Source organism: Hydrogenophaga sp. NH-16, assembly GCF_004006415.1.
In the GTDB taxonomy this organism is placed as follows: domain Bacteria; phylum Pseudomonadota; class Gammaproteobacteria; order Burkholderiales; family Burkholderiaceae_C; genus Hydrogenophaga; species Hydrogenophaga pseudoflava.
The window spans coordinates 111166-165418 of sequence record NZ_CP029344.1 but is presented as its reverse complement, the minus strand read 5'-3'; the positions used below and the strand labels follow the sequence as shown (position 1 = coordinate 165418).

58 protein-coding genes (2 of these 58 running past the window's edge) are annotated in these 54253 nt (G+C 68.2%); 41 read left to right on the top strand and 17 right to left on the bottom strand.

Annotated features, from left to right (window positions below):
- The 4 genes from DD542_RS00830 to DD542_RS00815 form a co-directional block, all read left to right on the top strand.
- Window positions 1-282 carry the end of a hypothetical protein gene (locus DD542_RS00830; RefSeq protein WP_127803086.1) on the top strand. Its footprint begins 321 nt before the window's first position, so only the last 282 of its 603 coding nucleotides appear in the window; its start codon lies off the left edge, out of view; the stop codon is at window positions 280-282.
- A gap of 219 nt (window positions 283-501) precedes the next feature.
- The gene (locus tag DD542_RS00825) at window positions 502-2877 is read left to right on the top strand and encodes a Tex family protein (RefSeq protein ID WP_127803084.1); all 2376 of its coding nucleotides are present in this window, start codon (window positions 502-504) and stop codon (window positions 2875-2877) included.
- 106 nt (window positions 2878-2983) lie between these two features.
- Window positions 2984-3811 carry an HDOD domain-containing protein gene (locus DD542_RS00820; protein WP_079364716.1) on the top strand — a complete coding sequence of 276 codons (828 nt, stop codon included), beginning with the start codon at window positions 2984-2986 and terminating at the stop codon, window positions 3809-3811.
- Between the two features lie 81 nt (window positions 3812-3892).
- Window positions 3893-4717, top strand: a complete 825-nt coding sequence (locus DD542_RS00815) for an HDOD domain-containing protein (protein WP_127803082.1) — start codon at window positions 3893-3895, stop codon at window positions 4715-4717.
- Window positions 4718-4727: 10 nt separating this feature from the next.
- On the opposite strand, the gene DD542_RS00810 is transcribed toward DD542_RS00815, so the two are convergent.
- Entirely contained in the window at window positions 4728-5708 is a 981-nt protein-coding gene (locus tag DD542_RS00810; protein ID WP_164868312.1) for a tripartite tricarboxylate transporter substrate-binding protein, read from the bottom strand.
- A gap of 102 nt (window positions 5709-5810) precedes the next feature.
- Between DD542_RS00810 and DD542_RS00805 the strand changes: the two genes are divergently transcribed.
- A complete protein-coding gene (locus DD542_RS00805; protein WP_127803078.1) occupies window positions 5811-6905 on the top strand; it encodes a patatin-like phospholipase family protein in 1095 nt (364 codons plus the stop codon).
- 10 nt (window positions 6906-6915) lie between these two features.
- On the opposite strand, the gene DD542_RS00800 is transcribed toward DD542_RS00805, so the two are convergent.
- Window positions 6916-7857 (bottom strand): LysR family transcriptional regulator, encoded by a 942-nt coding sequence (locus DD542_RS00800; RefSeq protein WP_066156594.1) that lies wholly within the window; start codon window positions 7855-7857, stop codon window positions 6916-6918.
- A 110-nt stretch (window positions 7858-7967) separates the two neighbouring features.
- Here DD542_RS00800 and DD542_RS00795 point away from each other — a divergent pair, with 110 nt between their 5' ends.
- The 10 genes from DD542_RS00795 (at window position 7968) to DD542_RS00750 (ending at window position 19087) form a co-directional block, all read left to right on the top strand.
- The gene (locus DD542_RS00795) at window positions 7968-8675 is read left to right on the top strand and encodes an HAD-IA family hydrolase (RefSeq protein WP_079364718.1); all 708 of its coding nucleotides are present in this window, start codon (window positions 7968-7970) and stop codon (window positions 8673-8675) included.
- A gap of 32 nt (window positions 8676-8707) precedes the next feature.
- The gene (gene rpe / locus DD542_RS00790; RefSeq protein ID WP_127803076.1) at window positions 8708-9463 is read left to right on the top strand and encodes a ribulose-phosphate 3-epimerase; all 756 of its coding nucleotides are present in this window, start codon (window positions 8708-8710) and stop codon (window positions 9461-9463) included.
- A gap of 48 nt (window positions 9464-9511) precedes the next feature.
- Window positions 9512-10612 (top strand): class 1 fructose-bisphosphatase, encoded by a 1101-nt coding sequence (locus DD542_RS00785; protein WP_127803074.1) that lies wholly within the window; start codon window positions 9512-9514, stop codon window positions 10610-10612.
- A gap of 36 nt (window positions 10613-10648) precedes the next feature.
- Window positions 10649-11533 carry a phosphoribulokinase gene (locus DD542_RS00780; protein ID WP_079364720.1) on the top strand — a complete coding sequence of 295 codons (885 nt, stop codon included), beginning with the start codon at window positions 10649-10651 and terminating at the stop codon, window positions 11531-11533.
- A 19-nt stretch (window positions 11534-11552) separates the two neighbouring features.
- The gene (gene tkt / locus DD542_RS00775) at window positions 11553-13622 is read left to right on the top strand and encodes a transketolase (protein WP_127803072.1); all 2070 of its coding nucleotides are present in this window, start codon (window positions 11553-11555) and stop codon (window positions 13620-13622) included.
- On the top strand, window positions 13622-14329 hold the full coding sequence (gene gph, locus DD542_RS00770) for a phosphoglycolate phosphatase (protein ID WP_127803070.1): 708 nt from the start codon (window positions 13622-13624) through the stop codon (window positions 14327-14329). The genes tkt and gph overlap by 1 nt, the downstream gene beginning before the upstream one ends.
- A gap of 37 nt (window positions 14330-14366) precedes the next feature.
- Entirely contained in the window at window positions 14367-15374 is a 1008-nt protein-coding gene (gap, locus tag DD542_RS00765; protein ID WP_127803068.1) for a type I glyceraldehyde-3-phosphate dehydrogenase, read from the top strand.
- Between the two features lie 14 nt (window positions 15375-15388).
- A complete protein-coding gene (locus DD542_RS00760; protein WP_127803066.1) occupies window positions 15389-16654 on the top strand; it encodes a phosphoglycerate kinase in 1266 nt (421 codons plus the stop codon).
- Between the two features lie 27 nt (window positions 16655-16681).
- Entirely contained in the window at window positions 16682-17749 is a 1068-nt protein-coding gene (gene fba, locus DD542_RS00755) for a class II fructose-bisphosphate aldolase (protein WP_127803064.1), read from the top strand.
- Between the two features lie 81 nt (window positions 17750-17830).
- Window positions 17831-19087 carry an MFS transporter gene (locus tag DD542_RS00750; protein WP_127803062.1) on the top strand — a complete coding sequence of 419 codons (1257 nt, stop codon included), beginning with the start codon at window positions 17831-17833 and terminating at the stop codon, window positions 19085-19087.
- Here DD542_RS00750 and DD542_RS00745 read toward each other — a convergent pair.
- The gene (locus DD542_RS00745) at window positions 19063-19995 is read right to left on the bottom strand and encodes an MBL fold metallo-hydrolase (RefSeq protein WP_127803060.1); all 933 of its coding nucleotides are present in this window, start codon (window positions 19993-19995) and stop codon (window positions 19063-19065) included. The genes DD542_RS00750 and DD542_RS00745 overlap by 25 nt on opposite strands.
- 53 nt (window positions 19996-20048) lie before the next feature.
- Between DD542_RS00745 and DD542_RS00740 the strand changes: the two genes are divergently transcribed.
- Entirely contained in the window at window positions 20049-20543 is a 495-nt protein-coding gene (locus DD542_RS00740) for a MerR family transcriptional regulator (RefSeq protein WP_127803058.1), read from the top strand.
- Between the two features lie 168 nt (window positions 20544-20711).
- Here the strand turns inward: DD542_RS00740 and DD542_RS00735 are convergent, their stop codons facing one another.
- The 3 genes from DD542_RS00735 to DD542_RS00725 all read right to left on the bottom strand — a co-directional run bounded on the left by DD542_RS00735 (window position 20712) and on the right by DD542_RS00725 (window position 22979).
- On the bottom strand, window positions 20712-21311 hold the full coding sequence (locus DD542_RS00735) for a c-type cytochrome (protein WP_127803056.1): 600 nt from the start codon (window positions 21309-21311) through the stop codon (window positions 20712-20714).
- Between the two features lie 74 nt (window positions 21312-21385).
- Window positions 21386-22666, bottom strand: a complete 1281-nt coding sequence (locus DD542_RS00730) for an NAD(P)/FAD-dependent oxidoreductase (RefSeq protein WP_066149388.1) — start codon at window positions 22664-22666, stop codon at window positions 21386-21388.
- Between the two features lie 10 nt (window positions 22667-22676).
- Window positions 22677-22979: a c-type cytochrome gene (locus DD542_RS00725; RefSeq protein WP_241559647.1), complete on the bottom strand. Its 303-nt coding sequence runs from the start codon at window positions 22977-22979 to the stop codon at window positions 22677-22679.
- A gap of 334 nt (window positions 22980-23313) precedes the next feature.
- Between DD542_RS00725 and DD542_RS00720 the strand changes: the two genes are divergently transcribed.
- The 9 genes from DD542_RS00720 (at window position 23314) to soxB (ending at window position 30841) form a co-directional block, all read left to right on the top strand.
- A complete protein-coding gene (locus DD542_RS00720) occupies window positions 23314-23682 on the top strand; it encodes a metalloregulator ArsR/SmtB family transcription factor (RefSeq protein ID WP_241559841.1) in 369 nt (122 codons plus the stop codon).
- Window positions 23675-25027, top strand: coding sequence for a sulfite dehydrogenase (gene soxC, locus DD542_RS00715; protein WP_206610747.1), 1353 nt, complete (start codon window positions 23675-23677; stop codon window positions 25025-25027). Before DD542_RS00720 ends, soxC begins: the two co-directional genes overlap by 8 nt.
- Window positions 25028-26119, top strand: coding sequence for a c-type cytochrome (locus tag DD542_RS00710; RefSeq protein WP_127803052.1), 1092 nt, complete (start codon window positions 25028-25030; stop codon window positions 26117-26119).
- Window positions 26120-26201: 82 nt separating this feature from the next.
- Window positions 26202-26534 (top strand): c-type cytochrome, encoded by a 333-nt coding sequence (locus DD542_RS00705; protein WP_127803050.1) that lies wholly within the window; start codon window positions 26202-26204, stop codon window positions 26532-26534.
- Between the two features lie 32 nt (window positions 26535-26566).
- Complete coding sequence (gene soxY / locus DD542_RS00700) at window positions 26567-27022, top strand: thiosulfate oxidation carrier protein SoxY (RefSeq protein ID WP_066149394.1); 456 nt, start codon at window positions 26567-26569, stop codon at window positions 27020-27022.
- A 57-nt stretch (window positions 27023-27079) separates the two neighbouring features.
- Window positions 27080-27391 carry a thiosulfate oxidation carrier complex protein SoxZ gene (gene soxZ / locus DD542_RS00695; RefSeq protein WP_079367098.1) on the top strand — a complete coding sequence of 104 codons (312 nt, stop codon included), beginning with the start codon at window positions 27080-27082 and terminating at the stop codon, window positions 27389-27391.
- Window positions 27392-27574: 183 nt separating this feature from the next.
- On the top strand, window positions 27575-28357 hold the full coding sequence (gene soxA / locus DD542_RS00690) for a sulfur oxidation c-type cytochrome SoxA (RefSeq protein ID WP_066150849.1): 783 nt from the start codon (window positions 27575-27577) through the stop codon (window positions 28355-28357).
- A gap of 17 nt (window positions 28358-28374) precedes the next feature.
- Window positions 28375-29025 (top strand): sulfur oxidation c-type cytochrome SoxX, encoded by a 651-nt coding sequence (soxX, locus tag DD542_RS00685; RefSeq protein WP_066149399.1) that lies wholly within the window; start codon window positions 28375-28377, stop codon window positions 29023-29025.
- A gap of 91 nt (window positions 29026-29116) precedes the next feature.
- Entirely contained in the window at window positions 29117-30841 is a 1725-nt protein-coding gene (soxB, locus tag DD542_RS00680) for a thiosulfohydrolase SoxB (RefSeq protein WP_127803048.1), read from the top strand.
- 3 nt (window positions 30842-30844) lie between these two features.
- Here soxB and DD542_RS00675 read toward each other — a convergent pair whose 3' ends face one another.
- On the bottom strand, window positions 30845-32167 hold the full coding sequence (locus DD542_RS00675) for an MFS transporter (protein ID WP_127803046.1): 1323 nt from the start codon (window positions 32165-32167) through the stop codon (window positions 30845-30847).
- Between the two features lie 175 nt (window positions 32168-32342).
- On the opposite strand from DD542_RS00675, the gene cyoA reads away from it, so the two are divergent.
- Genes cyoA through DD542_RS00640 form a run of 7 tightly spaced genes read left to right on the top strand, consistent with a single transcriptional unit; the run spans window position 32343 to window position 39076 of the window.
- Window positions 32343-33359: a ubiquinol oxidase subunit II gene (cyoA, locus tag DD542_RS00670; protein ID WP_127803044.1), complete on the top strand. Its 1017-nt coding sequence runs from the start codon at window positions 32343-32345 to the stop codon at window positions 33357-33359.
- A 33-nt stretch (window positions 33360-33392) separates the two neighbouring features.
- Window positions 33393-35399: a cytochrome o ubiquinol oxidase subunit I gene (gene cyoB / locus DD542_RS00665; protein WP_127803042.1), complete on the top strand. Its 2007-nt coding sequence runs from the start codon at window positions 33393-33395 to the stop codon at window positions 35397-35399.
- A complete protein-coding gene (gene cyoC / locus DD542_RS00660) occupies window positions 35392-36009 on the top strand; it encodes a cytochrome o ubiquinol oxidase subunit III (protein WP_127803040.1) in 618 nt (205 codons plus the stop codon). The genes cyoB and cyoC overlap by 8 nt, the downstream gene beginning before the upstream one ends.
- Entirely contained in the window at window positions 36009-36434 is a 426-nt protein-coding gene (gene cyoD / locus DD542_RS00655; protein WP_127803038.1) for a cytochrome o ubiquinol oxidase subunit IV, read from the top strand. The genes cyoC and cyoD overlap by 1 nt, the downstream gene beginning before the upstream one ends.
- Window positions 36431-37186: an SURF1 family protein gene (locus DD542_RS00650; RefSeq protein ID WP_127803036.1), complete on the top strand. Its 756-nt coding sequence runs from the start codon at window positions 36431-36433 to the stop codon at window positions 37184-37186. Before cyoD ends, DD542_RS00650 begins: the two co-directional genes overlap by 4 nt.
- Window positions 37187-37212: 26 nt before the next feature.
- On the top strand, window positions 37213-38532 hold the full coding sequence (locus DD542_RS00645) for an ATP-binding protein (RefSeq protein ID WP_241559840.1): 1320 nt from the start codon (window positions 37213-37215) through the stop codon (window positions 38530-38532).
- A complete protein-coding gene (locus DD542_RS00640; protein WP_066149426.1) occupies window positions 38522-39076 on the top strand; it encodes a response regulator transcription factor in 555 nt (184 codons plus the stop codon). The genes DD542_RS00645 and DD542_RS00640 overlap by 11 nt, the downstream gene beginning before the upstream one ends.
- 17 nt (window positions 39077-39093) lie before the next feature.
- Here DD542_RS00640 and DD542_RS00635 read toward each other — a convergent pair whose 3' ends face one another.
- On the bottom strand, window positions 39094-39699 hold the full coding sequence (locus tag DD542_RS00635) for a hypothetical protein (RefSeq protein WP_127803032.1): 606 nt from the start codon (window positions 39697-39699) through the stop codon (window positions 39094-39096).
- A gap of 84 nt (window positions 39700-39783) precedes the next feature.
- On the opposite strand from DD542_RS00635, the gene DD542_RS00630 reads away from it, so the two are divergent.
- The gene (locus DD542_RS00630; protein WP_127803030.1) at window positions 39784-40347 is read left to right on the top strand and encodes a DUF2975 domain-containing protein; all 564 of its coding nucleotides are present in this window, start codon (window positions 39784-39786) and stop codon (window positions 40345-40347) included.
- Window positions 40347-40571: a helix-turn-helix transcriptional regulator gene (locus DD542_RS00625; RefSeq protein ID WP_127803028.1), complete on the top strand. Its 225-nt coding sequence runs from the start codon at window positions 40347-40349 to the stop codon at window positions 40569-40571. The genes DD542_RS00630 and DD542_RS00625 overlap by 1 nt, the downstream gene beginning before the upstream one ends.
- Window positions 40572-40577: 6 nt before the next feature.
- Here the strand turns inward: DD542_RS00625 and DD542_RS00620 are convergent, their stop codons facing one another.
- A complete protein-coding gene (locus tag DD542_RS00620) occupies window positions 40578-41117 on the bottom strand; it encodes an outer membrane beta-barrel protein (protein WP_066149438.1) in 540 nt (179 codons plus the stop codon).
- A gap of 91 nt (window positions 41118-41208) precedes the next feature.
- Between DD542_RS00620 and DD542_RS00615 the strand changes: the two genes are divergently transcribed.
- Genes DD542_RS00615 through DD542_RS00605 form a run of 3 tightly spaced genes read left to right on the top strand, consistent with a single transcriptional unit; the run spans window position 41209 to window position 44283 of the window.
- Window positions 41209-42522, top strand: a complete 1314-nt coding sequence (locus DD542_RS00615; RefSeq protein WP_127803026.1) for a leucine-rich repeat-containing protein kinase family protein — start codon at window positions 41209-41211, stop codon at window positions 42520-42522.
- Complete coding sequence (locus tag DD542_RS00610; protein ID WP_127803024.1) at window positions 42510-43109, top strand: NnrU family protein; 600 nt, start codon at window positions 42510-42512, stop codon at window positions 43107-43109. Before DD542_RS00615 ends, DD542_RS00610 begins: the two co-directional genes overlap by 13 nt.
- Before the next feature lie 4 nt (window positions 43110-43113).
- Window positions 43114-44283: a PQQ-dependent sugar dehydrogenase gene (locus DD542_RS00605; protein WP_127803022.1), complete on the top strand. Its 1170-nt coding sequence runs from the start codon at window positions 43114-43116 to the stop codon at window positions 44281-44283.
- A 43-nt stretch (window positions 44284-44326) separates the two neighbouring features.
- Here DD542_RS00605 and DD542_RS00600 read toward each other — a convergent pair whose 3' ends face one another.
- Window positions 44327-45016 (bottom strand): class I SAM-dependent methyltransferase, encoded by a 690-nt coding sequence (locus DD542_RS00600; RefSeq protein WP_241559646.1) that lies wholly within the window; start codon window positions 45014-45016, stop codon window positions 44327-44329.
- Window positions 45017-45077: 61 nt separating this feature from the next.
- On the opposite strand from DD542_RS00600, the gene DD542_RS00595 reads away from it, so the two are divergent.
- Window positions 45078-45509 carry an Rrf2 family transcriptional regulator gene (locus DD542_RS00595; protein ID WP_066149455.1) on the top strand — a complete coding sequence of 144 codons (432 nt, stop codon included), beginning with the start codon at window positions 45078-45080 and terminating at the stop codon, window positions 45507-45509.
- A 13-nt stretch (window positions 45510-45522) separates the two neighbouring features.
- Here the strand turns inward: DD542_RS00595 and DD542_RS00590 are convergent, their stop codons facing one another.
- Entirely contained in the window at window positions 45523-46161 is a 639-nt protein-coding gene (locus DD542_RS00590) for a TetR/AcrR family transcriptional regulator (RefSeq protein ID WP_127803020.1), read from the bottom strand.
- A 71-nt stretch (window positions 46162-46232) separates the two neighbouring features.
- Between DD542_RS00590 and DD542_RS00585 the strand changes: the two genes are divergently transcribed.
- Complete coding sequence (locus tag DD542_RS00585) at window positions 46233-46952, top strand: SDR family oxidoreductase (protein WP_127803018.1); 720 nt, start codon at window positions 46233-46235, stop codon at window positions 46950-46952.
- Window positions 46953-47013: 61 nt separating this feature from the next.
- Here DD542_RS00585 and egtB read toward each other — a convergent pair whose 3' ends face one another.
- Genes egtB through DD542_RS00560 form a run of 5 tightly spaced genes read right to left on the bottom strand, consistent with a single transcriptional unit; the run spans window position 47014 to window position 51748 of the window.
- Window positions 47014-48348 carry an ergothioneine biosynthesis protein EgtB gene (gene egtB / locus DD542_RS00580; protein WP_127803016.1) on the bottom strand — a complete coding sequence of 445 codons (1335 nt, stop codon included), beginning with the start codon at window positions 48346-48348 and terminating at the stop codon, window positions 47014-47016.
- A gap of 4 nt (window positions 48349-48352) precedes the next feature.
- Window positions 48353-49180 (bottom strand): phosphonate ABC transporter, permease protein PhnE, encoded by an 828-nt coding sequence (gene phnE / locus DD542_RS00575; protein ID WP_127803014.1) that lies wholly within the window; start codon window positions 49178-49180, stop codon window positions 48353-48355.
- Window positions 49177-50019, bottom strand: a complete 843-nt coding sequence (locus DD542_RS00570; protein ID WP_127803012.1) for an ABC transporter permease — start codon at window positions 50017-50019, stop codon at window positions 49177-49179. Before DD542_RS00570 ends, phnE begins: the two co-directional genes overlap by 4 nt.
- Before the next feature lie 4 nt (window positions 50020-50023).
- Window positions 50024-50857 carry an ATP-binding cassette domain-containing protein gene (locus DD542_RS00565; protein ID WP_079367078.1) on the bottom strand — a complete coding sequence of 278 codons (834 nt, stop codon included), beginning with the start codon at window positions 50855-50857 and terminating at the stop codon, window positions 50024-50026.
- An 18-nt stretch (window positions 50858-50875) separates the two neighbouring features.
- The gene (locus DD542_RS00560) at window positions 50876-51748 is read right to left on the bottom strand and encodes a putative selenate ABC transporter substrate-binding protein (protein ID WP_127803010.1); all 873 of its coding nucleotides are present in this window, start codon (window positions 51746-51748) and stop codon (window positions 50876-50878) included.
- A gap of 89 nt (window positions 51749-51837) precedes the next feature.
- On the opposite strand from DD542_RS00560, the gene egtD reads away from it, so the two are divergent.
- Window positions 51838-52821 carry an L-histidine N(alpha)-methyltransferase gene (egtD, locus tag DD542_RS00555; protein WP_127803008.1) on the top strand — a complete coding sequence of 328 codons (984 nt, stop codon included), beginning with the start codon at window positions 51838-51840 and terminating at the stop codon, window positions 52819-52821.
- Window positions 52822-52852: 31 nt separating this feature from the next.
- On the opposite strand, the gene DD542_RS00550 is transcribed toward egtD, so the two are convergent.
- Window positions 52853-53719 carry an energy transducer TonB gene (locus DD542_RS00550; protein ID WP_127803006.1) on the bottom strand — a complete coding sequence of 289 codons (867 nt, stop codon included), beginning with the start codon at window positions 53717-53719 and terminating at the stop codon, window positions 52853-52855.
- Window positions 53720-53766: 47 nt separating this feature from the next.
- On the opposite strand from DD542_RS00550, the gene DD542_RS00545 reads away from it, so the two are divergent.
- A protein-coding gene (locus tag DD542_RS00545; protein WP_127803004.1) for a metalloregulator ArsR/SmtB family transcription factor crosses the window boundary here: on the top strand, window positions 53767-54253 show its 5' portion. It continues 173 nt past the right edge of the window; the window shows 487 of its 660 coding nt (coding positions 1-487); its start codon is at window positions 53767-53769; its stop codon lies off the right edge, out of view.

Sequence of the window (54253 nt, the reverse complement as noted above, 5' to 3'; positions counted from 1 at the left end):
AGTGGGGATTTGCTCAAAAAGTTGCAAGATGGGTATGTCAAAAAGGAGCTTGACTCTGGGGTTCCTGCTGCCTCTGCCATGAGCATAAACTCCGCATTTGCGTTTCCATTGGTAACTATGTTGGTTACTATTATTGTTGCGAGTATCGATAAAATTCTGTCGGGTATCCAACTACTGTCTACTGCGACTTGGTTTTTGACCTTCTTTTGTTTGGTTTTGACTTATCAATTGATTGCTTCGCTTTACATATTGGGTAGAGCCGTTATTCTGGATAAGTTCTAATCGCTTGCTCCGTTTGAGCATTGCTCGCAACAAGAATTCCGATCTTCTAGCAGCGATGCAACTCTCAGTTAGTACATCCGTTTGGTTAGTGGTAGGGCGTTTGCTCATGGGTTGTTCCTCGCGCGCACAGCCTGTCTATCCTGCCTCGGACTTCCCTCCCACCCCTGTGGCAAACTCGCCCGCTTCGTTGAAAACCGGGCCGCTGGCGCCCCTTGGGACATGCAGAAAATCATCGCGCAGATCGCGCAGGAGATCCGGGTTGAGCCGCGGCAGGTGCTGGCCGCGGTGGAGTTGCTGGACGGGGGGGCGACGGTGCCCTTCATCGCCCGCTACCGCAAGGAAGTCACCGGCGGGCTGGACGACACCCAGCTGCGCGAGCTGGAGTACCGCCTGGGTTACCTGCGCGAGCTCGAAGACCGCCGCGCGACCGTGCTGAAGGCCATTGACGAGCAGGGCAAGCTGACCGACGCGCTGCGTGTGGCGATTGCCCAGGCGCCGACCAAGCAGGAGCTGGAAGACATCTACCTGCCGTTCAAGCTCAAGCGCCGCACCAAGGGGCAGATCGCCCGCGAATTCGGCATCGAGCCGCTGGCCGACAAGCTGTTTGCCGACCCGACCCTGGACCCGCTGGCCGAGGCGGCCGCCTTCACCAAGCCGCCCGAGGTGCTGGACGACGGCAAGCCGGGCGCGGACTTCTCCACGCCGCAGGCGGTGCTGGACGGGGTGCGCGACATCCTCTCCGAGCGCTGGGCCGAAGACCCGGCGCTGGTGCAAAGCCTGCGCGAATGGCTGTGGAACGAGGGCCTGCTCAAGAGCAAGCGCGTGGCGACCAAGGACGAGAACAACCCGGACGTCGCCAAGTTCCGCGACTATTTTGAATACGACGAGCCGATCGGCCGCGTGCCCTCGCACCGGGCGCTGGCGGTGTTCCGCGGCCGGGCGCTGGAGATTCTGGACGTGAAGCTGGTGCAGCCGGTGGAGCCGGAACCCGGCAAGCCGTCGCTGGCCGAAGGCAAGATCGCGCTGCACCTGGGCTGGAGCCACCAGGCGCGCAAGGCGGACGACCTGATCCGCAAGTGCGTGGCCTGGACCTGGCGCGTGAAGCTGAGCCTGAGCACCGAGCGCGATCTGTTCACCCGCCTGCGCGAGAGCGCCGAGGCGGTGGCAATCAAGGTGTTTGCCGACAACCTGCGCGACCTGTTGCTGGCCGCGCCCGCCGGCCAGAAGGCCGTGATTGGCCTGGACCCGGGCATCCGCACCGGGGTGAAGGTGGCGGTGGTGGACGCGACCGGCAAGCTGGTGGCCACCAACACGGTGTACCCGCACGAGCCGCGCCGCGACTGGGACGGCGCGCTGCACACGCTGGCGCTGCTGTGCCGCCAGCACGGCGTGCAGCTGATCGCCATTGGCAACGGGACGGCCAGCCGCGAGACTGACAAGCTGGCGGGTGACCTGATCAAGATGCTGGCCAAGGCGGGCATCGAAGGCGTGCAGAAGGTGGTGGTGAGCGAGGCGGGCGCCTCGGTGTATTCCGCCAGCGAGTTCGCCGCCCTGGAAATGCCGGACGTGGACGTGAGCCTGCGCGGCGCGGCATCCATTGCCCGCCGCCTGCAGGACCCGTTGGCCGAGCTGGTGAAGATCGACCCCAAATCCATCGGCGTGGGCCAGTACCAGCACGACGTGAACCAGAGCGAGCTGGCGCGCACCCTGGACGCGGTGGTGGAAGACTGCGTGAACGGCGTGGGCGTGGACCTGAACACGGCCAGCGTGCCGCTGCTGACCCGCGTCTCGGGCCTGTCGGGCTCGGTGGCCAAGGCGGTGGTGCGCTGGCGCGAGTCGCACGGCGCGTTCAAGAACCGCCAGCAGCTGCTGGAAGTGAGCGGCCTGGGCGCCAAGACCTTCGAGCTGGCGGCGGGCTTCCTGCGCATCCGCGACGGCGACAACCCGCTGGACATGACCGGCGTGCACCCGGAAACCTATCCGGTGGTGGAGCAGATCATCGAGAAGACCGGCCAGCCGGTGGCGAACCTGATGGGCCGGGCCGACATGCTCAAGACCCTGCGGCCCGAGCTGTTCGCGAACGAGAAATTCGGCGTGATCACGGTCAAGGACATCCTGGGCGAGCTGGAAAAGCCGGGCCGCGACCCGCGCCCGGACTTCCAGGTGGCGCGCTTCAATGAGGGCGTGGACGATATTGCCGACCTGAAGGAAGGCATGGTTCTGGAGGGAACGGTGTCCAACGTCGCGCAATTTGGCGCTTTCGTCGATCTGGGCGTGCACCAGGACGGGCTGATCCACGTCAGCCAGCTGAGCCACAAGTTCGTCAACGACGCGCGCGAGGTGGTCAAGACCGGCGACATCGTCAAGGTGAAGGTGCTGGAAGTGGACGTGGCGCGCAAGCGCATCAGCCTGACCATGAAGCTGGATGCCGCGCCGGCCCGCAAGGACGGCCCGCGCGACAACCGCTACGAACCGGCGCGCGGCGGCCCGCGGGGTGGCTACTCGGGCGGGCAGGGTGGCGGCCAGCGCCAGCCCGAGGCGGCCGGCGCCATGGCCTCGGCCTTTGCCAAGCTGCAGGGTCTGAACAAGCGCTGAGGCGCTGCTGAAACCGCAGGCGGGAGAGGGCGGGCGGGGCTCAAGTCGGGGGCGGGTTGGTCGATAAGAACATCAGATCGATCCACAACACCTTGGACTTCAGACCATGGAACTCGAAGCCCTGCTCAATTACCCCCGCGCACTGCCGGCGATGCCGCGTGCCGTCTCGGACCTGCTGGCCGAGATGAACAAGGACGACCCGAGTCCCAAGCGGGTGGGGGAACTGATCGGACGCGATCCGGCGCTCACCACCCGCGTGCTGCGCCTGTCCAACTCGGCGTTTTTCCGGGTCAGCCGCAAGATCGGCAGCGCCGACGAGGCGGTGGCCTTGCTGGGCATGACCCATGTGCGCTCGCTGGTCATGGCCGCGGCGCTGGGCGGCAGCTTCAAGAGCGTTCCCGGCATCGACCTCAAGCAGTTCTGGCGCTACAGCCTGCAGGCGGCCGACATTGCCAAATCGCTGGCCGGCCTGCTGCACCAGAACCAGGGCAACGCCTTCACGGCGGGCCTGATCCACGCCATCGGCATCCTGGTGATGCACATCGCCATGCCCGACCGCATGGAACCGCTGGACTTCAGCACCCCGCCGCTGGACCTCAACCGCGCGGCCGCCGAACGCGCGATGCTGGGCTACACCTACGCCGAAGTGGGCGCCGGCATGGCCGAGAAGTGGCAGTTCCCGGAAGAAATGGTGTCTGCCCTGTCCAACCAGTTCAGCCCGTTCGAAGGCGACGCCTACGACCCGCTGGCCGGCCTGCTGCACCTGGCGTCCTGGCGCGCGCGCGCCCAGGAGCTGCAGCTGGACGACAACGGCCTGGCCGCCACCTTCCCCGACATGGTCGGCCTGACCCTGGGCCTGGACCTGGACAGCGTGCTGGGCAAGGACCCGTCCGAGTGGTCTTTCTCACAAGCGCTGGGCGCGTTCATGGATTGATCACTCAGTCCTCAAGTCCTCTCGGGAGCCGTCGAAAGCACTGAAAACCAACGGCGGTTTTTTTACACAAGGATGTCTGCCATGCAGCTCGAAAAACTCCTCAAGCAGCCCAGTGCCCTCCCTTCCGCTCCCAAGGTGGTCCGAAAGCTGATGGAAACTTTCGAGCAGGACGACGTGGACCTGCTCAGGGTCGCCGCCCTGATCGAGGACGACCCGGTCCTCACCGCCAAGCTGCTGAAGATGGCCAACTCCGCCTTTTTCGGGCTGCACCGCGCGGTGACCACGGCGCGCGATGCGATCAACGTGATGGGGCTGATCAAGGTGCGCGCCCTGGTGATCGGCGCGGCCCTGGGCGACGGCTTCCACGCCGTCGGCGGCATGAACCTCAACCAGTTCTGGCGCTACAGCCTCAACAGCGCCAACCTCTCGCGCTACATCGCGCTGCCGCTGCGCATGGACGAAAGCACGGCGTTCACCGCGGGCCTGATCCACTGCATCGGCGAGCTGGTGATGCACGCCGGCATGCCCGAGGCCATGATCGACCTGGACCGCAGCATTCCCATGCTCGACCTCAAGCGGGCGCGCGCCGAACGCGGCCTGTTCGGCTACAGCTACGCCGAGGTGGGTGCGGCGCTGGCGCGCGAGTGGAAGTTCCCCAAGAAGATGATCGACTCGATCGAGCACCAGGTGGCGCCGTTCGACAACGACGTCTACGAGCCGATTGCCGGCGTGATCCACATCGCGTCCTGGCGCGCGCGTGCGCAGGAACTTTCGCTGGGCAGCGAGGCGCTGATCAACACCTACCCCGACCCGGTGGGGCTGGTGCTGGGCATCGACCCGGACATCGTGATCGGCGAGGTAATTCCCTCGCTGACCCGCGAGGAAGCCGTCGAGAGCGAGGGCTGAAGCCCGCGCCTCAGCTCTTGAGGCGCAGCATCATGGTCACCGCGCTGGCGATGGCCTGCTCGATGGTGAGCTGCTCGGCAAAGTCCTTGCCGTGCTGCAGCGCACCGAGCCACTTCTTTTCCTGAAGCGACTGGATCCACGACGGGTGCTGCGTGGCGGTGACCACGATGCGCCGCAGGTTCTCGCGGTCTGCCTCGGGCACCTGGCCCGGGCCGAACACCGCGCGCCAGTTGCCCAGCTCGGTGTTGACGCCCTGCTCGGTGAGCGAGGGCACGCCGTAGAGCGTCTTGCGCGAGGAAATCGCCAGCGGCGTGAGCGCCTTCTTTTCGATGTCGGCCTGGAATTCGCTGTAGCTGGAGATCGCCACCTGGGCCTCGCCCTTGTCCAGCAGGGCCGTCGCTTCGCGGCCGCTGGCGGTGGGCAGGTACTTCAGCTTGGTCACGTCCAGCCGCAGCTGGCGGGCGATCATGCCCGCGAGCATGTGGTCCACACCGCCGGCCGAACCGCCGGTGAAGGCGACCTTGCCGAGGTCCTTGCGCATGGCCTCCACCAGCGCGGCCATGGTGGCCGGCTGGGAGCCGGTCTTGGCCACCAGCACCATGTAGTCGTTGGTGAGCCGGGCCACCGGGCTGACCTGGGCCAGCGTCACCTCGGGTCGGCCGACCGCGATCGCACCCAGCATCACCATGCCGCCGACCAGCAGGGCGCCGGGGTCGCTGTTGTAGCGGGCCACGAAGTCGGCCAGGCCGATGGTGCCGCCCTTGCCGCCCTTGTTCTCGTAGCTGATCTTGCCGGCCAGGCCGGCGGCCTGGATGGATGCGCCGAGGGCGCGGCCGGTCTGGTCCCAGCCGCCGCCCTCGCCACCGGGGATGTAGATGCGCATGGACGCCAGCGGCTTCGGGGCCACGCCCGCAGGGGCCTGCGCGCGCAGCACCGGGTGGAAAGCGGCGGCGCTGGCCGCGCCGGCGAGCAGGAGCTGTCGTCGGTGCATTCGTGTGTCTCCTCGGGTTTCGGTTCCAATCGGCATTTCAGTTCCCTCGTCTGTCACTCTGCTGTCAACGGCGTCCGGGTTAACCCGGTGCCGCCCGAATCTGTGTCCACACCCTCATTGCGCTTCTACGCCGGGCCCGCGGCATTGCGCCACCTGCGCGAGCAGGGCCTGCGCCCGCAGCACGTCGGCGCCATTCCCGCTGCGGCGGGCGGCCCCAAGGGGCTGATCCTCGGTCCGCTGGACCGCTTCATCTTCGGCCAGTGGCTGCCGCGCAGCGCCCAGCCGGTCGACCTGGTGGGCGCGTCCATCGGCGCCTGGCGCATGGCCACCGCCTGCCTGGACGACCCCGCGGCGGCGCTGATGCACCTGCAGCGCGAATACATCGCCCAGCATTTCGAGCTGCCGCCCGGAAAGAAGCGCGCCACGCCCGAGCAGATCAGCGGGCAGTTCGCGAGCAACTTACAGCGCTTCTATGGCGGCCGTGTGAACGAGGTGCTGGCGCACCCGCGCTACCGCCTGCACATCGTGGCCTCGCGCGGGCGCCATGTGCTGGCGCGCGACGGCGCCCTGCGCACGCCGCTGGGCTATCTGGGCGCCTTCGTCAGCAACGCGGTGGGCCGCAAGGCGCTGGGCGCCTGGCTGGAGCGGGTGGTGTTCTCCTCGGCGGCCTCGGGCCACGCGGCGCCCCTGCCGTTCGCCACCCACGACTTCCGCACGCGCCAGATTCCGCTCAGCGCCGAGAACTTCATGCCGGCGCTGCAGGCCAGCTGTTCCATTCCCTTCGTGCTGCGGCCGGTGCAGCACATCCCGGGCGCGCCGGCCGGCGCCTACTGGGACGGCGGCATCACCGACTACCACCTGCACCTGCACTACCGCACGCCCGAGGCGTCGCCCATCGTGCTCTACCCGCACTTCCAGCGGGCCGTGGTGCCGGGCTGGCTGGACAAGGCCTGGAAGCGGCGGCATGTGGCCAGCCACGCGCTGGACCGCATGCTGGTGATCGCGCCCGACCCCGGCTGGGTGCGCACCCTGCCAGAGGGCAAGCTGCCCGACCGCAACGACTTCACCCGCTACGGCCAGGACCTGGCGGGCCGCATGAAGGTGTGGAACGGCGCGACCGCGGCGGCCGAACAACTGGCCGACGAGTTCGCCCAGTGGCTGGAGCGGCCCGACCTCTCGCGCGTCGAGCCGCTCTGAAGCGGCTCGCTCAGCCGGCCGGCTGCAGCCGCAGGTGGCGGCCGTACTTGTCGGCCAGGTAGCGCTCGGCGTGTTCGAGCATGAAGTAGCGGAAGGCCTCGGCCGAGGGTGAGAGCAGCTTGGACAGCGTGTGCACCACGTTCCAGGCGCGCACGATGGGCGTGCCCTCGACATCGAGGATGGCGATCAGACCGTGTTCGAGTTCAAGTCCGATGGTGTGCAGCGAGAGGAAGCTGATGCCCATGCCGGCCATCACCGCCTGCTTGATGGTCTCGTTGCTGCCCATCTCCATCACCACGCGCGGCTCCATGCGCGACTTCTCCAGGAATTTCTCCATCGCCGCCCGCGTGCCCGAACCCGGTTCGCGCAGGATGAAGCCGTAGGGCCGCAGGCTCTCCACCGTGGGGTGGCCGATGCGCATCAGCGGGTGGTCCACCGGCGCCACGAACACATGCGGGTGGGCCGCGAAGGGCTCGACGCGCGTGGCCAGTTCGCGGGGCGGGCGGCCCATGATGGCGATGTCCACCTCGTTGCCCTGCAGCATCTTCACCAGCTGCTCGCGGTTGCCCACCTCCAGCCGGATTTCCACCCCCTGGTGTTCGTGCTGGAACTGCGCCAGCAGCGGCGGCAGGAAGTACTTGGCGGTGCTCACCATGCCGATGGTCAGCTGCCCGGCCTCGACCTGCTTGAGGCGCGCAGCGGTGTCCTCGGCGTCCTTGAGCGTGGCCAGCACCTTGCGTGCGTAGACCAGCATGTACTCGCCGGCCGTGGTCAGCGCCACCTGCCGCCCCGAGCGCTCGAACAGCGGCAGGCCGACGTGGCCCTCCAGCTCCTTGATCTGCATCGTGACCGCGGGCGGCGTGAGGTGAAGGGCCTCGGCCGCGCGCGCGAAGCTGAGGTGGCGGGCCACCTCGTTAAACACCCGCAGCTGGCGGAAGGTGGCGTTCTTCATTAAGTAATCGCTTAAGTGAAAGTCAACGATATGTGAATTTACCTTATTTGAATTGCTCCCTACAGTCCCTTCACCCCCTCGAATCCCATTGCATAAAAAGGTGAACGGACATGCTCAAGGCCCTGATCTTCGACGTTGACGGCACGCTGGCCGACACCGAAGGCCTGCACCTGGAGGCTTTCAACCACGCCTTCCGCCAGGAAGGGCTGGACTGGCGCTGGGGGGTGGACGAGTACATCCGCCTGCTGGACATTTCCGGCGGGCGCGAGCGGCTGATGCACTACTGGCAGAGCGTGAACCCCGAGCACAAGGAGGTCGACGCGGGCGCGGTGAAGGATCTGGTGACCCGACTGCACGAGACCAAGACCGCGTACTACGAGAACGCGGTGCTCCAGGGCGCCGTGACCCTGCGGCCCGGCGTGCTGGCGCTGATGAGCGAGGCCCGCGCCCAGGGCCTGCAGCTGGCCATTGCCACCACCACCTCGCCGGTGAACATCGCGGCCCTGCTGCGCACAGCCATCGGCCCCGACTGGCGCGGGCACTTTCTGGCCGTCGGCGATGCTAGCAACGCGCCCATCAAGAAGCCGCACCCGCAGGTCTACATGAAGGTGCTGGCCGACCTGGGCTTCCGCGCCGCCGACTGCGTGGCCTTCGAGGACTCGTCCAACGGCCTGCGCGCCGCGACAGCCGCAGGCCTGAAGACGGTGATCACGCCCAACCGCTTCACCGCCCACCACGATTTCAAGGGTGCGCTGCGCACCGTGGCCGACCTGACGCAGGTCAGCGTGCCGCGGCTGCGCGAGTGGCATGCCCAGTGAGCCCGACCCGTTTCATCCACCGAACGCGCCCCATGTCCGCCATCCGCATCGCCCCCTCCATCCTCTCGGCCGACTTCGCCCGCCTGGGCGAGGAGGTGCGGGCCATCGAAACCGCGGGCGCCGACCTGGTGCACTTCGACGTGATGGACAACCACTACGTGCCCAACCTCACCATCGGGCCGCTGGTCTGCGAGGCGATCCGCCCGCACGTGACCATCGGCATCGACGTGCACCTGATGGTGGAGCCGGTGGACGCGCTGATCCCGCTGTTCGCCAAGGCCGGCGCCAACCTCATCAGCTTCCACCCCGAAGCCAGCCGCCATGTGGACCGCACGCTGCAGCTGATCCGCGACCACGGCTGCAAGGCCGGCCTGGTGTTCAACCCGGCCACGCCGCTTGCGCTGATGGACCACGTCATGGACAAGCTGGACCTGGTGCTTCTGATGAGCGTGAACCCGGGCTTTGGCGGCCAGAAGTTCATTCCGTCCACGCTGGGCAAGCTGCGCGACGCGCGCCGCCGCATCGATGCGGTAAAGGTCGAGACCGGCCGCGAGATCTGGCTGGAAGTGGACGGCGGCGTGAAGGTCGACAACATCGCCGAGATCGTCGCCGCCGGGGCCGACACCCTGGTCGCCGGCAGCGCCGTGTTCGGCGCGCCCGACAACGACGGCGGCTACCGCAACGTGATGCGCCAGCTTCGCCAGAACGCAAGCCCCCACGCTCCGTCGCTTCGCGAGTCGCTGCCCCCCGAGGGGGCGCGTTCTCAGCTTGGGGCGGCCCGGCGCTGAGAACCCCTGCCCAAGCCTCGAATTCCTGAAACCTCCGAAAGCCCTGCCATGACCACGCGCCGCCGCTTCACGCTCACGCAATACCTGATCGAACAACGCCGCCGCTACCCCGGTGCCAGCGGCGACTTCAACGCCCTGCTGCTGGACGTGGCCCTGGCTTGCAAGGCCATCGCGCGCTCGGTCGCCTTCGGTGAACTCGGCGGCGTGCTGGGCAACCCGGGTGCCGAGCCCGAGGTGAGCACCAGCGTCAACGTGCAGGGCGAGGTGCAGAAGAAGCTGGACGTGATCAGCAACGAGTACTTCACCCAGATGACGGAGTGGGGCGGCCACCTGGCGGGCATGGCATCCGAAGAGATGGACCACCCCTACCAGATCCCCGAGACGCAGCAGCGCGGCAAGTACCTGCTGGTGTTCGACCCGCTCGATGGTTCGAGCAACATCGACGTGAACGTGACCGTGGGTTCGATCTTCTCCATCCTGCGCGCGCCGCAGGACGTGATCGACTCCGGCCGCGACGTGGTGGAGGCCGACTTCCTGCAGCCCGGCACGCAGCAGATGGCCGCGGGCTACGCGCTCTACGGCCCCACCACCATGCTGGTGCTGACCGTGGGCAACGGTGTGGCCGGCTTCACGCTGGACCCGAACCTGGGCCAGTTCATGCTGACCCACCCCAACCTGAAGGTGCCCGAGGACACGCAGGAGTTCGCCATCAACGCGTCGAACGCGCGCTTCTGGGAAGCGCCGGTGAAGCGCTACGTGGACGAGTGCCTGGCCGGCAAGACCGGGCCGCGCGGCAAGGACTTCAACATGCGCTGGATCGCGTCCATGGTGGCCGAGGCGCACCGCATCCTGATGCGCGGCGGCGTCTTCATGTACCCGCGCGACACCAAGGACACCAGCAAGCCGGGCCGCCTGCGCCTGCTGTACGAGGCCAACCCCATCGCCATGATCATGGAACAGGCCGGTGGCCGCGCCAGCACCGGCCGCGAACCCATGCTCACCGTCCAGCCCACGGCGCTGCACCAGCGCATCGGCCTGGTCTTCGGCAGCAAACACGAGGTCGAGCGCATCGAGCGCTACCACCGAGAACCCGTGGCCTACAAGGACGACAACCCGCTGTTCGCCGAGCGCTCGCTGTTCCTTGCCTGAGCCTCGCACCGCATTTTTCATCTCCGGAGACAAGCCATGTCAGAACGACATCCCATCATCGCCATCACCGGCTCCAGCGGCGCAGGAACCTCCACGGTGACGCGCACCTTCCAGAACATCTTTCGTCGCGAAGAGCTGACGGCCGCCGTCATCGAGGGCGACAGCTTCCACCGATACGACCGCAAGGCCATGAAGGTGCGCATGGCCGAGGAGGAGGCCAAGGGCAACCAGCACTTCAGCCACTTCGGTGCCGAGGGCAACCTGTTCGAGGAGATCGAAGGCCTGTTCCGCCAGTACGCCACCGACGGCAGCGGCAAGTGCCGCAAGTACCTGCACAACGCCGAAGAAGCGGCGCCCTACCAGCAGGAGCCGGGCACCTTCACGCCCTGGGAAGAGATCCCGGCCGACACCGACCTGCTGTTCTACGAAGGCCTGCACGGCGCGGTGAAGACCGACACCGTGGACATTGCGCGCTACCCCGACCTGCTGATCGGCGTGGTGCCCTCGATCAACCTGGAATGGACGCAGAAGCTGATCCGCGACAAGACCCAGCGCGGCTACAGCCAGGAGGCGGTGGTCGACACCATCCTGCGCCGCATGCCCGACTACGTGAACTACATCGTCCCGCAGTTCGGCCTGACGCATGTGAACTTCCAGCGCGTGCCGGTGGTGGACACCTCCAACCCCTTCATCGCGCGCGACATCCCGAGTGCCGACGAGAGCATGGTGGTGATCCGCTTCGCCAAGCCCAAGGGCATCGACTTCCAGTACCTGCTGTCCATGATCAACGGCTCGTGGATGAGCCGCGCCAACACCATCGTGGTGCCGGGCGGCAAGATGGAGCTGGCGATGCAGCTCATCTTCACGCCCTTCATCTGGCGGATGATGGAACGCAAGAAGCGCGCCCTCGGGCAGGGTTGATCGGGACGAGGAGACAGACATGAAAAACCCGACCCCCGAACTCGCCCGCCAGATGGCCAACGCCATCCGCATGCTCTCCGTGGATGCGGTGGAAAAGGCCAAGAGCGGCCACCCCGGCGCCCCCATGGGCATGGCCGACATCGCCGAAGTGCTGTGGAACCGCCACCTCAAGCACAACCCGGCCAACCCGCACTGGCCCGATCGCGACCGCTTCGTGCTGTCCAACGGCCACGGCTCGATGCTGATCTATTCGCTGCTGCACCTCACGGGCTACGACCTGCCGATGGAGGAGCTCAAGAACTTCCGCCAGCTGCACAGCAAGACGGCCGGCCACCCCGAGGTCGGCATCACCCCCGGCGTGGAAACGACGACCGGCCCGCTGGGCCAGGGCATCAGCAACGGCGTGGGCATGGCGCTGGCCGAGAAGCTGCTGGCGCAGGAGTTCAACCGCCCGGACCACACCATCGTCGACCACTTCACCTATGTCTTCCTGGGCGACGGCTGCATGATGGAAGGCATCAGCCACGAGGCCTGTGCGCTCGCCGGCACGCTGCGCCTCTCGAAGCTGGTGGCCTTCTACGACGACAACGGCATCTCCATCGACGGCCACGTAGAGGGCTGGTTCACCGACGACACGCCCCAGCGCTTCGAGGCCTATGGCTGGCACGTGATTCCGGACGTGGACGGCCACGACCCGGAGGCCATCGAGGCCGCGCTGGTCGCCGCGAAGAAGCAGGGCGTGCGCGCCGACGGCAAGCCCACCCTGATCTGCTGCAAGACGGTGATCGGCATGGGCTCGCCCAACAAGGCGGGCACGCACGACGTGCACGGTGCGGCCCTGGGCGCGGCCGAGGTGCAGGCCACACGCGAGGCGCTGGGCTGGACGGCGGCGCCGTTCGAGATCCCGGCCGACGTCGGCGCCGCGTGGAACGCCCGCGAGCGCGGTGCCGCGGCCGAGCGCGTTTGGCGCCAGCGCTTCGAGGCTTACCGCACCGAGTTCCCCGCCGAGGCGGCCGAGTTCGAGCGCCGCGTGGCGGGCGATCTGCCGGCCGATTTCGAGGCCCGCCTGCCCGCGCTGTTCGAGGGCATCGCGGCCAAGACCGACCCGGTGGCCACGCGCAAGGCCAGCCAGAACGCGCTGGATGCGTTGAGCGCCCTGGTGCCCGAATTCTTCGGCGGCAGCGCCGACCTCACGGGCTCCAACCTGACCAACTTCAAGGGCTGCGTGAAGGCCGGCCGCGACACCTGGGGCAACCACCTGAGCTACGGCGTGCGCGAGTTCGGCATGGCCGCGATCATGAACGGCATCGCCCTGCACAGCGGCCACATCCCCTACGGCGGCACCTTCCTGACCTTCAGCGACTACAGCCGCAACGCCATCCGCATGGCCGCGCTGATGAAGCAGCGCGTGATCCACGTCTTCACGCACGACTCCATCGGCCTGGGCGAGGACGGCCCGACGCACCAGAGCGTCGAGCACGTGCCCAGCCTGCGCCTCATCCCGGGTCTTGACGTGTGGCGCCCGGCCGACGGGCTGGAGACCGCGGTCGCCTGGGCCTGCGCCATCGAACGCCGCGACGGCCCGAGCGCGCTGTGTCTCTCGCGCCAGAACCTGCCGTGTGTGACCGGCCAGGTCACCGCAGGGCAGATCCGCCGGGGTGGCTACGTCCTGTCCGACATGGAGAGCCCACAGGCGGTGATCGTGGCCACGGGGTCGGAGATCGAGATCGCGCTGGCGGCCCAGAAGGTGCTGGCCGCCGACGGCGTGCGCACCCGCGTGGTCTCCATGCCCAGCACCAATGTGTTCGACCGCCAGAGCGAGGCCTACCAGGACAAGGTGCTGCCGCTCTCGCTGCCCACGGTGGCGGTGGAGGCCGCGCACCCCGATTTCTGGCGCAAGTACGTGGGCCGCACCGGCGTGGTGGTGGGCATCGCCACGTTCGGCGAGTCGGCGCCGGCCAAAGAGCTGTACCAGCACTTCGGCATCACGGCCGGGCGCGTGGCCGATGCTGTGCGAACCCTGGCGCACCGCGCTTCGCACCGCCGCGAGGAGCCGCTGCCCGAGCACATCGTCGTGGGAACCCACTGATGGACGCCCGCCTTTTTGACATGGTGCTGTTCGATCTCGACGGCACCCTGGTGGAGACTGCGCCCGAGATCGCCGATGCGGTCAACGACACGCTCACCGGTCTGGGCCATGCGCCCGTGGCGCAGCAGCAGGTGGACGACTGGATCGGACACGGCACGCGCGAGCTGCTGATCAAGGCCCTGGCGCAGGCCCTGGGCATCGCACCGGCCGAGGTGCGCGCGTCCGACGCCTTCGGTCCCATCGAGGCCGAGTTCGGCCAGCACTACCAGGCGCGCTGCGGCACGCGCAGCCACCTCTATCCGAAGGTGCGCGAGAGCCTGGAGGCGCTGCGTGCGGCAGGCGTGAAGCTGGCGGTGGTGACCAACAAGGAAGGGCGCTACACGCAGACCGTGCTGGACGTGCACGGCCTCACGCCGCTGTTTCACCGCGTCATCAGCGGCGACACGCTGCCGGTGAAGAAGCCGGACCCTGCCGCCGTCGACGACTGCCTGCAGCGCTTCGGCGTGGCGCGGGAGCGGGCCGTGTTCGTGGGCGACTCGTCCATCGACGTGGCCACCGCGCGCAACGCCGGCATCGCCGTCTGGGCGCTGCCCTATGGCTACAACATGGGCGAACCCATCGAGGCCTGCGGGCCCGACCGCGTGATCCCCGACCTTTCGGCGTTGACCACCTCGCTGAGCCTGCGTGCCAACGCCGCTTCGGCCTGAACGCCTCTTTTATTTATTTCATCCGGAGACAGAAGACATGAGCCTCAAGATCGGCATCAACGGCTTCGGCCGCATCGGCCGCATGGTGTTCCGCGCGGTGGCGCAGGAAGCGGAGTTCAAGGACATCGAGGTCGTGGCCATCAACGACCTGCTGGAGCCCGACTACCTGGCCTACATGCTGCAATACGACTCGGTGCACGGCCGCTTCAAGGGCACGGTGGCCGTGGACGGGAATCACCTGGTGGTCAACGGCCGCAAGATCCGCCTGACGGCCGAGAAGGACCCGGCGAACCTGAAGTGGAACGAGGTGGGCGCCGACGTGGTGATCGAATCCACCGGCTTCTTCCTGACCAAGGACAGCTGCCAGAAGCACATCGATGCCGGCGCCAAGAAGGTCGTGCAGTCGGCCCCGTCCAAGGACGACACGCCCATGTTCGTGTTCGGCGTGAACCACGCGACCTACGCGGGCGAAGCCATCGTCTCGGCCGCGTCCTGCACCACCAACTGCCTGGCCCCGGTGGCCAAGGTGCTCAATGACCGCTTCGGCATCAAGCGCGGCCTGATGACCACGGTGCACGCGGCGACCGCCACGCAGAAGACGGTGGACGGCCCGTCGAGCAAGGACTGGCGCGGTGGCCGCGGCATTCTGGAAAACATCATCCCGTCGTCCACCGGTGCCGCCAAGGCCGTGGGCGTGGTGCTGCCCGAGCTGAACAGGAAGCTCACCGGCATGGCCTTCCGCGTGCCGACCTCCGACGTGTCGGTGGTGGACCTGACGGTGGAGCTGAACGCCGAGGCCAGCTACGACGACATCTGTGCTGCGATGAAGACCGCCAGCGAAGGGCCGCTCAAGGGCGTGCTGGGCTACACCAGCGACAAGGTGGTCTCCACCGACTTCCGCGGCTGTTCCATGCCCTCGATCTTCGACGCCGACGCCGGCATCGCGCTGGACAAGAGCTTCGTGAAGGTGGTGAGCTGGTACGACAACGAGTACGGCTACACCTGCAACATGATGCGCTTCGTGCAGCACGTGGGCGCGAACTGAACCGGGAGGTCGCGATGAAATTCCTCCGATTCAGCGACGTGTGCCGCAGCGGCTTTGCCCGCGGCAAACGCGTCTTCATCCGGGCCGATCTCAATGTGCCTCTCTCGCCCCCCACGCATCGCTGCCCCCCCGAGGGGGGCTCAGCCGCCTTGGGGCGGCCCGGCGACGGCTGGGACGACGCCGGCCGCATCACCGAGGACACGCGCGTGCGCGCCTCGATTCCAGCGATCCGGATGGCGCTGGACGCCGGCGCGGCCGTGATGGTCACCTCCCACCTGGGCCGCCCCACCGAAGGCGAGTTCAAGCCTGAAGACTCACTCTCTCCTGTGGCTCGGCGGCTGTCCGACCTGCTCGGCATCGAGGTGCGGCTGGTGTCCGGCTGGGTGGACGGTGGCTTTGCCGTCGGACCCGGCGAGGTGGTGCTGCTGGAGAACTGCCGCCTGAACGTGGGCGAGAAGAAGAACAAGCCCGAGCTGGCCGCCAAGCTGGGCAAGCTCTGCGACATCTTCGTGCACGACGCCTTCGGCACCGCGCACCGCGCCGAAGGCACGACCTACGGCATCGCCGAGACGGCGCCCATCGCCTGCGCCGGCCCGCTGCTGGCGGCCGAGATGGATGCGATTTCCAAAGCGCTGGCCAACCCGAAGCGCCCGCTGGTGGCCATCGTCGCCGGCTCCAAGGTCTCGACCAAGCTGACCATCCTGCAGGCCCTGGCCAAGAACGTCGACGGCCTGATCGTCGGCGGCGGCATCGCCAACACCTTCATGCTGGCCGCGGGTCTGAAGATCGGCAAGAGCCTGGCCGAGCCCGATCTGCTGGGCGAAGCCACGGCCGTGATCGCGGCCATGAAGGCGCGCGGTGCCGAGGTGCCGATCCCCGAGGACGTGGTCTGCGCCAAGGCCTTCGCCGCGGATGCACCCGCGACGGTCAAAGCCGCCACCGAGGTGGCCGACGACGACCTGATCCTGGACATCGGCCCCAAGACCGCGGCCAGGCTGGCCGAGAAGCTCAAGGCCGCCGGCACCATCGTCTGGAACGGCCCGGTGGGCGTGTTCGAGTTCGCCGCCTTCGAGAACGGCACCCAGGTGATCGCCCAGGCGATCGCCGAATCGAGCGCCTTCAGCATCGCCGGTGGTGGCGACACGCTGGCCGCCATTGCCAAGTACGGCATCGAGAAGGACGTGGGCTACATCTCCACCGGCGGCGGCGCCTTCCTCGAAGTGCTGGAAGGCAAGACGCTGCCGGCGTTCGAGATCCTGGCAAAGCGCGCTGAACCCTGAGTTTTTCAATCCCACGGAGACAACCCCATGGCCCTCATTTCCCTTCGCCAGCTGCTCGACCACGCGGCTGAAAACAGCTACGGCCTGCCCGCGTTCAACGTCAACAACATGGAGCAGGTGCAGGCCATCATGCAGGCCGCCGCCGCGGTGGACAGCCCGGTCATCCTGCAGGGCTCGGCCGGTGCGCGCTCCTATGCGGGCGAGCCCTTCCTGCGCCACCTGATCGCCGCCGCGATCGAGATGTACCCGCACATCCCCGTGTGCATGCACCAGGACCACGGCGCCACGCCGGGCGTGTGCTTCCGTTCCATCCAGTCGGGCTTCAGCTCGGTGATGATGGACGGCAGCCTGCTGGCCGACGGCAAGACGCCCGCGAGCTACGAGTACAACGTCAACACCACCCGGCAGGTGGTGGACCTGGCCCACGCCTGCGGCGTGTCGGTGGAAGGGGAACTGGGTTGCCTGGGTTCGCTGGAAACCGGCAAGGCCGGTGAGGAGGACGGCCACGGCGCCGAAGGCGAGCTGGACCATTCCATGCTGCTGACCGACCCCGACGAGGCGGCGGACTTCGTGACCAAGACCCAGGTGGATGCGCTGGCGATCGCCATCGGCACCAGCCACGGCGCCTACAAGTTCACCAGTAAGCCCAGCGGCAAGGTGCTGCGCATCGACCGCGTGAAGGAAATCCACCAGCGCATCCCCAACGTGCACCTGGTGATGCACGGCTCGTCCAGCGTGCCGGAAGACTGGCTGGCGATCATCAACCAGTACGGAGGCGACATGGGCCAGACCTACGGCGTGCCGGTGGAAGAGATCGTCGAAGGCATCAAGAACGGCGTGCGCAAGGTCAACATCGACACCGACCTGCGCATGGCCAGCACCGGCGCCATCCGCAAGCACCTGGCCGAAGACCGCAAGAACTTCGACCCGCGCAAGTTCTACAAGGAGGCCACCAAGGCCATGCAGGCGATCTGCGCGGCGCGCTACGAAGCCTTCGGTGCCGCCGGCATGGCCAGCAAGATCACCAAGGTGCACAGCCTGGAGGCCATGCAGAAGCGCTACGACAAGGGCGAGCTGGCCGCGCAGGTGGCCTGAACAGCACGGGAGGCGCGAGCTGCCCGCGACGAGCTGCGACCGAGACAGGGGCCGGCGCAGCGCCTGCGTTAGATTGCGGGGATGAACCGACCCCTGCACGCCGACCCGTCCGTCATCGATTCGCGCCAGGCCGCCTGGCGGCTGCTGGTGGCCCTGGGCCTGGTGGTGCTGGGCAACAGCAGCATGTACGTGGTGTCGGTGGTGCTGCCCACGGTGCAGACCGAGTTCGGCATCGACCGCGCGAGCGCCTCGCTGCCCTACACCTTCATGATGGTGTGCCTGGGGATCGGCGGCATCTGGACCGGCCGCATGGCCGACCGCCACGGCCTGATGAAGGTGCTCTGGGTGGGTGCGCTGGCGGTGGCGGGCGGCTTTCTCTGGGCCGCGCAGTCGGACAGCATCTGGACTTTTGGCCTCGCGCACGGCCTGCTCGGCCTGCTGGGCGGTGCCTCCACCTTCGCGCCGCTGCTGGCCGACACCTCGCAGTGGTGGAACCGGCGGCGCGGCATTGCGGTGGCCATCTGCGCCAGCGGCAACTACATCGCCGGCGCGCTCTGGCCGCCGCTGGTGCAGCACGGCATCGAAACCATCGGCTGGCGCCCGACCTACACCATCATGGGCCTGGTCTGCGGCCTGGGCATGCTGGCGCTCTCGGGCCTGATGCGCCAGCGCCCACCGCTGGCGCCGCCGGTATCCGCGTCGGTTGCGGGCGCGGCGCCGGCCGCCGACCGCAGCCGCCCCTTCGGCCTCAGCCCTTCCAGCGCCCAGTGGCTGCTCTGCGTGGCGGGTGTGGGCTGCTGCGTGGCGATGTCGATGCCGCAGGTGCACATCGTGGCCTACTGCACCGACCTCGGCTATGGCGCGGCGCGCGGTGCCGAGATGCTGTCCCTCATGCTGGCCAGCGGCATCGTCAGCCGCCTCGTCTCGGGCTTCATCTGCGACCGCATCGGCGGCATCCGCACCCTGCTGCTGGGCTCGGCGCTGCAGGGCGTGGCGCTGCTGCTGTTCCTGCCCTTCGACGGCATGGTGCCGCTGTATGTGGTGTCTGCGCTGTTCGGCCTGTTCCAGGGCGGCATCGTGCCGTCCTACGCGATCATCATCCGCGAGCACTTCGCGCTGCAGGAAGTGGGCGCGCGGGTCGGCGCCGTCATCATGGCCACGCTGATCGGCATGGCGCTGGGCGGCTGGCTCTCGGGCTGGATCTTCGACATGACCGGCAGCTACGACGCCGCCTTCCTCAACGGCATCGCCTGGAACCTGCTGAACCTGGCCATCGCCGGCTGGCTGTACCGGCGCATGCGTGCCGGCGCCGCTCAGCGGACCCAGGCCGGGAAGTAGCCCAGGGCGTCCTGCACGGCGCTGTCGTGGGCCGGCACCACGACCAGATCCGGGTCGGCCTGCATCAGCGCACGCACCTGTTCCAGGCTGGTCTGCGTCTGCGGGGCGTCCCCGTCGACCAGCTTTCCCGCCACCCAGAACTTGGGTGCGCCCTGCCGCAAGGCCGCCAGGGTCCAGGCCGCATCCCCGATGAAGAAATACCGCCGGCCGGAGTCGGTGGTGACGAAGAGGCCCAGCGAGCCCGGGGTGTGGCCGGGCATCGGGACCAGCACCACGGTGCCGTCCTGGTAGAGGTCGAGGCTTTCGGTATAGCCCATGAACGGCACGGGCTGGAACGCCAGCTCCTCCCACCAGATGGCGTCCGCGCCGACCTGCGAGGCCCAGGTGCCTCCGGGGCCGGTGCTCGGAGCGCGCAACCGGGGTCGCTCTGCCGCGGCAATGCCGATCCGCGCTTCCGGGAAGTCCTGCACGCCGCCGGCGTGGTCCCAGTGGCTGTGGCTCAGGATCACGCGCTGCAGCGGCGGCATGCCGGCCCTGTCCAGCTGCGTGCGCGCGCTCACCACCGGCTTGTCGTAGGTGAAGAAGGGCCGCCACCACAGCGGCATGCCTTGCTGGTACTGGGCATCGATCTGCTCGCCCAGGCCGGTGTCGAACAGCAGGTAGTCGTCGTGGTGCTTGATCAGGAACGCCGAGAAGTTGGAGTTCACCTGCCGGGTGATGTCCCCGCCCGGCACCAGCAGGGCCTGCGGCACGGCCACCTGCGAGGTCTTGATGATGGCGAAGCCGACCTTCGGCGGGGAGCCGGGCGGCGGGGAAGCAGGGGGCTGGGAAACGGTCTGGGCCTGCAGCGAGGCGGACACCAGGACCGACAGGAGGAGGGTGAAGACGGACGTGAAGGATCGGAGCATTTTCTGGGCCTTGTGGATGGATGAACCGAGGCTAAAGCCTGGTCCATGCTCCAATGTCAAGCACCGATTCAGAGGGCTCGCCCGCCCGCGCCACCATGAACATCAGCCAGTTCGCCCATGCGGCGGGGGTGTCCACCGACACCGTCCGCTACTACGAGAAACAAGGCCTCATCGGCGCGCCACGGCGCCAGGCCAACCGCTACCGGAGCTACACCGACGCCGATGTCGCCGCGGTGCGGTTCGTGCGGGGCGCGCAGGCACTGGGGTTCTCGCTGGCAGAGATCCGGGCCATCCTGCCGCAGGTGGCGAAGGGCGCCTTCGGCCGCGCCGAGATCGAGCAGCAGCTGCAGGCCAAGATGGCGCAGATCGACGCGCACATGGCGCAGCTCAGGACCCTGAAGAAGGAACTGAAAGCCACCTTTGACGCGCTGCGGTGCGCGCCCACGCAGCCGGTGTCGACCGCGCAGGCCACCGCGCCCGACAGCGGCAGCGGTGCAGGCGCGGCGGTGGTGCGGCGCGCGTTTTCCAGGCGCGCCACGCAGGGTTGAATCCAGCGCCGGGCCGTCCCAAGCTGAATTCGCATCCCCTCGGGGGGCAGCGACCCGCGCAGCGGCGGAGCGTGGGGGCTCGGAATCCAGCGCCGGGCCGCCCCAAGCTGAATTCGCGCCCCCTCGGGGGGCAGCGACCCGCGCAGCGGCGGAGCGTGGGGGTTCGTTTTATTTGCTGCTGACGTATTCCGCCACGGCCGCCATCTCCAGCTCCGTCATCTTCTCCACCACCGCGTGCATCACCGCGTTGTCGTTGGTGCGCTCGCGCTTGTTGAAGGACTTGAGCTGGGTGTGGATGTAGCCCGGGATCTGGCCCGCCAGGCGGGGCAGGTTGGCGGCGCCCTCGGCGTTGGTGCCGTGGCAGCTCACGCAGGCCGGCACGCCGCTGAACTTGTTGCCGTTGTGGAAGATGTAGCGGCCCATGGCGGCGAGCTGCGGGTCTTTGGCTTCTTCGCGCGGGAGCACGAACTTCTCGTAGTACTTGCCCAGCGCCACCATCTCGTCCTGTGTGAGCTTGCTGACCATCTCCACCATGGCCGTGCTCTTGCGCGCGCCGCTCTTGAAAGCGGTGAGCTGCTTGGTGATGTATTCGGCGTGCTGACCCGCCAGACGCGGAAACACCTCGCTGGTCGACTCGCCCTGCGCGCCATGGCACAGGAAGCAGGAGCCGCCCGCGATCTTCTTGGCCCGCGCCTCGTCGGCCTGGGCCCAGGCGGTGGTGCCGGCCAGCGCCAAGAGGGCGAGCAGGGTGAGTCGGTGGGCCTTCATTGCATAACCTCTGACTGATATTTGTTTGCGAAAAAAAGCGCCCCGACGAGACACCGGGGCGCTGCGGGAGTCCGTCAGGCCAGGGTGTCGGCCCAGATGTTGCGCGCCCACGCGTGTGCGTAGCGGCCTTCAAGTTCGCTCGCGGCCGACGACACGCCGCCCGAGCCCGGCACGGCCAGCATGGTCTTCTTCTCGGCGTCGTAGCGGTGCACGCTGGCCACGTGCACCACGTCCTCGTCGGTCACGAAGCTGTAGCAGGTGTTGGCGTATATCGGCAGCTGCGGCGGCTCCTTGCCCTGCAGCAGCGAGACCACGGCCGCGGCGCAGGTCTTGCCATGCTGGTTGGCCATGTGGCCCGACTTGGGCATGCCAGGGGCGATCTGGATCGCGTCGCCCAGCACGTGGATGTTCTTCTTCGCCTTCGACTCGAAGGTCAGGAAGTCCACCTCGCACCAGCGGTTGTTGGCGGTGGCCAGGCCGGTGCGCACGGCGATGTCACCGGCGCGCATGTTGGGCACCACGTTGGCTACCGCGGCCTTGAAGTCGTCGTTGAACTCAAACTTCAGGGTGTTGGTGGAGGCGTCGACCTCGACCACCTTGTGCTTGGGGCGGTACTCGATGATGCCCTTGTAGTGCTCGTCCCAGGCCTTCATGAACAGGCCCTTCTTGGACTGGATGTCGTCGTTGGCGTCGAAGATCACGACCTTGCTCTTGGGCTTGGCCTTCTTGAAGTAGTTGGCCACCATGCAGGCGCGCTCGTAGGGGCCGGGCGGGCAGCGGTACGGTGCCAGCGGGATCGACAGCGCGTAGACGCCGCCATCGGGCATGGCTTCGAGCTGCTTGCGCAGCGCCACCGTCTGCGGGCCGGCCTTCCAGGCGTGCAGCACCTTGTCCTGCGCGCCGGGCTTGGTCATGCCGGCCACCGTGTCCCACATGAAGTCGATGCCGGGCGAGAGGATCAGGCGGTCGTAGGGCAGCTCGCCACCGGCGGCCAGCTTCACCACGCGCTTCTCGGCGTCGATGCTGGTGACCATGTCGCGCACGATCTTCACGCCGTGGCGCTTTTCCAGGTTGTCGTAGGGCGTGGTGATGTCGGCGATGGTCTTGCTGCCCTGGAGCACCAGGTTGGAGATGGGGCAGGAGACGAAGGCCGCATTGGGCTCGACCAGGGTCACCTGGATGCCGTAGTCCGAGAACATGCGCACGTACTTGGCGGCGGTGGCACCCCCGTAGCCGCCACCGACCACCACCACCTTGGGGCCGTAGCCGCCACCTGTGGCGCAACCGGCAAGACCACCAATGCCCGCGAGGACCGAACCGGCGCCCAGGGTCTGAACAAATTGACGACGTTGCATGGTGGGCTCCTTATTTCTTCTGGGCGGCGAAGTAGGCGGCGATGTCCTTGAGCTGCTCGTCGGAGTAGCCCTTGGACAGCTGGTGCATGATGGTTGCGGGCTTGCGGCCGCTCTTGAAGTCCATCAGCTTCTGGTACAGCTCGTCCTTGTCCTTGCCCGCCAACGGCTCGTTGCCCTGCAGGGCACGGCCCTCGGTGCCATGGCAGTTGGCGCAGGCGGCTGCCCACACGCGCACCTGGTTCACCTGGGCCTGCGCTCCCACGGCGGCGGCACACAGGGCGCCCGCCGTCAGCCATTTCATTGTCTTGACCATCGTTGTCTCCACTGGGGTTGGGGAAGGGATCAAAAACTGTAGCAGAGCCCCTCGGTTGGCAGGCAAAGCATCAGTGATTTCGCATATTTAGATGCTTGATGCTAGCACCGGGAAAAACCCTGCCTGAACGGTAAAAACCCTAGAGAAATCAAAGCGGATTTGCGGGGTTTTGTCAGCGCGTCGTCAGTGCGTTGGCCTTTGGCCGGGACATCGGAGGTCCCGTCTGTCAGCGATCCGAAGGAATCCGGGTTTACACTAATCTGTATATAGGCAATCAATCATATAGTTGATTGATTGAAATCAAATTCTTCCGGAGACAGACCAGGTGGACAGCATGCAGTCGGTGTTCGAGTCGGTGGCGCGCTACTTCAGCGTGCTCGGCGAGCCCACGCGCCTGCGCATCCTCCATGCCCTGTGCCAGGAAGAGAAGTGTGTCAACGGACTGATCCGCGAGACCGGGCTGGCCCAGGCCAACGCCTCGCGCCACCTGGGCCTGATGTACCAGGCCGGCCTGCTGTCGCGCCGCCGCGAGGGCACGCAGGTGTTCTACCGCGTGGCCGACCCGCTCTACATCGAACTCTGCCGCACGGTCTCGACGCAGCTGCTGGCCCGCGCCGACGCCGAGTTGTCCCCACCCGGACAGGGCGCCGTTGCGGCGCCCCGCCCATTCCCCGCCAACGAGAAGGAACCCACCAGTGTCTAAAGACCTGAACGACGTGATCGGGCGCGTGCTGCCCGCGCCCGAGAATTTCCTGAGTACCGAGAAGCTGGAACAGGCGCGCAAGGCCCGCCGCCGCTTCATGGGCAATGCCCTGGCCATGGGCGCCGGCGTCGCGGCTTCGGTCGGTGCGGCCAGCCGGGCGATGGCGGCCGGTGCGGAGGGTGAGGACGCCATTCTCAAGCTGCCCGAGCACAGCACGGGCCTGGGCCAGCCGGTGGCCATGGACCCGGGCTACGGCCAGCCCAGCAAGTGGGAAACCAACCTGCGCCGCCGCCAGAGCCCGGGCCTGACCCGCGTCGACCAGGCCTCGGTGAGTTTCACGCCGCTGCAGGGCCTGTTCGGCATCATCACGCCCAGCGGCCTGCACTTCGAGCGCCACCACCAGGGCTGGTGGGACATCGATCCGTCCAAGCACCGCCTGATGGTCAACGGCCTGGTCAAGCGCCAGCGCGTGTTCACCATGGACGACCTGATGCGCCTGCCCAGCGTCTCGCGCATCCATTTCATCGAGTGCGGTGCCAACACGGCGACCGAGTGGGGCAACGTGGCGGTGCCCACCGTGCAGTACACGCACGGCATGGTCAGCTGCTCGGAGTTCACCGGTGTGCTGCTGTCCACCCTGCTGGAGATGTGCGGGTACGACAAGAAGGCCGCCAAGTACGTGCTGGCCGAAGGCGCCGACGGTTCGTCCATGACGCGCACCATCGACATCGAGCGCGCCATGGACGACTGCATCGTGGCCTGGGGCATGAACGGCGAGATGCTGCGGCCGGAGAACGGCTACCCGTTGCGCCTGGTGGTGCCGGGCATCCAGGGCGTGAGCTGGGTGAAGTATCTGCGCCGCATCGAGGTGGGCGACCAGAAGTGGGCGACCAAGGACGAGGCGGTGCACTACATCGACCACATGCCCGATGGCACGCACCGCCAGTACACCGGCATCCAGGAGTGCAAGTCGGTCATCACCACGCCCTCGGCCGGCCAGACGCTGCTGGACAAGGGCTACTACAACGTCACCGGCCTGGCCTGGTCGGGCCGCGGAACGATCAAGCGCGTGGATGTGAGCGTGGACGGCGGCCGCAACTGGCGCACTGCGCGCATCGAAGGCCCGGTGCTGCCCAAGGCGCTGACGCGTTTCAACATCGACTGGGTGTGGGATGGCAAGCCCGCCATCCTGCAGGCACGCGCCATCGACAGCACGGGCTATGTGCAGCCCAAGATCAACCAGCTGCGCGCGGTGCGCGGCACACGGTCGGTCTACCACCAGAACGCCATCCAGAGCTGGCTGGTCGGTGAAAACGGCGAAGTCTCCAACGTGCAGGTGTACTGAATGAAAACCGCGATCCGCTCTTCCTTTCGCGCCATCGCCGCTGCCGCGCTGGTCAGCTCGACCCTCGGTGCCGCCATGGCACAGGACAAACCCTGGGCGAACATGGGCCGTGACGCCACGCCGGCCGAGGTCAAGGCCTGGGACATCGACGTGCGCCCCGACTTCAAGGGCCTGCCGGCCGGTGCCGGCAGCGTGTCCCTGGGCGAGACCGTGTGGGAGTCGCGCTGCGCCTCCTGCCACGGTGCCTTCGGCGAATCCAACGAGGTGTTCACGCCCATCATCGGTGGCACCACCAAGAAGGACATCGAGACCGGGCGTGTGGCCGCGCTGGTGGAGGGTGCCAAGAGCACCGCACCGCAGAAGACCACCATCATGAAGGTGGCCACGCTCTCCACGCTGTGGGACTACATCAACCGGGCGATGCCCTGGAACAACCCCAAGACGCTCAAGCCCGACGAGGTCTACGGCGTCACGGCCTACCTGCTGAGCCTGGCCGAAGTGGTGCCGCCCGACTTCACACTGAGCGACAAGAACATCGCCGAGGTGCAGCAGCGCATGCCCAACCGCAACGGCATGGTGTTCCACGAGCCACTGTGGAAGGTCAATGGCAAGGGCGACGTGAAGAACGTGGCCTGCATGAAGGACTGCGCGGTGGACCCCAAGGTGCATTCCTTCCTGCCCGACTTCGCGCGCGACGCGCACGGCAACATCCAGCAGCAGAACCGCGTGATCGGTCCGGTGCGTGGCGCCGACACCACCCAGCCCGCGCCCAAGGGGCTGATCGGTGCTGCCGCGGCCGCCACCGTGGCACCCGCCGCACCAGCGGCCGGCAAGGGGCCGAATGTGAACAGCCTGCTGGCGGCCAACGCCTGCACCGCCTGCCACGGCGTGAAGAACAAGATCGTCGGCCCCGGCTTCAACGAGATCGCCGCCAAGCACAAGGGCCGGGCCGATGCCGAGGCCTACCTGGTGGGCAAGATCAAGTCCGGTGGTTCGGGGGTGTGGGGCGCGGTGCCCATGCCGCCCCAGCCCCAGATCAAGGACGACGACGCCAAGGCCATCGCGCAGTGGATCGCCACCGGTGCGAAGTGAGTGAAGGACAAGCCAGATTGAATATTCGGATTTACTCGTTAACCCCATTCTTCCCATCACAAGGAGCCACTACCCTATGACCATGCACCTTTCCCGAATCGTCGTGTCGGCGGCCGCGCTGCTGTCGTGTGCCGGCGCCTTCGCGGTCGACGCCGCCGCCGCCAAGGCCCTGGCCGCCAAGAGCGCCTGCCTGGCCTGCCACGCGGTCGACAAGAAGCTGGTCGGCCCTGCCTACAAGGAAGTGGCCGCCAAACACAAGGGCCAGGCCGACGCCGTGGCCGTGGTGGCCGCGCGCATCAAGTCCGGCGGTTCGGGTCTGTACGGCGCGGTGCCCATGCCGCCCCAGCCCGCCCTGAAGGACGACGAGCTGAAACTGCTTGCCGAGTGGGTGCTGGCCGGCGCTCCCGACAAATAATCTCCCATCCCTCTTTTCACCAGGAGTTCAAGATGAACCAATCCCGTCGCACCGCCCTCAAGTCCACCGGCGCGTTCGCCACGCTGGTCTCGCTGGGCATCGTCACCCAGAGCCAGGCCCAGGCCGCCGTCGACCAGGCCAGCTTCCAGGTCAAGACGCTGGAAGACGCCCTCAAGGCCATCGGCGGCACGCCCGCCACCAGCGACCAGGTGTCGGTGGTGTCGCCCGACATCGCCGAGAACGGCGCCGTGGTGCCCGTGGGCGCCACCAGCAAGCTGCCCAACACCACCGAGATGTACCTGATCGTCGAGAAGAACCCGACCCCGCTGTCGTGCGGCTTCATGATCCCGGCCGGCACCGCCGCCGACGTGCAGACCCGCCTGAAGATGGGCCAGAGCACCAACGTGATCGCCGTGGTCAAGGCCGACGGCAAGCTCTTCTCGGCCACCAAGGAAACCAAGGTGACCCTGGGCGGCTGCGGCGGCTGACCGGCCCCGAACCTCCCGAACCTTTTCCCCATTTCATTGAATTGACAGGAGTCCATCATGGCTGATCCGATGCGCATCCGTGCCGCCCTCGCCGGCGACGAAACCACCGTTCGCGTGCTGATGTCCCACCCCATGGAACCCGGTACCCGCAAAGACGCGGCCGGCGCCCTCATTCCCGCCCACTTCATCAAGGACCTGGAAGCCACCCACAACGGCAAGACCGTGCTCAAGGCCATGTTCAGCGGCTCGGTGTCGCAGAACCCCTTCCTGTCCTTCAAGTTCAAGGGCGCGGCCAAGGGCGACAAGGTCGTGGTGAAGTGGGTCGACAACAAGGGCGATTCGCGCACCGACGAAGCCGCGATCGCCTGACACCCCCGCCGCGCGGGATGGGACCACCCCCGCCGCGCTTCGCGCGACCCCCTCCAGGGGGCGTCACCTGCGGCCCGGCGGAGCCGGTTCCGCGGTGACCGCTGGCAGCACGCCGCTGCCACTGCCTTCCACAACAACAGGAGAACACCCATGAAATTCGACGCTCGCCACGCTGCCCTTCTGATGGGTGGCGTTTTCGCGCTGGGTGCGGTGCATGCCCAGGGCAACGCCGCGCTGGACGGCATCAACAAATACCGCGAGATGCTGCAGGACGGCAACCCGGCCGAACTTTTCGAGATGAAGGGTGAGGAACTGTGGAAGCAGAAGCGCGGGCCGAAGAACGCCTCGCTGGAGCAATGCGACCTGGGCAAGGGCCCCGGTGTGCTCAAGGGCGCCTTCACCGAGCTGCCGCGCTACTTCAAGGACACCGGCAAGGTCATGGACCTGGAGACGCGTCTGATCCACTGCATGGTCACGCTGCAGGGTCTCAGCGAGGCCGAGCTGTACAAGGCCGCGCCTTCGATCGGAAAAGGCGAGGGCGCCAACCTGGTGGCCATCACCACCTATGTGGCGACCCAGTCCAAGGGCGAGCGGTTCAATCTGTCGCAAACGCATGCCCAGGAAAAGACCATGTACGAGGTGGGCAAGCGCCTGTTCTTCCAGCGCGGCGGCCCGCACGACTTTGCCTGCTCGTCCTGCCACGGCGTCGACGGTGGCCGCATCCGCCTGCAGGAGCTGCCCAACCTGACCAAGAACCCGGGCGACGGTGTGGGGGTGGCCGCCTGGCCGGCCTACCGCGTGTCGAACTCGCAGATGTGGACCATGCAGAAGCGCCTGAACGACTGCTACCGCCAGCAGCGCTTCCCCGAGCCCAAGTTCGGCAGCGACGCCACCATCGCGCTGCAGGTGTACATGGGTGTGAACGCCAAGGGCGCCGAGTCCATCGTGCCGGCCATCAAGCGCTGATCCGCAGGAGACGACCCATGAAAAAGACCTTTGCCATCGCCCTGTTCCCCCTGACCGTCCTGGCGCTGGGCGCCTGTTCCACCGGCGGTGCCGGTGCCGACTACGACCAGGTGCACGCCAGTGTCGTGAAAGCCTCGTTCCAGCCCAACGGCATCGCCACGCTGGACTACCTCAAGCAGGACGAAGCCAACCGCCTGTGCAGCGCCGCCGACGTGGCTGGCAAGCCGCTGGACGAGAAGACCGCCAAGGCCATTGAGGCCGACGCGCTCAAGACCATCAAGATGCCCAGCGACGGCAAGTTCATCGGAGACTGGAAGGAGGGCGAGAAGATCGCCCAGAGCGGCCGCGGCCTGACCTGGACCGACAAGGCCACCGACGTCAACGGCGGCAACTGCTACAACTGCCACCAGATGGACAAGAAGGAAATCTCCTTCGGCAACCTCGGCCCCAGCCTCTACAACTACGGCAAGCTGCGGGGCGTGAGCGATCCGGATGCGCCGGCCTCCAAGGCCATCGTGGAATACACCTGGGGCAAGCTGTGGAACTCGCGCGCCTACAACGCGTGTTCGCAGATGCCGCGCGCCGGCCACAAGGGCATCCTGAGCGAGAAGAACCTCAAGGACGTGATGGCCCTGCTGCTGGACCCCAAGTCGCCGGTCAACCAGTGACCGGCCGGGCCCGCGCCGGTGCAAGCCGGCGCGGGCCCTCCGGCCAAAAAATTTGACTCAAATATCAGTGTGCAATTGAGAAGGAATGTTTATGAGCTTCAGCCGTCGTGAATTCATGCAGGTGCTGGCCGTCGCCAGTGCGGGCGGCATGGCCCTGAACCACAAGGACGTGCTGGCCGCCAAGCCTGGCGCGGGACAGGCGCTGTACGACCTGCCGAAGTTCGGCAACGTCAGCTTCCTGCACTTCACCGACTGCCATGCGCAGCTCATGCCCATCCACTTCCGCGAGCCCAACGTGAACCTGGGCGTGGCCGACGCCGTGGGCCGGCCGCCGCACATCGTGGGCGAGGCGCTGCTCAAGCACTTCAAGATCCGCCCCGGCACCGCCGAGGCGCACGCCTTCACCTACCTCAACTTCGAGAAGGCCGCGAAGACCTACGGCAAGGTCGGCGGTTTCGCGCACCTGGCCACCCTGGTCAAGATGCTCAAGGCCAGCCGTCCGCACGCCATGCTGCTCGATGGCGGCGACACCTGGCAGGGCAGTGCCACCGCGCTGTGGACCAACGGCCAGGACATGGTCGACGCCTGCAAGCTGCTGGGCGTGAACGCCATGTGCCCGCACTGGGAGTTCACCCTGGGCGAGCAGCGCGTCAAGGAGATCATCGAGAAGGACTTCGCCGGCCAGCTGGACTTCCTGGCGCAGAACGTCAAGACCAACGACTTCGGCGACCCGGTGTTCAAGCCCTACGTCATCAAGGAAATGAACGGCGTGCCCGTCGCCGTGATCGGCCAGGCGTTCCCCTACACCCCGATCGCCAACCCGCGCTACATGGTGCCCAACTGGGAGTTCGGCATCCAGGACGAGAACATGCAGAAGATGGTCGACGAGGTGCGCGCCAAGGGGGCGCAGGCCGTGGTCGTCATCTCGCACAACGGCATGGACGTGGACATCAAGATGGCCTCGCGCGTGACCGGCATCGACGCCATCCTGGGCGGCCACACGCACGACGGCATGCCCGCACCGCTGGTGGTCAAGAACGCCAAGGGCCAGACCCTGGTGACCAACGCCGGCTCCAACAGCAAGTTCCTCGGTGTGCTCGATTTCGACGTGCGCGGTGGCAAGGTGCAGGACTTCCGCTACAAGCTGCTGCCCGTGTTCGCCAACCTGCTGCCGGCCGACAAAGAGATGCAGGCCTACATCGACAAGGTGCGCGCGCCCTACAAGGCCAAGCTCGACGAGACGCTGGCGGTGTCCGAAGGTCTGCTCTACCGCCGTGGCAACTTCAACGGCTCGTGGGATCAGCTCATCGTGGACGCGCTGATGGAGGTCAAGGGCGCCGACCTGGCGTTCTCGCCGGGCTTCCGCTGGGGCACGACCATCCTGCCGGGCCAGGCCATCACGCGCGAACTGATGATGGACCAGGTGGCCATCACCTACCCGACCAGCACGCTGACCGAGATGAGCGGCGAGACCATCAAGACGGTGCTGGAAGACGTCTGCGACAACCTGTTCAACCCCGACCCCTACTACCAGCAGGGTGGTGACATGGTGCGCGTGGGCGGGCTGGCCTACACCTGCGACCCGAATGCGGGTTCGGGCAAACGCATCAGCAACATGATGCTCAATGGCAAGGCGATCGAAGCCAGCAAGACCTACAAGGTGGCGGGCTGGGCGCCGGTGGCCGAAGGCGCCAAGGGCGAGCCGATCTGGGATGTGATGGAGGCCTACTTCAAAAACCACAAGACCATCGCGCCGCGCAAGATCAACACGCCCAAGCTGGTGGGCATGCAGGGCAACCCCGGCATGGTGGTCTGAGGTTCAGTCGCGCGATTCCAGCGCGCGGTTCAGGCGCAGCACGCCAAGCGTGCAGGCTGCGCCCGAGAGCAGGTACAGGCTGACGAAGGCGAGTCCGAAGTGGGCCGACAGGCCCAGCGCCACCAGCGGTGCGAAGGCGGCGCCGAACAGCCAGGCCAGGTCGGACGTGAGCGCCGCACCGGTGTAGCGGAAGCGCGGCGCGAAGTTGGCCGTGACCGTGCCCGAGGCCTGGCCGTAGGACAGGCCCAGCAGGACGAAGCCGATCAGGATGAACAGGTCCTGGCCCACTTCGCCCCCGTTGAGCAACATGGGCGCGAAGCCGCTGAACACGCCGATCAGCACGGCCAGGCTGCCCAGGGTCGTGCGGCGGCCGTAGCGGTCGGCCAGCCAGCCCGAGGCGACGATGGCCCCGGCGCACAGGAAGGCGCCCGCGATCTGCACCACCAGGAAGCCGGTCACCGGCTGCTGGGCGTAGATGTGGATCCACGACAGCGGGAACACCGTGACGATGTGGAACAGCGCGTAGCTGGCCAGCGCGGCGAAGGCGCCGATGAACACGTTGTGGCCCTGCGAGCCCAGCAGTTCACGGGTGGACACGGGCTCGAACTCCTGCCGGTTCAGCAGGCCTTCCTCCTCATGCGCGCTCACCAGCTGCAGGCGGGCGAACAGCGCGACCACGTTGATGGCGAAGGCCACGAAGAAGGGGTAGCGCCAGCCCCAGCTGAGGAAGTCCTCCTGCGACAGGCTGCTGGTGAGGTAGGCGAACAGGCCGGCGGCCAGCACGAAGCCCAGCGGCGCACCGAGCTGGCCGAGCATGGCGTACCAGCCGCGCCGGCCGGCGGGTGCGTTCAGCGCCAGCAGCGAGGGCAGGCCGTCCCATGAGCCGCCCAGCGCCAGGCCCTGGCCCAGACGCAGCACGGTCAGCAGCACGATGGCGGCGGCGCCCAGGCTGGCGTGGCCCGGCAGGAAGGCCATGCCGGCGGTGCAGGTGCCCAGCACGAAGAGGGCGAGGGTGAGCTTGGTGGCGCGGCCCCAGCGGCGCTGCACCGCCATCGACAGCACCGTGCCGATGGGGCGGGTGACGAAGGCCAGCGCGAAGATGCCGAAGGCGAACAGGGTGCCGTCCAGCCGGCTCAGGTGCGGGAAGAACACCGCCGGGAACACCAGCACCGAGGCGATGCCGAAGACAAAAAAGTCGAAGTATTCCGAGGTCCGTCCGATCACCACGCCGACGGCGATGTCGCCCGGGCTGGTGTGTTCGTGGGTCGGGGCGGCGGCGGGCTGGCGGGGCGCGGCGCCGGGCTTTTCAAGGGTGTGGCTGGGCATGTGGGGACTCCGGAGGGCCGGTTTTGAGCGACCCCTATATCGTGACTCGAAGTCCGGCGCATTGACATAGGACAAAACGTCCAATCGAAAACGCTGCGGAAAGCCGATACATTCCCGCCGGTTCCGCAACTGGGGTTTTCCCGGTTCGGCTTGTCGAGAAACCCTCCTGCTCCGCATGCGCCCTACCACACCCCTCCGTCTCGCCGCCTTGCCCCTGCTCGCCAGCCTGCTGACGGGCTGCAGCAAGCTGGTCGTGCTCAACCCCGCCGGCGACGTGGCCGCCCAGCAGGGCGACCTGGTCGTGATCGCCACCGTGCTGATGCTGCTGATCATCGTGCCGGTGATCGCGCTGACCCTGTGGTTCGCATGGCGATACCGCCAGGGCAGCCGGCATGCCGAGACCGACTACGCGCCCGACTGGCACCACTCGACCAAGCTGGAACTGGTGATCTGGGCCGCGCCGCTGGTGATCATCATCGCGCTGGGGGCCATCACCTGGATCACCACCCACAAGCTCGACCCCTACCGCCCGCTGGACCGCATCTCCGAGCAGAAGGCCCTGCCCGAGAACGTGAAGCCGCTGGAGGTGCAGGTGGTGTCGCTGGACTGGAAGTGGCTGTTCGTGCTGCCCGAGCAGGGCATCGCCACCGTCAACGAGCTGGCCGCGCCGGTGGACCGCCCGATCCGCTTCACGCTGACCTCCAGCACCACCATGAACGCGTTCTACGTGCCCGACCTGGCCGGCATGATCTACACCATGCCCGGCATGCAGACCGAGCTGAACGCGGTGATCAACCAGCCCGGCGTGTTCCGCGGCATGTCCTCGCACTACAGCGGCGCCGGCTTCTCGGGCATGCACTTCCGCTTCCACGGCCTGAGCGAACAGGACTTCGAGCAGTGGGTGGCCAGGGCCAAGGCCGAGGGCCAGCCGCTGACCCGCCAGGCCTACCTGGCGCTCGCCAAGCCCAGCGAGCGCCACCCGGTGGAGCGCTTCTCGTCGGTCGAGGACGGCCTGTTCGACCGCGTGGTCGGCCTCTGCGTGGAAGAGGGCAAGACCTGCATGCACCAGGTGATGGCGCTCGACGCCTCGCGCAACCGCGCCCACCGCAGCGCCCGCGCCCTCGAAGCCGCCGCCGCGCAGGAGATCTGCTCCGCCGACGACACGCTGCCCACGTTCACCGCCCGCCCCTGAGCACCGACCGACCCGTTCACCCAAGACACCACCATGTCCGCTGATCCTTCTTCCGTTTCCAACCACTGGCTGCTGGGGCGCCTGACCTGGGACTCGATCCCGATGACGCACGAGCCCATCCTGCTGTGGACCTTCGTGGCCGTGGTGCTCGGCGGCCTGGGCGTGCTCGCCCTGCTGACGAAATTCCGCCTGTGGGGCCCGCTGTGGCGCGACTGGTTCTGCAGCATCGACCACAAGAAGATCGGCATCATGTACATGATCCTGGGCCTGGTGATGCTGCTGCGCGGCTTCGCCGACGCGATCATGATGCGCCTGCACCAGGCCATGGCCTTTGGCGACAACCTGGGCTACCTGCCTCCGCACCACTACGACCAGATCTTCACCGCCCACGGCGTGATCATGATCTTCTTCGTGGCCATGCCGCTGGTCACCGGGCTGATGAACTACCTGGTGCCGCTGCAGATCGGCGCGCGCGACGTCGCCTTCCCGTTCCTCAACAACTTCAGCTTCTGGATGACCACCGCCGGCGCGGTGCTGGTGATGGTCTCGCTGTTCCTGGGCGAGTTCTCCACCTCGGGCTGGCTGGCGCTGTCCAACCTGGGCGCGCAGAACCCCGGCGTGGGGCTGGACTACTACATCTGGTCGCTGCAGATCGCCGGGGTGGGCACCACGCTCTCGGGCATCAACCTGCTGGTGACCATCGTGAAGATGCGCGCACCGGGCATGGGTCTGATGCGCATGCCGGTCTTCACCTGGACCGCGCTGTGCACCAACGCGCTGATCGTCGCGTCCTTCCCCATCCTCACCGCCGCGCTGGTGCTGATGAGCCTGGACCGGTACGTCGGCACCAACTTCTTCACCAACGAGCTGGGTGGCAATCCCATGCTTTACGTGAACCTGATCTGGATCTGGGGCCACCCCGAGGTCTACATCCTGATCCTGCCGGTGTTCGGCGTCTTCTCCGAGGTGGTCGCCACCTTCAGCGGCAAGCGCCTGTTCGGCTACACGTCGATGGTCTACGCCACGGTCTGCATCACCATCCTGTCCTACCTGGTGTGGCTGCACCACTTCTTCACCATGGGCTCGGGCGCCAGCGTGAACTCGTTCTTCGGGATCACCACCATGATCATCTCGATCCCCACGGGCGCGAAGATCTTCAACTGGCTGTTCACCATGTACCGCGGCCGCATCCGCTTCGAGGTGCCGATGCTGTGGACCGTGGGCTTCATGGTGACCTTCGTCGTCGGCGGCATGACCGGCGTGCTGCTGGCCGTGCCCTCGGCCGACTTCGTGCTGCACAACTCGCTGTTCCTGATCGCGCACTTCCACAACGTGATCATCGGCGGCGTGGTGTTCGGCCTGTTCGCCGGCATGGTGTACTGGTTCCCGAAGGCCTTCGGCTTCCGGCTCGACGACTTCTGGGGCCGCGTGTCCTTCTGGTTCTGGCTGGCCGGCTACTGGTTCGCCTTCACGCCGCTGTACGTGCTGGGCCTGATGGGCGTGACGCGCCGCGTCAGCCACTTCGAGGACCCGTCGCTGCAGATCTGGTTCCAGATCGCCCTGTTCGGCGCCGTGCTGGTGGCCATCGGCATCGCCAGCTTCCTGGTCTGCATCGCCGTCAGCTTCTTCCGGCGCGAGCAGCTGCGCGACCACACCGGCGACCCGTGGAATGGCCGCACGCTGGAGTGGGCCACCTCGTCGCCCCCGCCCCAGTACAACTTCGCCTTCACCCCGGTGGTGCACGACATCGACGCCTGGGCCGACATGAAGAAGCACGGCTACCAGCGCCCGCTGTCCGGCTTCAAGGCCATCCACATGCCGCTGAACACCGGTGCCGGTGTGGTGCTGTCGGCGCTCTCGCTGGTCTGGGGTTTCTCGCTGATCTGGCACATGTGGCCGCTGGCCATCGCCTCGTTCGCGGCCATCGTGCTCGCGGCCATCGTGCACACCTTCAACTACCAGCGCGACTACCACATCCCCGGGTCCGAAGTGACCGCCACCGAACACGCACGCACCCAACTGCTGGCCCGCCATGTCTGACATCGCCCTCACCCCCGGCGCCACGCGCGCCTACCACCTCGACCGCGAGCCGCACCCCGAGAACGGCACCGCGCTGGGCTTCTGGCTCTACCTGATGAGCGACTGCCTCATCTTCGCGGCGCTGTTCGCGACCTACGGCGTGCTCGGCCGCAGCTATGCGGGCGGCCCCGGTGGCGCCGAGCTGTTCGACCTCCAGCTGGTGGCCATCAACACCGCCTTCCTGCTGCTCTCGTCCATCACCTTCGGCTTCGCCATGCTGCAAAAGCAGCAGGGCAAGGTCGGCGGCACGCTGGGCTGGCTGGCCGTCACCGGCGTGTTCGGCCTGTGCTTCCTGGGCGTGGAGCTGTACGAGTTCGCGCACCTGATCCACGAAGGCGCCACGCCGCAGAGCAGCGCCGCCATGTCGGCCTTCTTCACGCTGGTCGGTACCCACGGCCTGCACGTCACCTTCGGCTCGATCTGGCTGGTGGTGCTGATGATCCAGATCGCCCAGCGCGGCCTGACGCGCGAGAACAAGCGCCGCCTGATGTGCCTCTCGATGTTCTGGCACTTTCTGGACGTCGTCTGGATCGGCGTCTTCACCTTTGTCTACCTGATGGGAGTGCTGTGATGAGCGCGCACGACACTGCAATCCACCACGGCGGTCACCACGACGACCACGGCCACGACCATGACGATGGCCCGCACAGCAGCTTCTCGGGCTACATGGTCGGCTTCGTGCTCTCGGTCGTCCTCACCGCCATCCCGTTCTGGCTGGTCATGGACGGCGTCATCACCCACCGGCCCACGGCGGTGATGGTGCTCGGTGCCTTCGCCGTGGCGCAGATCCTGGTGCACATGGTGTGTTTCCTCCACATGAACGGCAAGGTCGAAGGCGGCTGGACCCTGCTGTCGACCATCTTCACCGTGGTCTTCGTGGCGATTGCCATCGCCGGCACGCTCTGGGTCATGTTCCACATGAACGAGAACATGATGCCGGCGCACGGCGGCCACGCCGCCCACCCGCCCGCCGCGGCACCGCACGGCACCCCATGACGCTGCGACGCGCCCTGCTGGCCGGAGCGGGCGCGCTGCTGTGCGGGCTGTTCCTGGCGCTGGGCGCCTGGCAGGTCCAGCGCCTGGCCTGGAAGAACGATCTCGTGGCCCGCGTGGCGGCACGCGCACATGCCGAGCCCGTGGCCGCGCCCGGCGCCGACACCTGGCCGGCGCTGCAGGCCGACCCCGCCGCCGATGAGTACCGGCGCGTGCGCCTCGGCGGCGAGTTCCTGCACGGCGCCGAACAGCTGGTGCAGGCCGTCACCGAGCGCGGCGCGGGCTTCTGGGTGATGGCGCCGCTGCGCACCACCGATGGTTCCGTGGTCTGGGTCAACCGCGGCTTCGTGCCCTCGGCTTCTCAGTGGCAGGGCGCGCGCGAGGCCGCCCGCTGCACCGGCCCGGCGACGGTCACCGGCCTGCTGCGGCGCACCGAACCCGGCGGCGGCTTCCTGCGCCGCAACGACCCAGCCGCTGGGCGCTGGTTCTCGCGCGACGTGCCAGCGCTGTCGGCGGCCGCGGGGTTGCCGCCCGCCGCGGTGGCGCCGTTCTTTGTCGACGCCGGTGCCGACACGCCCTGCGCCACGCCCGACGGGCCCGTGGGTGGGCTCACCGTGCTGCGCTTCTCCAACAACCACCTCGTCTACGCGCTGACCTGGTTCGCACTGGCCGCGATGACCGTGGCCGCCACGGTCTTTGTGCTGCGGGACGGTGCGCGGCGGCGGCTTCCCGGACAATCCGGAGCCTCCTCCTGATGTTTCTCGTCGGCACCGCAAGCCCCATGGTGAATGTCGTTACCCCGTCGCTCGCGGCCGTCGGTCCGGACCAGGCGGCTGGCCTGAAAAACCTGCAGCAGCTGATCCAGCTGCGCTGGATGGCGCTGTTCGGCCAGATCGCGACGGTGGCGGTGGTGGCCCATGGCATGGACATCCCGATCCCCGAGCACGTCATGTACGCGGTGCTGGCGGGGCTCGGCGTGTTCAACCTGCTCTCGCTGCTGCGCTGCCGCTCGCCGCGGCCCGTGACCGGCCCCGAGCTGCTGCTCACCCTGCTGGTGGACGTGGGCGCGCTCACCGCCTTGCTCTACCTCAGCGGCGGCGCCACCAATCCCTTCGTGTTCCTGTTCCTGCTGCAGGTGATCCTGGGCGCGGTGCTGCTGCCGGTGTGGGCGACCTGGGTCATGGTGGGGGTGACCACGCTGTGCTTCGCGGGGCTGGCGCTGTGGGCGCCGCCGCTGCCTCTGCCGCTGGACCACGACCAGGGCCTGGCCAGCCCCTACACCCAGGGCATGCTGATCTGCTTCGTGCTCAACGCCGTGCTGCTGGTGGTCTTCATCTCGCGCATCGTGGACAACCTGCGCGAGCGCGACACCCGCCTGGCCCTGCTGCGCCAGCGCGCCGCCGAAGAGGAGCACGTGGTGCGCATGGGCCTGCTGGCCTCGGGCGCGGCGCACGAGCTGGGCACGCCGCTGTCCACCCTGGCGGTGATCCTGGGCGACTGGCAGCACCTGCCGCACTTCAGCTCCGAGCCCGAGCTGGCGGACGACGTGGCGGAGATGCAGGCCCAGGTGGCGCGCTGCAAGGCCATCGTCAGCGGCATCCTGCTCTCGGCCGGCGAGGCGCGCGGCGAATCCTCCAGCGAGACCACGGTCTGCGCCTTCCTCGACAGCGTGGTCCAGGCCTGGTGCGAGCGGCGCAACTGCAGCGGCTTCCACTACCACAACGCCTTCGGCGACGACCTGCCCATGGTGGCCGACTCGGCCATCCAGCAGATGATCGGCAACGTGCTGGACAACGCGGCCGATGCCTCGCCCCAGGCGGTGTGGTTCGAGGCCCGCCGCGAGGACGACGCACTGGTGCTCACCGTCTGGGACCAGGGCCCGGGCTTTGCGCCCCAGCTGCTGCCGCAGATCGGCAAGCCCTACCAGAGCACCAAAGGCCATCCCGGCGGTGGGCTGGGCCTGTTTCTGGTATTCAACGTGGCACGCACGCTGGGCGGCGATGTGGTGGTGGGCAACCTTGCCGAGGGCGGGGCGCAGGTCCGCATCACGCTGCCGCTGGCCGCCATCACCCTGGCCGAGGACGCGCCCCATGGCATCTGACGACACCGCTTCTGCGCAACGCCTGCTCATCGTCGAGGACGACGCGGCCTTTGCGCGCACCCTGGCGCGCTCCTTCGAGCGCCGCGGCTACGAGGTGCGCGTGGCCGCCAGCCTGGACCAACTCACCACGGTGCTGGCCGGCGGCTACGCGCCGACCCGCGCGGTGGTGGACCTCAAGCTGCAGGGCGAGGCCTCGGGCCTGGCCTGCGTGCGCGCGCTGGTGGCGCACGACGGCGGCATGCTCATCGTGGTGCTGACCGGCTTCGCCAGCATCGCCACCGCGGTGGAGGCCATCAAGCTCGGCGCCTGCCACTACCTGGCCAAGCCCTCCAACACCGACGACATCGAGGCGGCGTTCGGCCGCTCCGAAGGCACGACCGAGGTCGCGCTGACCAGCCGGCCCAGCTCGATCAAGACCCTGGAGTGGGAGCGCATCCACCAGGTGCTCGCCGAAACCGGCTTCAACATTTCCGAGACCGCGCGCCGCCTGGGCATGCACCGCCGTACGCTGGCGCGCAAGCTCGACAAGCAGCAGGTGAAGTGAGGGGCGGGCGCCGCCCTTCAGCGCTTCGCTTCCGCCAATCGCCGGATCTCCTCGGGCGTGCCGTTCCAGACCTCGAAGAAGCCCTCGCTCTGCTTGACCTGCATCCAGGTCGACCACTTGGTGCGCGCCAGCGACGGGTCGGTGACGGCCAGGTCCTTCTGCTCCACGCCCAGGGCCAGCGTGCCGCCGCGCTGGTAGCCCGGTTGCGCCTGGGCCTGCTTGACCATCGCCTGCACCTGCTTCAGCTCGGCCTGGGTGGCCGGCGGCAGGCTGTAGACCAGCCAGCGGCGGCCCGGGCCGGGCGCGTCCAGGCCCAGCGTGGCGCTGGCGGCGGTGGTCATGGCCAGCGGCAGCTTGCGGTCCACCGGCGCAAACGCGCCCTCGACCCTGGGCTTGAGCTGAATGTGCAGCAGCGGCACCGCGCCCGGCGGCGGCACCACGCGCGCGTCCACCTGCAGCGCGACCATGAACTGCGCCGGGTCGGCCTCCAGCAGCTGCCCGGACAGCTGGGCCAGCCGGGGCAGGGAGGTGAGGGGAATGCCGCCGCAGGCCGCCAGCGCGGCGGCGGAGGCGAGCAGCAGGCTGCGGCGCAGCAGAAGGGGGGTGGGGTATGACATGGACATGGGCTTGACTTTGATTGTCGATCGGTAAAAAATTATTGTAAAACAACAAAATCAAGTCAAACCCCTTCTGAACGAAAGCCATCCATGAACAGCGCCGAATCCCGTGCCGTCCCCCTGTCCTCGCAACGCGTGCGCCGCATCAGCCGCTGGATGGTGGCCGCCTGCTGGGCGTTGCTCGTTACCCTGCCGCTGGCGCTGGCGTACTACTGGGCCACGGCCAGCGCAGACCAGCTGACGGCCCATGCCAACCTGCCTTCGCAGGCCATTTCGGCGCCGCTGGTGCTGTGGCAGCGCATCGCGGGGGCGGCCGTGACGGCGGTGCCGCTGGGGCTGCTGCTGGCGGGGGTGTGGCAGGCGCGGCGCTGCTTCGGCATGTTTGCGCAGGGCCAGGTGTTCACCCTGCAGGCGACTGCGCTGCTGGGCCGCTTTGCGGGCTGGGTGGCCTGGGCGGCGCTGGCGTCCATGCTGGCCAGCAGCGCCACCTCGGTGCTGCTGACCTTGAACAACCCGCCCGGCCAGCGCCACCTCTCGGTGGGCATCGGCTCGGACCACGTGTTCACGCTGTTCTTTGCGGGCCTGGTGTGGCTGATGGCCGCGGTGATCGCCCAGGGGCAGACGCTGGCCGAAGAGAACGAGGGTTTTGTCTGATGCCCATCACCGTGCAGCTGGACGTGATGCTGGCGCGGCGCAAGGTCAAGTCGCGCGACCTGGCCGAATTCGTCGGCATCACCGAGGCCAACATGTCCCTGCTCAAGCAGGGCAAGGTCAAGGGCGTGCGCTTCGAAACGCTGGAGAAGATCTGCGAATACCTGCAGTGCCAGCCCGGCGACCTGCTGGTGTACGCACCCGACGGCGAGCCGCCGCCGGGCTGAGGGCCGTCAGAAGCGCAGGCCCAGGCTCAGCGAGTAGCCGTTGACGCTGGCGCCGCCGCTGTCGAGGTAGTTCATGTAGTCCACGCTCAGAGACAGGTTGCTGGTGGGCATCAGGCGCAGGCCGCCGCCGTAGGACAGCTTCTTGTCTTCGCCCGAGCCCAGGCCCTGGAAGCTGAGCTTGGTGCGCGCCATGCCGACGCGGCCGAACAGTTCGACCGGGCCGAGGCCGATCTTGGGCGCCACGTACAGGCCATAGAGCTGGTCGATCTTGCCGCTGTAGCGGGTGCCGGTGTTGCTGTTGGTGTAGGCGCTGCTGCCCGAGTTGACGGCGCCGATGGCTTCGAGCGCCAGGCCGTCGGTGAGCTGCAGGCCCACCAGGCCCCGGATCATGGCCGGGTTGGAACTGGCGCGCAGGCCGATGACGGGCACCGACAGCTTCATGGACAGGGCGGAATAGCCCAGCTCGCCGTACACGCTCTGGGCCATGGCCGCAGGGGTGGTGGCTGCCGCCAGCAGGGCAACCAGTGCCAAAGGTTTGAGTGTCATGTCCGCTCCGCTGATGAATGAATGGTTGTGAATTTCATTCTAGGAGCTTGGTTCCGTTTGTCGAGGGTGCGGATTCCATAATCCGTGCCTAATGCACACCCTCGAACAACTGCGGCGCGGCGACCTGGCCGGCGCCACCCGCCTGGACCTCTCCTGCGGCCTGACCGAACTGCCCGCCGAGGTGCTCGGCCTGGCCGATTCGCTGGAGGTGCTCAACCTCAGCGGCAACCGCCTGACCACACTGCCCGCGTGGTTGCCGCGGCTGCAGCGGCTCAAGGTGATCTTCGCGTCGGACAACCCCTTCACCGCGCTGCCCGAGGTGCTGGGCGACTGCCCGGCGCTGGAGATGGTGGGCTTCAAGGCCTGCCGCATCACCCGGGTGCCCGCCGCCGCGCTGCCGCCGGCCCTGCGCTGGCTGATCCTCACCGACAACGCCATCGAGACCCTACCCGACGCGCTGGGCGAGCGGCCGCGCTTGCAGAAGCTGATGCTCGCCGGCAACCGGCTGCAGGTCCTGCCGGAGGGGCTGGCCGGTGCGCAGCGGCTGGAGCTGCTGCGCATCTCGGCCAACCGCTTTGAGCGGCTGCCCGACTGGCTGCTGCGCCTGCCGCGCCTGTCGTGGCTGGCGCTGGCCGGCAACCCGCTGGGCTGGGCGGTGCCGCCGCTGCAGCTGCCGGTGGTGGACTGGGGCGACATCCGGCCGGGCGAGGCCCTGGGCGAAGGCGCCTCGGGCCGGGCCCTGCGCGCCAGGGTGGCCGGGCGGCCTGACGAACTGGCCCTCAAGCTGTTCAAGGGCGCCGTCACCAGCGACGGCCTGCCCGAGCACGAAATGGCCGCCGGTGGTGCCGCGGGCGCGCACCCCGCGCTGTGCACCCCGGTGGCCCGGCTGCAGGGCCACCCCGACGGCGCGCAGGGCATGCTGCTGCCGCTGATCCCGCCCGGGCACGTGCTGCTGGCGGGGCCGCCCAGCCTGGCCAGCTGCACGCGCGACGTCTACCCCGACGGCTGGCGCCTGGTCGCCGGACCGGCGCTGCGGCTGCTGCGTGGCATGGCCGGCGCGGTGGCCCACCTGCACGGACACGGCGTGGTGCACGGCGACCTCTACGCCCACAACATCCTGTGGAACCCGGCCACCGGCGACGCCCTGCTCAGCGACTTCGGCGCCGCCGCCCTGCTGCCGGCCAACCAGCCGGCGCTGGCCCGTGCGCTGCATGCGCTGGAAGTGCGCGCCTTCGGTTGCCTGCTGGAGGAACTGGGGGATCGCCTGGATGTCACACAGGACGATCCGGTGCGTGCCATGATCGCCAGCCTGGCCCGGGCCTGCATGGCCCTTGATCCCGGTGCGCGGCCATCGATGGCCGAGGTGTCCCGTTCACTCTTCAAGGAGGTTTCATGCTCGTGCTGATCCTGGGTCTGCTGCTGTTTCTCGGCGTGCATTCGGTCGCCATCGTGTCGCCCGCCGGGCGCGACCGCCTGGTGGCGCAGATGGGCGAGGGCGCCTGGAAGGGGCTGTATTCGCTGGTCTCGGCCGTGGGGCTGGGGCTGATCGTCTGGGGCTACGGCCTGGCGCGCGAGAACCCGGTGCTGGTCTACAGCCTGCCGGGTGGCATGCGCCACCTGGCCGCGCTGGTGCTGCTGCCGGTGTTCGTGCTGCTGCTGGCGGCCTACCTGCCCGGGCGCATCCAGCGCGCCACCAAACACCCCATGCTGCTGGCCGTCAAGCTCTGGGCGCTGGGCCACCTGCTGGCGCAGTCGGTCACCGGCGGCAGCCTGGCCGACATCCTGCTGTTCGGCGGCTTCCTGCTCTGGGCCGCGGCCGACCGCGTCTCGCTCAAGCGCCGCGCCCAGGCCGGCACCTTGCGGACGGTGCCGGTGCTGCCCGCCAGCGGTGCCAACGACCTGATCGCGGTGGTGGGCGGGCTGGCGCTTTATGGACTGACGGTGATGTGGGCGCACGCCGCCCTGTTTGGCGTTCGCCCCTTCGGAGGATGACGAGATGACCCCCCTGCGCCGCTTCGCGTCTTCCCCCCTGGAAGGGGGGACAGCACCTGTGGCCCGGCTGAGCCGGTTCCACGGTGCTTGCTGGCTGGGTGCACTGGTGCTTGTCGCCGGCCCTGTGTTCGCGGCCTCGCCCTCGGTCGAGGTGGTGGCCAACGGCCTGCAGAATCCCTGGGGCCTGGCCTTCATCGGCGACGGCCGCATGCTGGTCACCGAGCGCCCCGGCCGCATGCGCGTGGTCGAGCCCGATGGCCACATCGGCGCACCGCTGGCCGGCGTACCCAAGGTCGACGCGGGCGGCCAGGGTGGCCTGCTGGACGTGGTCACCGACAGCCAGTTCGAGCGCAACCGCACCATCTACTTTTGCTTCTCCGAGCCTGGCCAGGGCGGCAACTCCACCGCGCTGGCATCGGCCCGGCTGTCGGACGACGCCACGAGGCTGGAAGACGTGAAGGTGGTCTTCAGCCAGAAACCGAAGTTCGCCAGCCGGGTGCACTTCGGCTGCCGCATCGCCGAGGCCAAGGACCACACCCTGTTCCTCACGCTGGGCGACCGCTTCCAGCGCATGGACGACGCGCAGACCCTGGACAACCACCACGGCAAGGTGGTGCGCCTGCGCAAGGACGGCAGCGCGCCGCCCGACAACCCCTTCACCACCAAGCCCGGCGCGCTGCCCGAGATCTGGAGCGTTGGCCACCGCAACCTGCAGGGCGCGGCCATCGGGCCGGACGGCCGGCTGTGGACCAGCGAACACGGCCCGCAGGGCGGCGACGAGATCAACCGCCCCGAGGCCGGCAAGAACTACGGCTGGCCGGTCATCACCTACGGCGAGAACTACGGCGGCGGCGCCATCGGCGAGGGCCTCAGCACCAAGGACGGCATGGAACAGCCGCTGCACTACTGGGTGCCCTCGATCGCGCCCTCCGGCATGGCCTGGGTCACCAGCGAGCGCTACGGCAAGGACTGGAAGGGCAGCATGCTGGTGGGCTCGCTCAAGTTCCGTCACCTGGTGCGGCTGAAGTTCAACGGCACCAAGCTGGTGAAGGAAGAGAAGCTGCTGCCCGACCTCAACCAGCGGGTGCGCGACGTGCGCCAGGGGCCGGACGGCCTCATCTACCTGCTCACCGACCACGTCCGGGGCCAGTTGCTGCGCCTGCAGCCCAAGTGAGGGCGCTCGACGGGGCGCGCCACCGGTGCCGGTGCTCAGCGCCCTACGCGTACCCCACCCAGCCCCGGAAGCTCAGCCCCGCGTAGAACAGCGCGACCCGCTGGAACCCGGCCTCCCGCAGGAGCGCCTCGTCCTCTTCCGGCGAGAGGATCGCCAGTTGCGATTGCATCGCCTGCAGGGAGGTCCCTGCGCTGGCGGCCGGCGTTCCAGCGAAGGCCAGGTGCCGCGACAGCCAGAGGGAGCGCTCGGGCTCGGCGGACGGGATGCTGATGTGCACCACGACAAAGGGGGCTCCGGCCCTGAGGCGCTGGCGGACCGCGCGCAGCGTCGCCAGCTTCTGCGCATGCGGGATGAAGTGGAAGACGAGCAGCGATGTCGCGCCGTCGAACGGCCCCGGTGGGGCCGCATCGATGCGGTCCTCGTGGAGGGCCACCCGGCCCTGGTGCGGCCGGACGGTCTGCTCGGCGAGCGCCAGCATGTCCCTCGATGGGTCGACGCCGTCGAAGCGCCAGGTGGGCTGTTCGCGGGCCAGCGCGTCGATTTCCATGCCGCCGCCGGCGCCGAGCACGAGGATGCGCGCGTCGGAAGGCGCCTGCTCGGCGAGCAGCAGCCCCACCATGCGGTGCAGGCTGGCAAAGCCCGGTACCTGCTTTGGTGGCCCGTCCAGGTAAGGGTGGCTTGCTGTTGATGTTGCGGTGGTGGTCATGCGGTGGTGGTCTTCTTCATGAATCATCAAAAGACACTTGATCGTACATGATCAAATATCAGTTGATGTTTCATGATGGGAAAAGCGGATGAACAAGGACACACGCCTGTCCGACGTGCTGCATGTGCTGCTGCACCTGGGGCACGCAAAGGAGCCCATCACCTCCGAGGTGCTGGCTCGGAGCATGGGGACCAACCCCGCCGTGTTCCGGCGGACCATGGCGGGTCTGCGCGCGGCGGGCCACGTCAGCGCCGAGAAGGGCCACGGCGGGGGGTGGCTGCTGGCCAGACCCCTGCACGAGATCTCCCTGCTCGACGTCTACGTCGCCCTGGGCCGGCCCACCCTGTTTGCCTTCGGCAACCGGGAGCGTGACCCGGCCTGCCAGGTGCAGGCGCGCGTCAACGCGGTGCTGGCGGACAGCATGGCGCAGGCCGAAGCGCTGTTTGTTCAGCGCTTTGCGGAGGTCTCTCTGGCCGAGCTCGCACCGAAGGCACTGTCGAAGGCCGCCAAGCCCTGCTGATCGGCGGGTGGCCTCATGCGGAGGGTCGCGCCACGCTCTCCAGATAGGCGCGACACATCACCACCAGCTGGCGGCGCAGCTTGCGCGCCTCGGTGGGCCGCAGGTGGCGCTCGAAGGCGTTTCGCACCGCGCCGAACACGACGGTGACCAGCGTCAGGTTCACGTTCCTGAGGTCGGTGAACGTTGCATCGCTCGCGCTGGCGAGCATCGCCGAGGTGGCCGCGTTCGCCCGGCTGGCGAACGCATCGATCATCGCCTGGTTGTCCAGTTCGGCGACGGAGCGGTAGAGCGCCCGGGTCACGTCCGCGCGCTCCATCTTCGCGCGCCAGTAGGTGTCGATCAGCGCCTCCACCATCTCGCCGATGGGACGGCCCCGACCGGCCTGACAAGTGGCCTCGATCCTCGCGGCCAGGGCTTCCAGATAGCGCTCGTTGAGCGCATAGACCAGCGCCTCCTTGTGCGGGAAGTACTGGTACATCGTGCCGACAGACACACCCGCCCTCTCGGCCACCTTGGTGGTGGTCAGGCGGTGCATGCCGTCCGCCACCAGAAGCTGAATGGTGGCCTCAAAAATCGCGTCCAGCGTGAACGCCGACCGGGCCTGGCGCGGCGTCCTTCTTGGGTTCAGTGAGCGTGAAGCGGTGGAGGCCAAAAGCGAATCCTCAAACTGAATGATTGTTCATATAGTGCCGGCGTTGCATTTTCTCTGAAAGGACTTTCTGCATGACCACCCAACGCATCGCACTCGTCACCGGCGCGAACAAGGGCATCGGATTTGAAATCGCCCGGCAACTGGCTCAGGCCGGCGTCCACGTCCTCATCGGCGCCAGGGACGACGACCGCGGTCGCGCAGCCGTCGCTGATCTGGCCCGTCAGGGACTGGCCGCCCAGGCCCTGAGGCTGGATGTCACCGACGGAGCGAGCATCGGCGCCGCCGCGTTGCAGATCCGGCATGAGCACGGCAGGCTGGACATCCTGGTCAACAACGCCGGCATCTTCGACCCGACCGATGGCCCGCCCGGCAAGGCCTCGATGGACGCCGTGCGCCGGGTGTTTGAGACCAACTTCTTCGGTGCCCTGGCGGTGACTCAGGCGATGCTGCCGCTGCTGCGGGACGCCCCGGCGGCGCGTGTTGTGAACCTGTCGAGTTCGCTCGGCTCGCTCACGCTCAACGGCGACCCGTCGTCGACCTACTACGCGGCGCAATACATCGGCTACAACGCCTCCAAGGCGGCGCTGAACATGCTGACCGTGCAGCTCCGGGAGGCGTTGCGCGGCACGCCCATCGTCGTCAACTCGGTCAGCCCGGGTTTCGTCAAGACCGATCTGACCGGCTACGGCACCATGACCCCGGCCGAAGGCGCGAGACTGCCGGTGCAGTACGCCCTGGCGGGTGAAGAGAACGGGGTGTTCGTCGAGCCGGGGGGTACCACGCCTTGGTAAGGCCCGACCAGGTCCGCCCGCAGCCCCGCGCGGTGTGCGGGGCTGACTCTGCGGTGATGGCTCAGAGGTCCTGGGCCAGACGCAGGCCGCTGAACTGCCAGCGCGCCTCGGTCGGGAAGAAGTTGCGGTAGCTGCTGCGCATGTGCTCGCGCGGCGTGGCACACGATCCGCCGCGCAGCACCATCTGGTTGATCATGAACTTGCCGTTGTATTCGCCCACCGCGCCGGCCCAGGGGCGGTAGCCGGGGTAGGGCAGGTAGGCGCTGGCGGTCCATTCCCACACGTCGCCGCCCATCTGCTGCAGACCCGGTTCGTTGTCCGCGCTGCGCGCGAGCGGCACCGGGTGCAGGGCTCCGCTGTCCTGGAAGTTGCCGCCGTCGGCCCAGCGCCCACCCAGGCGGCGGGCTGCCTGTTCCCACTCGGCCTCGGTGGGCAGCCGGACCGGTGTGCCCTGCTGCGCTGCGCTCCAGCGCGCGTAGGCGTCGGCCTCGAACCAGCTGATGTGGACCACGGGCGCGTGCTGGTCGATGGGCACGCGGCCGTGCAGGGTGAAGGCGGTCCAGCCACCTCGCTGCTCGGAGTCGATGCCTGCGTCCTCGTTCTTGTGCCAGTAGAGCGGTGCGTTGATGCGCTGGGCGCGCAGCCAGTCCCAGCCGGCGGCCATCCACCAGCGCGGGTCGCTGTAGCCGCTGTCGTCCATGAAGGCCTGCCACTCGCCCTGCGTCACCAGCCGGTTTGCCAGCGCAAACGGACGCAGCAGCACGGCGTGGCGCGGGCTTTCGTTGTCGAAGGCGAAGCCCTCGCCGCCGTGGCCGATCTCGCCGACGCCGCCCTCGAACGCGCACCAGCGCAGGGGCTGCGGCGCCACCGAGGCCGGTGGCCGTGGCGGGTGGTAGACCGGGTCGGTCGGGTTGCACGAGAGCAGGTGCTTGATGTCGGTGAGCAGCAGCTCCTGGTGCTGCTGTTCGTGCTGCAGGCCCAGCTCGACCAGCGTGGCCAGCTCGGGCGCCAGGCCTAGCGCGAACAGCTTGTCGATGCGAGCGTCGACCTGCGCGCGGTAGGCGCGCACCTCGGCCATGCCCGGCCGCGTGATGAGGCCACGCTGGGGCCGCGGGTGCTGGTCGCCCACGCCCTGGTAGTAGCTGTTGAACAGCACGCGGTAGGCCGGGTCGAAGGGCTGGAAGCCGGGCTCGGCGCGTTCGAGGATGAAGGTCTCGAAGAACCAGGTGGTGTGCGCCAGATGCCACTTGGTGGGGCTGGCGTCGGGCATTGACTGCACCTGGCAGTCGGCCTCGGACAGCGGCGCGGCCAGCGCCAGGGACTGGTCGCGCACGGCACGGAAGCGGCGCTGCAGCGCCGACAGCGGGGTGGGGGCCGACGGTGCGTGTGCGCTCATGGGTTCACCGCGTCATCCAGCGTCGCGCGCCCAGGCTGGCGGCGTCGACGATGGCCACCAGCAGCAGCATCGCGCCCAGCACGGTGGCGGTCTTGGGCATGTGGAACAGGCCCATGTGAAAGGCCAGCAGCTGGCCCAGGCCGCCCGCGCCGACCACGCCCAGCACGGCCGCGGCGCGGATGTTGTTTTCCCAGCGGTAGAGCGTGTAGCTCATCAGCTGGGGCAGCACCTGCGGCAGCGTGGCGTAGAGGAACACGCGGCCGTGGCCCACGCCCTGGGCACGCAGCGCCTCGGCCGGGCCGGGCGGCGCGTTCTCCACCGCCTCGGCGAACAGGCGGCCGAGCACGCCCGTCGTGTGCAGCGCCAGCGCCAGCGTGCCGGCCAGCGGGCCGAGGCCGGCCGAGATCAGCAGCAGCGCGGCCCAGACCAGCTCGGGCACGCTGCGCAGCGCGTTGAGCAGCAGGCTTGTGGGGGCGCGGGCCCGCGCCGCGTCGCCCGTGTGCAGCCGCGCGGCCGGCAGGGCCAGCGCGAGCCCGGCGATGGCGGCCAGCAGCGTGCCTACGGCCGACATGGCCAGCGTTTCCCAGGCAGCCACGGCGACCTTGTGCAGGAAGGCCGGCGAGGTGTCGGGCGGAAAGAACTCGCCGACGAAGCGGCCCATGCTGGCCGCCGCCTCGGCCGAGAAGAACTGCGCCCACTGCAGGTCCAGCGACCAGAAGCTGGCGACCACCAGTACCAGCAGGCCGACAGTGAACCAGCAGGCCTTGCAGCGCGCGTCGAAGATCGGCGGCGGCAGCCGGTAGACATCGTTGGCGCCGCGGGGCTGCTTCATCCGAGCACCTTTCTGAGCCACGCACTGACCCGGTCGGCGAGCGCGACCAGGGCCATGAACACCAGCAGCATGGTCGCGACCTCGCCGCCGTTGAACATCTTCATCGAGTTGTCCATCTGCTGGCCCAAGCCGCCTGCACCGACGAAGCCCAGGATGACCGAGGAGCGGATCGCGCACTCCCAGCGGTAGACGGTGTAGCTCGTCAGCTCGGCCGCGCTGGCGGGCAGCAGGCCGTAGAAGAAGGCCTGCAGGCGGCCCGCGCCGTTGCGCAGCAGGGCCTCGGTGGCGTGGGTCTCGCCGCTTTCCAGGATTTCGCCGTAGACCTTGCCCAGCATGCCGCCGTAGGTGAGCGCAATCGCCAGCACGCCGGCCGTGGGGCCGAGCCCGACCACGCGCACGAACACCAGCGCCCACACCAGTTCCGGGATGCTGCGCAGCACGATCAGCAGCCAGCGCGCGAACTGGCGCAGCCAGAACGGCCCGTGCGCCATGCGGCCTGACAGCGCGGACACCGAGAGCACCCGTGTCGACAGCAGCGCCAGCGGCACCGCGATCAGCAGTGCCAGCGCCACGCCCGCGGTGGCCATGGCCACGGTGCGCCAGGTCTCCTTCAGCACCATGGTGAGGAACTCGGCCGAGTGCGCGGGCGGGAAGAAGCTGGCGATGAACTGGCCACTGACCCGCAGGCTCTGTTCTTCGAACATCACCCAGGGCCGGAACTCGGTGGCCACCAGCAGCGGCCACAGCAGCACCAGGCCGGTGCCGGTCCAGAACAGCCGTGGCAGCCAGGCCGGGTCACGGGCGGGCGCGGTGCGCGCGGGCAGGGCGGCGGTGGTCATGGCATCACCGGCAGTGCATGACCACGGGTTGCGGCGCCACAGACGCCACGTCTTCCAGCGAAGGCGCCGGGCCGGTCAGCTCGTGCTCGTGCTGCGCGTACAGCGCGGCCAGGCGCTCGCGACCCACCTGCGCGGCCGGCAGGTCGAAGGCGATGGCGCCGTCGCGCAGGCCGACGATGCGCGGGAAATGCGCCAGCGCGACGTCCACCTGGTGCAGCGTGGCGACCAGGGTCGCGCCGCGCTCGCGCGCGGCCGTCAGTAGCGTGTCGATGGCCTGGCTGGCGCGGGTCGGGTCCAGGGCGGACAGCGGCTCGTCGATCAGCCAGAGCGAAGCGGGCGAGAGCAGCGCACGCGCCAAGCCCACGCGCTGGCGCTCGCCGCCCGAGAGTCGGTCGACGCGCTCGAACAGCTTGTCCGCCAGGTCGAAGCGGTCCAGTGCCTCGAACGCGGCGGGAATGTCCGCCGGGTAGAACAGCGAACGCAGGCTCTGCCAGGTGCCCATGGCTGGCAGGCGGCCGGCCAGCACGGCGGTGACCACGCGCTGGCGCGGCGGCAGCGGTGGCACCTGCGGCGCCAGGAACAGGCGCCCGCGCAGGCGCTGCAGCTCGGCGCGCGGCAGCTGCCAGGGCGACTGGCCGTCCAGCTGCAGCCCGCCGGCGCCGGGCGGCAGCGCGCAGGCCAGCAGCTGCAGCAGCGTGGTCTTGCCAGCGCCGCTGGGTCCGATCACCGCCACGTGCTCGCCGGCCGCCACCTGCAGTTCCAGCCCGCGCAAGGCGGGCGGGGTGCCGGGGCGGGCGGCCGGGTGCCGCGCCGTGGCGGCGTGCAGGGCGACTTTCAAGCGTTCACCCCTGCGCGGTCACAGCAGATCGGCGCTGCGCGCGGCGGCCTCGATGCCCTTGTAGTTCTCGGCCTTGGTCGGCACGAACTTGGTGGCGCGCTGCAGTTCCAGAATCTCTTTGCCCTCGGGCGTGGCCTTGCTCAGCGACAGGAAGGCGTCGGCCAGCTTCTGGCGCGTGGCGGCGGGCATGTCGGCGTGCACCGTCCAGTTGTAGTCGTAGTAGGGCGGGGTGGTGTAGAAGACCTTGACCTTCTCGGTGTCGACCTTCTTGTCGGCCACGAACTTGTCCCACACCGAGATGTTCAGCGCACCGGCCTGCACCTTGCCCGAGGCCACGGCGGCAATCGTCGCGTCGTGCGCGCCGCTGAAGGCCACGCGCCTGAAATCCTTCTCGGGGTTCAGTCCGGCCTGCAGCAGGAAGCTGCGCGGCATCAGGTGGCCGCTGGTGGAGCTTTGCGAACCGAAGGACACGTCCTTGCCCTTGAGGTCGGCCAGGGCCTTGATGGCGGGGTCGCTGGTGATGAAGACCGACTTGAACTTCTCGTCTTCCTCGCGCTGCACCAGCGGGATCACCTTGCCGCCGGAGCGCACGCTGGCCTGCACGAAGGTGAAGCCGCCGAACCAGGCCAGGTCGACCTTCTTGTTCACCAGCGCCTCCACGGAGGCGGCGTAGTCGGTCACGGGCGTGAACTCGACCTTCATGCCGAGCTTGGCTTCGAGGTACTTCATCAGCGGCGCGGCCTTGCGCGCCAGCTCGGTGGGCGACTCGTCGGGGATCGCGGTGACGCGGAACACGGTCTGCTGCGCGTGGGCCAGCGGGGCGAGGGCGGTGGTGGCGAGCACAGCGCAGGTCAAGAGTGCGCGGCGGGTGCGGGAGATGTTGCGGTTCATGGGGTATCCGGTGAAGGGGGATAGGGGGAGGTATTAGAACCCGGCGCCAGAGGGTTTGCACCGCTGCGGGGGCGGTTTATAAAGCGGGCATGCCCGAGTTCGTGCAGATCCACAAGAACAACGACGCGGCCCTGCGCGCCGAGCTGGCCGCGGGCCTGCTGGCCGAGCCGCCGCGCGCGGCACCCAAGTTCTTCTACGACGCGCTGGGCTCGCGCCTGTTCGACGCCATCACCGAGCTGGCCGAGTACTACCCCACCCGCACCGAGGCGGCGATTTTCGCGGCCCACGGCGCCGCCATGGCGCAGCGGGTGCCCCCGCACGCGGTGCTGGTCGACCTGGGCGCGGGTAACTGCGCCAAGGCCGCGCGGCTATTCCCTGTGCTGCGGCCGGGGGGCTACGTGGCGGTGGACATTTCGGTGGACTACCTGCGGGACGCCATGGGCGAGCTGCAGCAGCGGCATCGTCATGTGCCCATGCTGGGCCTGGGCATGGATTTCTCGGCGCGCCTGGCGCTGCCGCCGGCCGCGGCCGACTGGCTGGAGCGGCACGACCTGGCGGCGGCGCCGCGCTGCGTGTTCTACCCCGGCTCCAGCATTGGCAACTTCGACCCCGGCGAATCGCTGGTCCTGCTGCGCCAGGCGCACGCGCTGTGCGCGGCCGGTGGTGCGGGCGGCGGCATCCTGATCGGTGTGGACCGGGTGAAGGACAAGGCCGTGCTGGAGCCCGCCTACGACGATGCGCTGGGCGTCACGGCGGCGTTCAACCGCAACCTGCTGCTGAACGTCAACGCCTTGCTGGGCAGCGACTTTGCGCCCGCGCGCTGGCGCCACGTGGCCTTCTACGACGAGGCCGCCTCGCGCATCGAGATGCACCTGGCTTCGGACGGCGCACAGACCGTGCGCTGGCCCGGCGGCGAGCGCCGCTTTGCCGACGGCGAGCGCCTGCACACCGAAGACTCCCACAAGTGGACGCCCGAGGCCTTCGAGGCCCTGCTGCGCGAGGCCGGCTTCGGCCCCGCCACGCACTGGACCGACGGGCGCGGCTGGTTCAGCGTGTTCTGGGCACCCGCTTGAAAGCTCGGACGGCCGTTGGATGCGGGTGGGTTCAGCGCCCGAGCGTGGGTGAGGCCCATTGCTCCTGCTGACGTTTGTCGCTTGCGGCCTCGGCCTCGATGGAATCCTGCGGCAACTGTTTGAGACATTCCTCGTAGGCGGCAGGGTCCAGCTTCACCGCCACCGCCTGCTCGGCCACCACCTGAGGTGTTCGGCCGTCCCACACGAAGCGGTTGCCATGCTGTGGCGGGTCGGGTTCGCAGTCGTTCTGGTAGAGCGGCGGGGTTTCGGCAGTCCAGGGGTCGAAGACGATGGTCTTCTCGAATACCAGGGGCAGGCCTGTGGGCGTGGGCGGCAGCGGTGGCATCTGCCGCACGGCCGCGCGGGCGCGCTGCTCCACCGAGGGTGAGGTGGACCAGATTGTGTCCAGCCGCGCCAGCTGGCCATCGGGCGCGATCTCGATGCGAAAGCGCACCGCACCCTGGTCGGGGCCCTCGTGCGCGGTGCCCATCAGGCTGCGCAGGTGCTGGCCCCAGTGGTGCCGGTAGCGCTTGGCGTTCTTGAGGGTGTAGGTAGCGGCCTGGGCCCATTCCTGGGCGGTTGGCGCTGGTGGGGCGTCCATGAAAGCCCTGCCTGGCTGCGAGGTGGGGACCGGCGCCGGGCGGGCGGGGGGCGTCGGACCTGCCGGTGGTTTGGCGGGCGGCGCAACCGGAGGGGCTGGTGCGGTACGGGGCGGTTCGGCGGGTGGGACCACCACCGCGGTGATGACCACGGGCTGGTCAGGCACCGCCGGCGGCCGCGTCTTGAAGGCGGGCAGCAGCACGCCGAGCGCGATCAGGTGCAGCGTCAACGATCCGGCCACTGCCCAGCGCAGGCCCATGGGCCTGCGGGTGATCTCGGGCGGCGGATGCGTTGGCAATGAATGGCTTTCAGTGGATACAATCTAACGAACGTTGGATTGTATATATGAATGAACGTGATCTGAAGTCCGAGTTGTACATGCAGATGGCCCGCATCGGGCAGGCCCTGGCCAGCCCCAAGCGGCTGGAGTTGCTGGAGATGCTGGCGCAGGGCGAGAAGCCAGTGGAGGGGCTCGCGCGGCAACTGGGCATCGACATGCGGTTGACGAGCGCCCATCTCAAGGTTCTGCGCGAGGCCCGGCTGGTGGAAGGCCGGCGCGACGGGAAGTTCATGGTGTACCGGCTCACCGGGGCAGACGTGGCGGTGCTGGGCGTGCAGCTGCGTGCGGTGGCCGAAGCCCATCTGCTGGAGTTCCAGAGTGCGTTCGCCCGCTTGGTGGCCTCGCCCGCCCAACTGGCCCCGACCGACCGCAAGACCCTGATGACCCAGGCACGGCGCGGTGAGGTGGTGGTGATCGACGTGCGGCCGGCCAGCGAATACGCCAGCGCCCACCTGCCTCATGCGCGCAGCGTTCCGCTGGACGAGTTGCGCC

Bases quoted from the DNA above. Each gene is read 5' to 3' on its own strand.
- DD542_RS00825 (WP_127803084.1), top strand. From the start codon at position 502: ATGCAGAAAATCATCGCGCAGATCGCGCAGGAGATCCGGGTTGAGCCG.
- DD542_RS00820 (WP_079364716.1), top strand. From the start codon at position 2,984: ATGGAACTCGAAGCCCTGCTCAATTACCCCCGCGCACTGCCGGCGATG.
- DD542_RS00815 (WP_127803082.1), top strand. From the start codon at position 3,893: ATGCAGCTCGAAAAACTCCTCAAGCAGCCCAGTGCCCTCCCTTCCGCT.
- DD542_RS00810 (WP_164868312.1), bottom strand. From the start codon at position 5,708: ATGCACCGACGACAGCTCCTGCTCGCCGGCGCGGCCAGCGCCGCCGCT.
- DD542_RS00800 (WP_066156594.1), bottom strand. From the start codon at position 7,857: ATGAAGAACGCCACCTTCCGCCAGCTGCGGGTGTTTAACGAGGTGGCC.
- DD542_RS00795 (WP_079364718.1), top strand. From the start codon at position 7,968: ATGCTCAAGGCCCTGATCTTCGACGTTGACGGCACGCTGGCCGACACC.
- rpe (WP_127803076.1), top strand. From the start codon at position 8,708: ATGTCCGCCATCCGCATCGCCCCCTCCATCCTCTCGGCCGACTTCGCC.
- DD542_RS00785 (WP_127803074.1), top strand. From the start codon at position 9,512: ATGACCACGCGCCGCCGCTTCACGCTCACGCAATACCTGATCGAACAA.
- DD542_RS00780 (WP_079364720.1), top strand. From the start codon at position 10,649: ATGTCAGAACGACATCCCATCATCGCCATCACCGGCTCCAGCGGCGCA.
- tkt (WP_127803072.1), top strand. From the start codon at position 11,553: ATGAAAAACCCGACCCCCGAACTCGCCCGCCAGATGGCCAACGCCATC.
- gph (WP_127803070.1), top strand. From the start codon at position 13,622: ATGGACGCCCGCCTTTTTGACATGGTGCTGTTCGATCTCGACGGCACC.
- gap (WP_127803068.1), top strand. From the start codon at position 14,367: ATGAGCCTCAAGATCGGCATCAACGGCTTCGGCCGCATCGGCCGCATG.
- DD542_RS00760 (WP_127803066.1), top strand. From the start codon at position 15,389: ATGAAATTCCTCCGATTCAGCGACGTGTGCCGCAGCGGCTTTGCCCGC.
- fba (WP_127803064.1), top strand. From the start codon at position 16,682: ATGGCCCTCATTTCCCTTCGCCAGCTGCTCGACCACGCGGCTGAAAAC.
- DD542_RS00750 (WP_127803062.1), top strand. From the start codon at position 17,831: ATGAACCGACCCCTGCACGCCGACCCGTCCGTCATCGATTCGCGCCAG.
- DD542_RS00745 (WP_127803060.1), bottom strand. From the start codon at position 19,995: ATGCTCCGATCCTTCACGTCCGTCTTCACCCTCCTCCTGTCGGTCCTG.
- DD542_RS00740 (WP_127803058.1), top strand. From the start codon at position 20,049: ATGTCAAGCACCGATTCAGAGGGCTCGCCCGCCCGCGCCACCATGAAC.
- DD542_RS00735 (WP_127803056.1), bottom strand. From the start codon at position 21,311: ATGAAGGCCCACCGACTCACCCTGCTCGCCCTCTTGGCGCTGGCCGGC.
- DD542_RS00730 (WP_066149388.1), bottom strand. From the start codon at position 22,666: ATGCAACGTCGTCAATTTGTTCAGACCCTGGGCGCCGGTTCGGTCCTC.
- DD542_RS00725 (WP_241559647.1), bottom strand. From the start codon at position 22,979: ATGGTCAAGACAATGAAATGGCTGACGGCGGGCGCCCTGTGTGCCGCC.
- DD542_RS00720 (WP_241559841.1), top strand. From the start codon at position 23,314: ATGCAGTCGGTGTTCGAGTCGGTGGCGCGCTACTTCAGCGTGCTCGGC.
- DD542_RS00710 (WP_127803052.1), top strand. From the start codon at position 25,028: ATGAAAACCGCGATCCGCTCTTCCTTTCGCGCCATCGCCGCTGCCGCG.
- DD542_RS00705 (WP_127803050.1), top strand. From the start codon at position 26,202: ATGCACCTTTCCCGAATCGTCGTGTCGGCGGCCGCGCTGCTGTCGTGT.
- soxY (WP_066149394.1), top strand. From the start codon at position 26,567: ATGAACCAATCCCGTCGCACCGCCCTCAAGTCCACCGGCGCGTTCGCC.
- soxZ (WP_079367098.1), top strand. From the start codon at position 27,080: ATGGCTGATCCGATGCGCATCCGTGCCGCCCTCGCCGGCGACGAAACC.
- soxA (WP_066150849.1), top strand. From the start codon at position 27,575: ATGGGTGGCGTTTTCGCGCTGGGTGCGGTGCATGCCCAGGGCAACGCC.
- soxX (WP_066149399.1), top strand. From the start codon at position 28,375: ATGAAAAAGACCTTTGCCATCGCCCTGTTCCCCCTGACCGTCCTGGCG.
- soxB (WP_127803048.1), top strand. From the start codon at position 29,117: ATGAGCTTCAGCCGTCGTGAATTCATGCAGGTGCTGGCCGTCGCCAGT.
- DD542_RS00675 (WP_127803046.1), bottom strand. From the start codon at position 32,167: ATGCCCAGCCACACCCTTGAAAAGCCCGGCGCCGCGCCCCGCCAGCCC.
- cyoA (WP_127803044.1), top strand. From the start codon at position 32,343: ATGCGCCCTACCACACCCCTCCGTCTCGCCGCCTTGCCCCTGCTCGCC.
- cyoB (WP_127803042.1), top strand. From the start codon at position 33,393: ATGTCCGCTGATCCTTCTTCCGTTTCCAACCACTGGCTGCTGGGGCGC.
- cyoC (WP_127803040.1), top strand. From the start codon at position 35,392: ATGTCTGACATCGCCCTCACCCCCGGCGCCACGCGCGCCTACCACCTC.
- cyoD (WP_127803038.1), top strand. From the start codon at position 36,009: ATGAGCGCGCACGACACTGCAATCCACCACGGCGGTCACCACGACGAC.
- DD542_RS00650 (WP_127803036.1), top strand. From the start codon at position 36,431: ATGACGCTGCGACGCGCCCTGCTGGCCGGAGCGGGCGCGCTGCTGTGC.
- DD542_RS00645 (WP_241559840.1), top strand. From the start codon at position 37,213: ATGGTGAATGTCGTTACCCCGTCGCTCGCGGCCGTCGGTCCGGACCAG.
- DD542_RS00640 (WP_066149426.1), top strand. From the start codon at position 38,522: ATGGCATCTGACGACACCGCTTCTGCGCAACGCCTGCTCATCGTCGAG.
- DD542_RS00635 (WP_127803032.1), bottom strand. From the start codon at position 39,699: ATGTCCATGTCATACCCCACCCCCCTTCTGCTGCGCCGCAGCCTGCTG.
- DD542_RS00630 (WP_127803030.1), top strand. From the start codon at position 39,784: ATGAACAGCGCCGAATCCCGTGCCGTCCCCCTGTCCTCGCAACGCGTG.
- DD542_RS00625 (WP_127803028.1), top strand. From the start codon at position 40,347: ATGCCCATCACCGTGCAGCTGGACGTGATGCTGGCGCGGCGCAAGGTC.
- DD542_RS00620 (WP_066149438.1), bottom strand. From the start codon at position 41,117: ATGACACTCAAACCTTTGGCACTGGTTGCCCTGCTGGCGGCAGCCACC.
- DD542_RS00615 (WP_127803026.1), top strand. From the start codon at position 41,209: ATGCACACCCTCGAACAACTGCGGCGCGGCGACCTGGCCGGCGCCACC.
- DD542_RS00610 (WP_127803024.1), top strand. From the start codon at position 42,510: ATGCTCGTGCTGATCCTGGGTCTGCTGCTGTTTCTCGGCGTGCATTCG.
- DD542_RS00605 (WP_127803022.1), top strand. From the start codon at position 43,114: ATGACCCCCCTGCGCCGCTTCGCGTCTTCCCCCCTGGAAGGGGGGACA.
- DD542_RS00600 (WP_241559646.1), bottom strand. From the start codon at position 45,016: ATGATTCATGAAGAAGACCACCACCGCATGACCACCACCGCAACATCA.
- DD542_RS00595 (WP_066149455.1), top strand. From the start codon at position 45,078: ATGAACAAGGACACACGCCTGTCCGACGTGCTGCATGTGCTGCTGCAC.
- DD542_RS00585 (WP_127803018.1), top strand. From the start codon at position 46,233: ATGACCACCCAACGCATCGCACTCGTCACCGGCGCGAACAAGGGCATC.
- egtB (WP_127803016.1), bottom strand. From the start codon at position 48,348: ATGAGCGCACACGCACCGTCGGCCCCCACCCCGCTGTCGGCGCTGCAG.
- phnE (WP_127803014.1), bottom strand. From the start codon at position 49,180: ATGAAGCAGCCCCGCGGCGCCAACGATGTCTACCGGCTGCCGCCGCCG.
- DD542_RS00570 (WP_127803012.1), bottom strand. From the start codon at position 50,019: ATGACCACCGCCGCCCTGCCCGCGCGCACCGCGCCCGCCCGTGACCCG.
- DD542_RS00560 (WP_127803010.1), bottom strand. From the start codon at position 51,748: ATGAACCGCAACATCTCCCGCACCCGCCGCGCACTCTTGACCTGCGCT.
- egtD (WP_127803008.1), top strand. From the start codon at position 51,838: ATGCCCGAGTTCGTGCAGATCCACAAGAACAACGACGCGGCCCTGCGC.